At 70.1% G+C, this 54,709-nt stretch carries 61 protein-coding genes (2 of these 61 cut by a window edge); 18 read left to right on the plus strand and 43 right to left on the minus strand.

Going from position 1 to position 54,709, the window contains the following annotated elements; all coding sequences use genetic code 11:
- The 3 genes in view from iolC to O9K63_RS12105 are tightly spaced (at most 2 nt apart) and all read right to left on the minus strand, a layout consistent with a single transcriptional unit that may run on beyond the window.
- Positions 1-161: the start of a 5-dehydro-2-deoxygluconokinase gene (iolC, locus tag O9K63_RS12095; protein ID WP_277238173.1), read on the minus strand. It extends 802 nt beyond the left edge of the window; only the first 161 of its 963 coding nucleotides appear in the window; the start codon lies at positions 159-161; its stop codon lies off the left edge, out of view.
- A 1-nt stretch (position 162) separates the two neighbouring features.
- Entirely contained in the window at positions 163-1,104 is a 942-nt protein-coding gene (locus O9K63_RS12100) for a TIM barrel protein (RefSeq protein ID WP_277238175.1), read from the minus strand.
- Between the two features lie 2 nt (positions 1,105-1,106).
- A complete protein-coding gene (locus tag O9K63_RS12105; RefSeq protein ID WP_277238177.1) occupies positions 1,107-2,132 on the minus strand; it encodes a Gfo/Idh/MocA family protein in 1,026 nt (341 codons plus the stop codon).
- 127 nt (positions 2,133-2,259) lie between these two features.
- Here O9K63_RS12105 and O9K63_RS12110 point away from each other — a divergent pair, with 127 nt between their 5' ends.
- From O9K63_RS12110 to O9K63_RS12120, 3 genes are all read left to right on the plus strand, one after another.
- Positions 2,260-3,000 carry a GntR family transcriptional regulator gene (locus O9K63_RS12110; protein ID WP_277238179.1) on the plus strand — a complete coding sequence of 247 codons (741 nt, stop codon included), beginning with the start codon at positions 2,260-2,262 and terminating at the stop codon, positions 2,998-3,000.
- Between the two features lie 103 nt (positions 3,001-3,103).
- Entirely contained in the window at positions 3,104-4,459 is a 1,356-nt protein-coding gene (locus tag O9K63_RS12115) for an MATE family efflux transporter (protein WP_277238180.1), read from the plus strand.
- Between the two features lie 87 nt (positions 4,460-4,546).
- On the plus strand, positions 4,547-6,175 hold the full coding sequence (locus O9K63_RS12120; protein WP_277238181.1) for an alanine/glycine:cation symporter family protein: 1,629 nt from the start codon (positions 4,547-4,549) through the stop codon (positions 6,173-6,175).
- A gap of 77 nt (positions 6,176-6,252) precedes the next feature.
- Here the strand turns inward: O9K63_RS12120 and O9K63_RS12125 are convergent, their stop codons facing one another.
- The 9 genes from O9K63_RS12125 to O9K63_RS12165 all read right to left on the minus strand — a co-directional run bounded on the left by O9K63_RS12125 (position 6,253) and on the right by O9K63_RS12165 (position 13,978).
- The gene (locus O9K63_RS12125; protein WP_277238182.1) at positions 6,253-6,897 is read right to left on the minus strand and encodes a hypothetical protein; all 645 of its coding nucleotides are present in this window, start codon (positions 6,895-6,897) and stop codon (positions 6,253-6,255) included.
- Positions 6,898-7,008: 111 nt separating this feature from the next.
- Positions 7,009-7,536 (minus strand): OmpA family protein, encoded by a 528-nt coding sequence (locus O9K63_RS12130; RefSeq protein ID WP_277238183.1) that lies wholly within the window; start codon positions 7,534-7,536, stop codon positions 7,009-7,011.
- Between the two features lie 77 nt (positions 7,537-7,613).
- Positions 7,614-8,201, minus strand: coding sequence for a hypothetical protein (locus O9K63_RS12135; RefSeq protein ID WP_277238184.1), 588 nt, complete (start codon positions 8,199-8,201; stop codon positions 7,614-7,616).
- Positions 8,202-8,380: 179 nt separating this feature from the next.
- On the minus strand, positions 8,381-8,827 hold the full coding sequence (gene rplI, locus O9K63_RS12140; protein ID WP_277238187.1) for a 50S ribosomal protein L9: 447 nt from the start codon (positions 8,825-8,827) through the stop codon (positions 8,381-8,383).
- Between the two features lie 30 nt (positions 8,828-8,857).
- On the minus strand, positions 8,858-9,094 hold the full coding sequence (gene rpsR, locus O9K63_RS12145; protein ID WP_159298264.1) for a 30S ribosomal protein S18: 237 nt from the start codon (positions 9,092-9,094) through the stop codon (positions 8,858-8,860).
- Between the two features lie 95 nt (positions 9,095-9,189).
- Positions 9,190-9,777, minus strand: coding sequence for a single-stranded DNA-binding protein (locus tag O9K63_RS12150; RefSeq protein WP_277238189.1), 588 nt, complete (start codon positions 9,775-9,777; stop codon positions 9,190-9,192).
- Between the two features lie 72 nt (positions 9,778-9,849).
- The gene (gene rpsF / locus O9K63_RS12155; protein WP_277238191.1) at positions 9,850-10,137 is read right to left on the minus strand and encodes a 30S ribosomal protein S6; all 288 of its coding nucleotides are present in this window, start codon (positions 10,135-10,137) and stop codon (positions 9,850-9,852) included.
- A 158-nt stretch (positions 10,138-10,295) separates the two neighbouring features.
- A complete protein-coding gene (locus tag O9K63_RS12160) occupies positions 10,296-11,621 on the minus strand; it encodes a hypothetical protein (RefSeq protein WP_277238193.1) in 1,326 nt (441 codons plus the stop codon).
- Positions 11,621-13,978: a transglycosylase domain-containing protein gene (locus tag O9K63_RS12165; protein WP_277238194.1), complete on the minus strand. Its 2,358-nt coding sequence runs from the start codon at positions 13,976-13,978 to the stop codon at positions 11,621-11,623. The genes O9K63_RS12160 and O9K63_RS12165 overlap by 1 nt, the downstream gene beginning before the upstream one ends.
- 117 nt (positions 13,979-14,095) lie before the next feature.
- Between O9K63_RS12165 and O9K63_RS12170 the strand changes: the two genes are divergently transcribed.
- From O9K63_RS12170 to O9K63_RS12185, 4 genes are all read left to right on the plus strand, one after another.
- On the plus strand, positions 14,096-14,713 hold the full coding sequence (locus O9K63_RS12170) for a PadR family transcriptional regulator (protein ID WP_277238195.1): 618 nt from the start codon (positions 14,096-14,098) through the stop codon (positions 14,711-14,713).
- Positions 14,710-15,789 (plus strand): inositol-3-phosphate synthase, encoded by a 1,080-nt coding sequence (locus tag O9K63_RS12175; RefSeq protein WP_277238197.1) that lies wholly within the window; start codon positions 14,710-14,712, stop codon positions 15,787-15,789. Before O9K63_RS12170 ends, O9K63_RS12175 begins: the two co-directional genes overlap by 4 nt.
- Positions 15,790-15,938: 149 nt before the next feature.
- Positions 15,939-17,069, plus strand: coding sequence for an OmpA family protein (locus tag O9K63_RS12180; protein ID WP_277238198.1), 1,131 nt, complete (start codon positions 15,939-15,941; stop codon positions 17,067-17,069).
- Positions 17,069-17,686, plus strand: a complete 618-nt coding sequence (locus tag O9K63_RS12185) for a hypothetical protein (protein WP_277238201.1) — start codon at positions 17,069-17,071, stop codon at positions 17,684-17,686. Before O9K63_RS12180 ends, O9K63_RS12185 begins: the two co-directional genes overlap by 1 nt.
- A gap of 18 nt (positions 17,687-17,704) precedes the next feature.
- On the opposite strand, the gene O9K63_RS12190 is transcribed toward O9K63_RS12185, so the two are convergent.
- The 11 genes from O9K63_RS12190 to O9K63_RS12240 form a co-directional block, all read right to left on the minus strand.
- A complete protein-coding gene (locus O9K63_RS12190; protein WP_277238203.1) occupies positions 17,705-18,367 on the minus strand; it encodes a pilus assembly protein TadG-related protein in 663 nt (220 codons plus the stop codon).
- 207 nt (positions 18,368-18,574) lie between these two features.
- Entirely contained in the window at positions 18,575-18,784 is a 210-nt protein-coding gene (locus O9K63_RS12195; RefSeq protein ID WP_277238204.1) for a hypothetical protein, read from the minus strand.
- Positions 18,785-18,944: 160 nt separating this feature from the next.
- A complete protein-coding gene (locus O9K63_RS12200; protein ID WP_431190321.1) occupies positions 18,945-19,607 on the minus strand; it encodes a response regulator in 663 nt (220 codons plus the stop codon).
- Positions 19,604-20,779: a sensor histidine kinase gene (locus O9K63_RS12205; RefSeq protein ID WP_277238208.1), complete on the minus strand. Its 1,176-nt coding sequence runs from the start codon at positions 20,777-20,779 to the stop codon at positions 19,604-19,606. Before O9K63_RS12205 ends, O9K63_RS12200 begins: the two co-directional genes overlap by 4 nt.
- A complete protein-coding gene (locus tag O9K63_RS12210) occupies positions 20,772-21,680 on the minus strand; it encodes a type II secretion system F family protein (RefSeq protein ID WP_277238210.1) in 909 nt (302 codons plus the stop codon). Before O9K63_RS12210 ends, O9K63_RS12205 begins: the two co-directional genes overlap by 8 nt.
- Positions 21,680-22,600: a type II secretion system F family protein gene (locus O9K63_RS12215; protein WP_277238212.1), complete on the minus strand. Its 921-nt coding sequence runs from the start codon at positions 22,598-22,600 to the stop codon at positions 21,680-21,682. The genes O9K63_RS12210 and O9K63_RS12215 overlap by 1 nt, the downstream gene beginning before the upstream one ends.
- The gene (locus O9K63_RS12220) at positions 22,597-23,943 is read right to left on the minus strand and encodes a CpaF family protein (protein ID WP_277238213.1); all 1,347 of its coding nucleotides are present in this window, start codon (positions 23,941-23,943) and stop codon (positions 22,597-22,599) included. Before O9K63_RS12220 ends, O9K63_RS12215 begins: the two co-directional genes overlap by 4 nt.
- Entirely contained in the window at positions 23,940-24,287 is a 348-nt protein-coding gene (locus O9K63_RS12225) for a TadE/TadG family type IV pilus assembly protein (protein ID WP_277238215.1), read from the minus strand. The genes O9K63_RS12220 and O9K63_RS12225 overlap by 4 nt, the downstream gene beginning before the upstream one ends.
- Entirely contained in the window at positions 24,284-25,966 is a 1,683-nt protein-coding gene (locus O9K63_RS12230) for a P-loop NTPase (protein WP_277238217.1), read from the minus strand. Before O9K63_RS12230 ends, O9K63_RS12225 begins: the two co-directional genes overlap by 4 nt.
- Positions 25,963-26,664: a Flp pilus assembly protein CpaB gene (cpaB, locus tag O9K63_RS12235; RefSeq protein WP_277238219.1), complete on the minus strand. Its 702-nt coding sequence runs from the start codon at positions 26,662-26,664 to the stop codon at positions 25,963-25,965. Before cpaB ends, O9K63_RS12230 begins: the two co-directional genes overlap by 4 nt.
- 26 nt (positions 26,665-26,690) lie before the next feature.
- The gene (locus O9K63_RS12240; RefSeq protein ID WP_277238221.1) at positions 26,691-27,476 is read right to left on the minus strand and encodes a hypothetical protein; all 786 of its coding nucleotides are present in this window, start codon (positions 27,474-27,476) and stop codon (positions 26,691-26,693) included.
- Between the two features lie 152 nt (positions 27,477-27,628).
- Here O9K63_RS12240 and O9K63_RS12245 point away from each other — a divergent pair, with 152 nt between their 5' ends.
- Both O9K63_RS12245 and O9K63_RS12250 read left to right on the plus strand, forming a co-directional pair.
- Complete coding sequence (locus O9K63_RS12245; protein ID WP_277238223.1) at positions 27,629-28,153, plus strand: hypothetical protein; 525 nt, start codon at positions 27,629-27,631, stop codon at positions 28,151-28,153.
- 69 nt (positions 28,154-28,222) lie between these two features.
- Positions 28,223-28,636, plus strand: coding sequence for a hypothetical protein (locus O9K63_RS12250; RefSeq protein WP_277238225.1), 414 nt, complete (start codon positions 28,223-28,225; stop codon positions 28,634-28,636).
- 19 nt (positions 28,637-28,655) lie between these two features.
- Here O9K63_RS12250 and O9K63_RS12255 read toward each other — a convergent pair whose 3' ends face one another.
- From O9K63_RS12255 to O9K63_RS12290, 8 genes are all read right to left on the minus strand, one after another.
- The gene (locus tag O9K63_RS12255; protein ID WP_277238227.1) at positions 28,656-29,735 is read right to left on the minus strand and encodes an SGNH/GDSL hydrolase family protein; all 1,080 of its coding nucleotides are present in this window, start codon (positions 29,733-29,735) and stop codon (positions 28,656-28,658) included.
- A 2-nt stretch (positions 29,736-29,737) separates the two neighbouring features.
- A complete protein-coding gene (locus O9K63_RS12260; protein WP_277238229.1) occupies positions 29,738-30,379 on the minus strand; it encodes a hypothetical protein in 642 nt (213 codons plus the stop codon).
- 216 nt (positions 30,380-30,595) lie between these two features.
- Positions 30,596-30,847, minus strand: coding sequence for a hypothetical protein (locus O9K63_RS12265; RefSeq protein ID WP_277238231.1), 252 nt, complete (start codon positions 30,845-30,847; stop codon positions 30,596-30,598).
- The gene (locus tag O9K63_RS12270) at positions 30,844-31,530 is read right to left on the minus strand and encodes a prepilin peptidase (protein ID WP_277238233.1); all 687 of its coding nucleotides are present in this window, start codon (positions 31,528-31,530) and stop codon (positions 30,844-30,846) included. Before O9K63_RS12270 ends, O9K63_RS12265 begins: the two co-directional genes overlap by 4 nt.
- A gap of 13 nt (positions 31,531-31,543) precedes the next feature.
- On the minus strand, positions 31,544-32,089 hold the full coding sequence (locus tag O9K63_RS12275; protein ID WP_277238235.1) for a hypothetical protein: 546 nt from the start codon (positions 32,087-32,089) through the stop codon (positions 31,544-31,546).
- An 18-nt stretch (positions 32,090-32,107) separates the two neighbouring features.
- The gene (locus tag O9K63_RS12280; protein WP_277238237.1) at positions 32,108-32,503 is read right to left on the minus strand and encodes a hypothetical protein; all 396 of its coding nucleotides are present in this window, start codon (positions 32,501-32,503) and stop codon (positions 32,108-32,110) included.
- 59 nt (positions 32,504-32,562) lie between these two features.
- Positions 32,563-33,189, minus strand: coding sequence for a hypothetical protein (locus O9K63_RS12285; RefSeq protein WP_277238239.1), 627 nt, complete (start codon positions 33,187-33,189; stop codon positions 32,563-32,565).
- Positions 33,189-34,541: a hypothetical protein gene (locus tag O9K63_RS12290; protein ID WP_277238241.1), complete on the minus strand. Its 1,353-nt coding sequence runs from the start codon at positions 34,539-34,541 to the stop codon at positions 33,189-33,191. The genes O9K63_RS12285 and O9K63_RS12290 overlap by 1 nt, the downstream gene beginning before the upstream one ends.
- 210 nt (positions 34,542-34,751) lie before the next feature.
- Between O9K63_RS12290 and O9K63_RS12295 the strand changes: the two genes are divergently transcribed.
- A complete protein-coding gene (locus tag O9K63_RS12295; RefSeq protein ID WP_277238242.1) occupies positions 34,752-34,970 on the plus strand; it encodes a biotin/lipoyl-binding carrier protein in 219 nt (72 codons plus the stop codon).
- A 60-nt stretch (positions 34,971-35,030) separates the two neighbouring features.
- Here the strand turns inward: O9K63_RS12295 and O9K63_RS12300 are convergent, their stop codons facing one another.
- The 4 genes from O9K63_RS12300 to O9K63_RS12315 form a co-directional block, all read right to left on the minus strand.
- Positions 35,031-36,086 carry an FHA domain-containing protein gene (locus O9K63_RS12300; RefSeq protein ID WP_277238243.1) on the minus strand — a complete coding sequence of 352 codons (1,056 nt, stop codon included), beginning with the start codon at positions 36,084-36,086 and terminating at the stop codon, positions 35,031-35,033.
- A gap of 13 nt (positions 36,087-36,099) precedes the next feature.
- The gene (locus O9K63_RS12305) at positions 36,100-36,876 is read right to left on the minus strand and encodes a PP2C family protein-serine/threonine phosphatase (RefSeq protein ID WP_277238245.1); all 777 of its coding nucleotides are present in this window, start codon (positions 36,874-36,876) and stop codon (positions 36,100-36,102) included.
- A complete protein-coding gene (locus O9K63_RS12310; RefSeq protein ID WP_277238247.1) occupies positions 36,873-37,349 on the minus strand; it encodes a hypothetical protein in 477 nt (158 codons plus the stop codon). The genes O9K63_RS12305 and O9K63_RS12310 overlap by 4 nt, the downstream gene beginning before the upstream one ends.
- Before the next feature lie 85 nt (positions 37,350-37,434).
- Positions 37,435-38,931 (minus strand): CCA tRNA nucleotidyltransferase, encoded by a 1,497-nt coding sequence (locus O9K63_RS12315; protein ID WP_277238249.1) that lies wholly within the window; start codon positions 38,929-38,931, stop codon positions 37,435-37,437.
- Positions 38,932-39,006: 75 nt separating this feature from the next.
- Between O9K63_RS12315 and O9K63_RS12320 the strand changes: the two genes are divergently transcribed.
- The 7 genes from O9K63_RS12320 to trxA all read left to right on the plus strand — a co-directional run bounded on the left by O9K63_RS12320 (position 39,007) and on the right by trxA (position 47,683).
- Entirely contained in the window at positions 39,007-39,489 is a 483-nt protein-coding gene (locus O9K63_RS12320; protein WP_277238251.1) for an NUDIX hydrolase, read from the plus strand.
- A 17-nt stretch (positions 39,490-39,506) separates the two neighbouring features.
- Positions 39,507-41,510: a DUF6049 family protein gene (locus O9K63_RS12325; protein WP_277238253.1), complete on the plus strand. Its 2,004-nt coding sequence runs from the start codon at positions 39,507-39,509 to the stop codon at positions 41,508-41,510.
- Positions 41,507-43,198 carry a murein biosynthesis integral membrane protein MurJ gene (murJ, locus tag O9K63_RS12330; protein WP_277238255.1) on the plus strand — a complete coding sequence of 564 codons (1,692 nt, stop codon included), beginning with the start codon at positions 41,507-41,509 and terminating at the stop codon, positions 43,196-43,198. The genes O9K63_RS12325 and murJ overlap by 4 nt, the downstream gene beginning before the upstream one ends.
- A 91-nt stretch (positions 43,199-43,289) precedes the next feature.
- Positions 43,290-45,263 carry a hypothetical protein gene (locus O9K63_RS12335; RefSeq protein ID WP_277238257.1) on the plus strand — a complete coding sequence of 658 codons (1,974 nt, stop codon included), beginning with the start codon at positions 43,290-43,292 and terminating at the stop codon, positions 45,261-45,263.
- 160 nt (positions 45,264-45,423) lie between these two features.
- Positions 45,424-46,176, plus strand: coding sequence for a hypothetical protein (locus O9K63_RS12340; protein WP_277238258.1), 753 nt, complete (start codon positions 45,424-45,426; stop codon positions 46,174-46,176).
- A 123-nt stretch (positions 46,177-46,299) separates the two neighbouring features.
- Entirely contained in the window at positions 46,300-47,322 is a 1,023-nt protein-coding gene (trxB, locus tag O9K63_RS12345) for a thioredoxin-disulfide reductase (protein WP_277238259.1), read from the plus strand.
- A 37-nt stretch (positions 47,323-47,359) separates the two neighbouring features.
- Positions 47,360-47,683 carry a thioredoxin gene (gene trxA / locus O9K63_RS12350; protein ID WP_277238261.1) on the plus strand — a complete coding sequence of 108 codons (324 nt, stop codon included), beginning with the start codon at positions 47,360-47,362 and terminating at the stop codon, positions 47,681-47,683.
- A gap of 213 nt (positions 47,684-47,896) precedes the next feature.
- Here the strand turns inward: trxA and O9K63_RS12355 are convergent, their stop codons facing one another.
- The 8 genes from O9K63_RS12355 to rpmH all read right to left on the minus strand — a co-directional run bounded on the left by O9K63_RS12355 (position 47,897) and on the right by rpmH (position 53,840).
- The gene (locus O9K63_RS12355; RefSeq protein WP_277238263.1) at positions 47,897-49,027 is read right to left on the minus strand and encodes a ParB/RepB/Spo0J family partition protein; all 1,131 of its coding nucleotides are present in this window, start codon (positions 49,025-49,027) and stop codon (positions 47,897-47,899) included.
- Positions 49,024-50,136, minus strand: coding sequence for a ParA family protein (locus O9K63_RS12360; RefSeq protein WP_277238264.1), 1,113 nt, complete (start codon positions 50,134-50,136; stop codon positions 49,024-49,026). Before O9K63_RS12360 ends, O9K63_RS12355 begins: the two co-directional genes overlap by 4 nt.
- A 435-nt stretch (positions 50,137-50,571) precedes the next feature.
- Positions 50,572-51,213: a 16S rRNA (guanine(527)-N(7))-methyltransferase RsmG gene (gene rsmG, locus O9K63_RS12365; protein WP_431190322.1), complete on the minus strand. Its 642-nt coding sequence runs from the start codon at positions 51,211-51,213 to the stop codon at positions 50,572-50,574.
- Between the two features lie 31 nt (positions 51,214-51,244).
- The gene (locus tag O9K63_RS12370) at positions 51,245-51,928 is read right to left on the minus strand and encodes a protein jag (RefSeq protein WP_277238266.1); all 684 of its coding nucleotides are present in this window, start codon (positions 51,926-51,928) and stop codon (positions 51,245-51,247) included.
- Between the two features lie 62 nt (positions 51,929-51,990).
- On the minus strand, positions 51,991-52,998 hold the full coding sequence (gene yidC / locus O9K63_RS12375) for a membrane protein insertase YidC (RefSeq protein ID WP_277238267.1): 1,008 nt from the start codon (positions 52,996-52,998) through the stop codon (positions 51,991-51,993).
- A complete protein-coding gene (gene yidD, locus O9K63_RS12380; RefSeq protein ID WP_277238268.1) occupies positions 52,995-53,324 on the minus strand; it encodes a membrane protein insertion efficiency factor YidD in 330 nt (109 codons plus the stop codon). Before yidD ends, yidC begins: the two co-directional genes overlap by 4 nt.
- Entirely contained in the window at positions 53,321-53,692 is a 372-nt protein-coding gene (rnpA, locus tag O9K63_RS12385) for a ribonuclease P protein component (protein ID WP_277238269.1), read from the minus strand. The genes yidD and rnpA overlap by 4 nt, the downstream gene beginning before the upstream one ends.
- A gap of 10 nt (positions 53,693-53,702) precedes the next feature.
- Positions 53,703-53,840 carry a 50S ribosomal protein L34 gene (gene rpmH / locus O9K63_RS12390; RefSeq protein WP_277238271.1) on the minus strand — a complete coding sequence of 46 codons (138 nt, stop codon included), beginning with the start codon at positions 53,838-53,840 and terminating at the stop codon, positions 53,703-53,705.
- Between the two features lie 483 nt (positions 53,841-54,323).
- Here rpmH and dnaA point away from each other — a divergent pair, with 483 nt between their 5' ends.
- A protein-coding gene (gene dnaA, locus O9K63_RS12395; protein ID WP_277238273.1) for a chromosomal replication initiator protein DnaA crosses the window boundary here: on the plus strand, positions 54,324-54,709 show its beginning. 1,108 nt of this gene lie beyond the right edge of the window; 386 of the gene's 1,494 nt are visible here — the first part of the coding sequence; it begins with the start codon at positions 54,324-54,326; its stop codon lies beyond the right edge, outside the window.

Genomic DNA, 54,709 nt, shown 5'->3' on the forward strand with positions numbered 1-54,709 from the left:
ACCAGGGTCGCGCTGCGGCCGTACCTGGCGGCGGCGACCGCCACATTGGTGGCCGACCCACCGAGGAACTTCTCGAAGGTGCGCACCTCCTCCAGCGGGACACCGTGGTCGAGCGGGTAGATGTCCACCCCGGTCCGGCCCATCGCGACGAGGTCGACCATCTCAGGCACCCGACCCGTCGGAGCCGGGCAGGGACTCGGCGATCGTCGTCAGGTGGGCGATGGAGGTGCGCACGTCCGCGACGGGGTCACCGGCCCCCTTCGTCGTGGTGGGGTCCGCCGGGTCGCCGGCGAGGATGGTGTCCTGCTCGAGGACGTACCACCCCGTGTAGCCCGCTCCCTCGAGCGAGGCCACGATGGCCGCGATGTCCACGTCACCCTCGCCGAGCGCGACGTACATCCCCGAGGCGACGGCGTCGGTGTAGGCGGCGGACCCGTCCTGGACCTTGCGCGCCCAGGCCAGGTCGACGTCCTTGAGGTGCATGTGGGCGATGCGGTCCGGGTGCTCGACGGCGACCCGGACGGGGTCACCGCCGCCGATGAGGAGGTGACCGGTGTCGAGGCAGAGCCCGATGCGTGAGCCGGCGAGTACCCGGTCGGTCTCCTCCCCCGTCTCGACCATCGTGCCCACGTGCGGGTGGAGGGTGGCCGTGAGCCCGAGCCGGGCCGCGGCCTCGTCGATGCGGTCGAGGTTGGCCAGGAGTGTGGACCAGCCCGCCTCGTCGAGCTCGGGGCGGTCGTCGTAGCCCTCGGCGCCGGTGGCCGCGGCGATGACGACGGTCGAGGCGTGCGCGGCGACGAGCCCGGCCATCGCGGCCTCGACGGTGGGAAGGGGGTCGGAGGCGGGGTCGTGGAGCACGACCGGCACGAACTGGCCCACGGCCGCGAGACCGTACTGGGCGAGCGTGTCCGCCTTGCCCTGCGGCGAGTCGGGCAGGAAGCCGTCGGGACCGAACTCGGTCGCGGCGATGCCCAGCTCACGCATCTCGCTGAGGACGGTCGGCGGTTGGTGCTGCCAGCCCCAGCCGGGCACCTCGCACACGCCCCAGGAGATGGGCGCGGCGGCGATGCGCTCGGTCAGCGGCGGGATGGCGGTCTCGGTCATGGTCACAGTCCCTTGATCTCGGAGAGGGTAACGGCGCGGCCCTCGGCACGGGAGAGCTCGCACGCCTCGGCGGTGCGGAACGCCTCGAGGGCGTCGGCGATGGTGCAGGGGCTCTCGGCCCGACCCGCGGCCACGTCGAAGAAGGCGGTCAGCTCCGCCTGGTAGGCGGGCAGGAAGCGCTCCATGAAGGACCACTTCTGCGGGCCGCGGGGGAAGTCGGTGCCCGGCTCGGCACTGGTCATGGCCAGGGAGTGGTCGAGGCCGACCGCGACGGTGCCCTTCTCCCCCATGACCTCCATGCGCACGTCGTGCCCGCCGCCGTTGTAGCGGGTGGTCGACATGAGCACGAGGGTGTCGTCGTCGAGCGTGAGGACGGCGGCGCCGGTGTCGACGTCGCCGGCCTCGCTGAAGTAGTCGGCGCCCTTGTTGGAGCCGGTGGCGTACACGGAGACGACCTCGCGTCCGGTGACGAAGCGGATCGCGTCGAAGTCGTGGACACCGCAGTCGCGGAAGATCCCGCCGGAGGTCGCGATGAACTCGGCCGGGGGCGGGTCCTGGTCGTGGGTGTTGGCCCGGATGGTGTGCACGAAACCGAACTCACCCGACGCGACCGCCTCGCGCGCCCGGCGGAAGCCGGCGTCGAAGCGACGCTGGTGGCCGACGTGCACCGGGGTGCTGCTGTCGGCCTCGAGGCCGGCCAGCTCGATCGTCTCCTCGAGGGTACCGGCGACGGGCTTCTCGCAGAAGGTCGGGATCCCGGCCGTGAGGCCGCGACGGATCCACTCGGCGTGGCCGGCCGTGGCGGTCGCGACGACGAGCCCGTCCAGGCCTGCGGCGACGAGCTCCTCCGGGGTGTCGACGACCTGCACCTCACTGCCGGGGTGCTCGGCGCGCAGCCGCTCGGCCACCGCGCGTGCCGTCTCCGGGCGGGCGTCGGTGACCACGAGCGTGTCGACGGCCGGCAGGCCGAGCAGGGTGTCGGCGTGGAACGCGCCGATCCGGCCGAGGCCGGTCAGTCCGATGCGCATCCGGGCGCTCCTTCGCGTGGTCGAGGCGTGGTGCGCATCACTCTTGCGCACCTCGGGAGACCATGTCAACAGTTTGTCAGGACATATGTACGTCTGCCTGTCAGACACCCTCCGCTATGCTCGCGCCATGCCCGCTGTGCAGCTCGACGTCCTCATCGACCGCGAGTCGCCCGTGCCGCTGTACCACCAGCTCTCGGAGCAGCTCACCGCCGCGGTCGACGACGGTCGGCTGGAGCCGGGCGACCCCTTCGAGAACGAGGTCGCCCTCGCCCGGCGGCTGGGACTCTCCCGGCCGACCGTGCGCCGCGCGATCCAGGAGATGGTCGACCAGGGTCTCCTCGTGCGACGCCGCGGCCTCGGGACCACCGTCGCCAACCGCAAGGTGCACCGCAAGGCCAGGCTCTCCTCCCTCTTCGACGACCTCGAGGCCGAGGGCCGCGAGCCGCGCACGCGTGTCGTGGAGATGGGGCCCTCCACGGACGAGCGGGCGGCGGCCGCACTCGACCTCGAGCCGGGGACGGAGATGATCTCGATCGTGCGGGTGCGCCTTGCCGGGGACCTCCCGCTGGCGATCATGCACAACTGGCTGCCACCGGCCCAGTCGGACATCACCAGGGCGGACCTGGAGGAGCAGGGCCTCTACGCACTGCTGCGCCGGCGCGGGGTGAAGCCAGTGGTCGCCCAGCAGTCCATCGGTGCCCGGATGCCCACCGCCACGGAGCGCCGCGAGCTCGACCTCGGCAACGGTCAGCCCGTCCTGACGATGACGCGCATGGCCTTCGACGCCGCGGGCGACGCCATCGAGTTCGGCGACCACGCCTACCGCGCCGAGGACTACACCATCGACCTGATGCTCGACGAGCGCTGAGCACGATTCGCAACTGCCTGGGCTCCTGCACTACCAGCCCCCTCCCTTCGCAACTGCTTAGGCTCCTGCGACTCTCGTGGTGACGGTTCGTAGGGTTCGGGACATGACCGCCCAGCCACAGCCGAGGCGAGCCGGGCCGCGCGAGGTCCTGGCCCTGGCCGTACCCGCCTTCCTCGCCCTGGTGGCCGAGCCGCTCTTCCTCATGGTCGATGCCGCGGTCGTCGGTCGGCTCGGGGTCGTCCCCCTCGCCGGGCTGGGCACCGCGAGCTCCGTCCTGCTCACCGCGGCCGGGGTCTTCGTCTTCCTCGCCTACGGCACGACCAGCGTCGTCGCCCGCCAGGTCGGTGCCGGCTCGCCACGGGGCGCGATCGAGGTCGGCACGGGAGGGGTGTGGCTGGCCGGTGGCCTGGGCGTGGTGGCGGCCCTCGTCGTCGGGTCGGCCGCCCGGCCGATCGCAGGGGTCTTCGGTTCCTCCCCCGAGGCGCTCGACCAGGCGGTGACCTACCTGCAGGTCAGCGCCCTCGGGCTGCCCGGGATGCTCCTCGTCCTCTCCGCGACCGGCATCCTGCGCGGCCTGATGGACACCCGCACGCCGCTGGTGGTCTCGGTCTTCGGCTTCGGCGGCAATGCCGCGCTCTCGGCGCTGCTCGTCCTCGGCCTGGACATGGGCATCGCCGGGGCCGCGTGGGGCACGGTCATCGCCCAGTGGGGCATGGCCCTCGCGCTCCTGGCCGTCGTCCTGCACCGGGGTCGGGGGGTGGGCGCCTCCCTTCGCCCGCACATCGGTCGGGTCGTCTCCGCCGCCCTGGACGGCGCTCCGCTGCTCGTGCGCACCCTGGCCCTGCGGGCGATCATCCTGCTCACCGTCTACGTGGCCGCGGGCTTCGGCGACGTCCCGCTCGCCGCCTACCAGGTGACGACGACGATCTGGTCCCTGCTGACCTTCGCCCTCGACGCGCTGGCCATCGCCGGCCAGGCGCTCACCGGGGCCTCCCTCGGCGGCGGCGACGCCGACGGGGCGCGGGAGGCAACGACGCTCATGGTCCGGTGGGGAGTGTGGGGCGGGGTGGGCCTCGGCGTGGTCATCCTCCTGCTGCACCGGGCCATCCCGCACATGTTCACCCAGGACCCGCAGGTACAGGCGGCGATCGCCGGTGGTCTCGTCGTCATCGCCCTCGCCCAGCCCCTCTCGGGGTACGTCTTCGTCATCGACGGGGTCCTCATCGGCGCCGGTGACGGCCCCTGGCTGGCCGGCTCGATGACGCTCGTGCTGATCGCCTACGTGCCGGTCGTCGCCCTGGCGCGCTCCCTCGGTGACGGGCACGGTGACGTGGTCTCGGTCGTCGTGCTCTGGGCCGCGTTCACGGTCTTCATGCTGCTGCGGGGCGCGTGCATGGCCTGGCGCATCCGGGGGGACGCCTGGGCCGTGCTCGGGGCCGAGCGCCCGCGACGGGGGTGACCGCTGAGCGCACCAAAGGTCACGGTTCAGTAAAGGCGGAACCGTGACGGGCATCACGGAGGCCTGTCGGGTGTTGGGTGACTCCTTATGGTGTCACCACTCCTCATACCGACCGCTGAGTCCGGACCACTGAAGTCCATCGAGGACTCGATCAACAGCTTCTTCGAGCCCTTCGCCGTTTGGATCTCCGGGTGGGTCTTCTACGCCTTCCCCATCGCCGGGATCTCGATCCCCATCGTCGTGATCTGGCTCGTGGCCGCGGCCACGATCATCACCATCTTCCTTGGTTTCGTGCAGTTCCGTTCGTTCAAGCTCGCGATCGAGGTCGTGCGAGGCAAGTTCTCCCACCCCGACGACCCCGGCGAGATCACCCACTTCCAAGCACTCTCGTCCGCCCTCTCCGGCACCGTCGGCCTCGGCAACATCGCCGGTGTCGGCGCCGCGATGGCCCTCGGTGGCGCCGGCGCCACCTTCTGGATGATCGTCTGCGGTCTGCTGGGCATGGCGACGAAGTTCGCCGAGTGCAGCATGGGCGTGAAGTACCGGCACCAGAACGCCGACGGCACCTTCTCCGGCGGGCCGTTCAAGTACCTCCCGATCGCCTTCGGCCGGATCTTCGGCAAGATCCCGGCGATGATCCTCACCGGCGCCTTCGCCATCGCCATCTTCGGCTTCGGCGTCGGCGGCGGCAACATGTTCCAGGCCAACCAGACCTTCGTCCAGGCCCGGGACGTCACCGGCGGCAGCGACGGCTTCCTCGGCTCGGACGGAGCCGCACTGATCTTCGGTCTCGTCCTCGCCGGCCTCATCGCCGCGGTCATCCTCGGTGGGATCAAGTCCATCGCCCGTGTCACGAGCAAGCTGGTGCCCTTCATGGGCATCATGTACGTCGTCGCGTGCCTCTTCGTCATCCTCGCCAACGTCGGGCAGGTCGGCTCCGCCATCGGCGCGATCATCGAGGGTGCCTTCACCCCGGAGGCCGGTCTCGGTGGTCTCGTCGGTGTCCTGATCGTCGGTTTCCAGCGTGCCGCCTTCTCCAACGAGGCGGGTCTGGGTTCCGCGCCCATCGCGCACTCCCCGGTCAAGACCCGGCGTCCCACCTCGGAGGGCTTCGTCGCCCTGCTCGAGCCCTTCATCGACACCGTGATCGTCTGCACGATGACCGCCCTGACGATCATCATCGCCGACGCCCCGTCCTTCCGGGACGGCGTCGACCAGGTCATCGCGGGCGAGGGCGTGCCCAACGGCGTCACCCTCACCTCCGACGCCTTCGAGACCTTCCTGCCCTGGTTCCCGATCGTGCTGGCGGTGGCCGTCGCGCTCTTCGCGTTCTCGACCCTGATCACCTGGAGCTACTACGGCGAGAAGGCCTGGGAGTTCTTCTTCGGCCACACGAAGACGTCGCTGAACATCTACCGGTTCATCTTCTGCACCTTCACCGTCATCGGTACGGTCCTGACCTTCAGCCAGGTGCTGACGATCACCGACTCGTTCCTCTTCATCTGCGGCTTCATCAACCTCGCCGCCCTGTACATCCTCCTCCCGGAGATCCGTCAGGACATGAAGGAGTACATCGCCGACCGCAAGTCCGGTCGTCTCTACGAGCTCGGCGCCGAGGACGACGCGCACCTCGCCGAGATCCGTGCCGAGCACGGCAACACCGGTGAGCTGCCCAAGATGAAGGGCACCGAGCAGCGCCACCACACGGAGGAGTGAACCGGCGCTGACGCGCGAAGGGGCCCGGGAGTCACGACTCCCGGGCCCCTTCCGCGTCGTGGCCTGCGGCGGACCGCTCAGAGCACGGAGGGCCGCTCGGCGTCGGCGTAGGAGTACCAGCCGGAGGAGACGAGCGCATCGGCGACCCGCTGCCGGCCCTGCGGTCCCTCGTCGGTGATCACCGCCAGCTCATCGGGGCGAAGGGGGGTCACCGACAGGGCGTCCACCCTCACCCCGTCGACCTCGTAGCCGGTGGAGCGTCCGGGCAGCCGGATCCCGAGGATCACCCCGAGGCGACCGTCCGAGACCCAGTCGGACGGAGCATCCTCTCCACTCACCTCGAGCGAGAGCAGCTCGTGCTCGGCCAGTGCGTCCGTCACGGTCGCCGCCGCTCCGGCGACGGCGCCGGCACACTCCTCGAGTGCGGCGACCAGCCACCGGCCGACCACGGGGTCGGTCTCGGTGAGCTCGATGCTCTCGACGTACAGCTCGAGCCCGAGTGCGGGTTCGCCCGTCGCCCCCGGGTTGCTCAACCCGTCGGTCGTCACGACCCCGGCATGGGCGGTGTTCACCCGGCGGTACGAGGAGACGCCGTCGGGCCACAGGGACGGCTCGTCGGCATCGCTGAGGGAACCGCGGCTCTCGCCGGGCTCGCCGACACCACGCCAGAACTCCTCCCGCAGCTCACGGCACCGGTCGCGTGGATCCGAGGAAGTGGTCATGCCTGCATCCTGCCGCCTACCCGTGTCCGTGCGCAGCCCGGGGGGCGGCAACTGCCCCCTTGCGCACCTCCCCAGGGAGGTGTGTCCCTGTGCGCACGTCCCCAGGGAGTGTCAGCTGGCGTAGCGCAGCTCGACGCGGCGGTTCTTCTCCCGCCCCTGCGGGTTGTCCTCGCCGCCGCGCTCGTTGGGCTCCACCGGGTCGGACTCCCCCCTCCCGCTCACGTCGAGCGAGAGGTCGTCGCGCTCGGTCTCGATGACCTCTGCAACGGAGCGGGCTCGCTGCGTCGACAGCTTCTGGTTGTCCGCGTCCGAGCCGATCGAGTCGGTGTGCCCGACGACCTCGACCTCGGCGTCGTCGGGCAGCTCGGCCACGGCGGCGGCGACCGCGTCCTTGGCGGACGAGGTCAGCGTGGCCTCACCGAAGCGGAAGAGCACATCCGTCTGGAGGCTGACGACGGTCTCGTCGCCGGACTGCTCGACCTCCGGCTCGAAGGTCTCGATGTCGGGCACCGTGATGGCGGTGAGCTCCGGGACGTCGATGCTGACGCGCTGGTCGGCGATCGCGGAGTCGGAGACGGCGGGCAGGCTGTCGATCGTCAACGGCTCGTCGCCGGCCGCGGTCGCGCTCGCGCCCAGCACTGCAAGAGGGAGTGCGACAGCGATGGAGGCGAGAGACCGGTGCAGACGGCTCCTGGGCGTGGGGCGGTCCACAGGGATCACTTCGGCATCGGGACGTCGACGATCTCCGCGCGGGCCGACACGATCTGCAGATCCATCGTCTCCACGCCCTCGCGCGGGAGCGGGAAGGCGGTGAACATGTAGACCGGCTGCCCCAGGGGTGCCTCGACACCGATGTCGCTGCTCGTGAGGTCAGTCACGTTGCGGTACTTCTCCATGTTCTCCATGTCGACGAAGACCGGCCTGAAGGAGTTGTTGCCGAGCAGGTCGAAGGCCGACGTCGACTCGGTGCCACGTCCCTCGCCGGTGAGGCGGAAGGTCGCGAGCATGACGTTGGTGTCCTTGCGCAGCTCGACGAGCTCGACCTTCGTCTCCTCCACCGTGTCGTGGTTGAGCCGGTCCAACGTCACCGAGGCAATCGCCTCCGGCGGGTTCTCCGTGTCGATGTTGGCGGCCTTGGCGCCGTTCTCCTCGGGGTCCCCCTCGGGCCCCGACGACTCGGCTCCGTCGCCCGACCCCGTGGACTGCGAGTTCGAGTCGGACGAGTCGGATGCCTGATCGAGCATCGAGCAGCCGCTCAGTGCGGCGGCGGTGGCTGCGGCGAGCGCGACGACGCGTGTGCGCATGATGATGATGTCCCCTTTGTCGTTCCCTGATGAACCGCTGAGAGGCTAACCCATCGGACCCGCGGCCGCGCGCGATCCATACGGGGACGACGAAGGGGGGTGACCGCCACGACGGGCGGTCACCCCCCTTCGAGGCTCGTGCCTCGCACCTCAGGACAACGCCTTCGGGTGGTGCGTCGTCAGCCGGCGACGACGTCCAGGGCGACCTTTGCCTGCACCTCGGGGTGCAGGCGGACAAAGGCCTCGGCAGGGCCGACGTTCTTGATCGGCGTCGGGATCTCGATCGTGCGACGGTCGATCTCCGGGCCACCACCGGCCCGGATCGCCTCGGCGACCTCACGGCTGGTGACGGCACCGAAGAGACGGCCCGACTCGCCCGCGTGGGCGGTGACCGTGACCTGCTGGGCCTCGAGGTTGCCCTTGATGGACTGCGCCTCCTCGAGGGACTTCACGGCGCGCGCTGCGCGACCGGCGGCGATGGCGTCGACCTGCTTCTGCGCCCCCTTCGTCCACTGCGTGGCCAGGCCACGGCGGTAGAGGAAGTTGCGGGCGTAGCCCGGCTTGACGTCGACGACGTCACCGGGGGTACCGAGGCCGGACACCTCGTGGGTGAGGATGACCTTCATGTCTGCTCCTGTTTCTTCTCGGCCGCGGGATCAGCGGTTGGACGAGGAGTAGGGCAGCAGCGCCATCTCCCGGGCGTTCTTCACAGCGGTCGCGATGCGGCGCTGCTCCTGGACGGAGACGCCGGTGACGCGGCGGGCGCGGATCTTGCCGCGGTCGGAGACGAACTTGCGCAGCAGGTTCGCGTCCTTGTAGTCGATGTTCTCGACCTTCGCCGCCTTCAGCGGGTTGGCCTTCTTCTTGGGCTTGCGCACAACGGGCTTGGCCATCGTGGTGCTCTCCTTCGTGTTCACGAGAGCCCGAGGTTGGTCCTCGGGATGGGGGTGTTGTCAGTGCTCGGCCCGGGCCGAGCGTGAGCGATCGATCAGAAGGGGGGCTCGTCGTAGCTGGGCGCGTTGCCCCAGCCACCACCGGGCTGACCACCCTGGCCACCGGCGGGCTGGCCGCCGAAGCCGGGCTGCGGCTGGGCGCCACCCTGCTGGCCACCGGTCGCCCACGGGTCGGACTGCTGGCCACCGAAGCCGGAGCCGCCGCCCTGCGGCGCGCCTCCGCCCCAGCCGCCACCCTGGCCGCCGCCACCGCCGCGCTGGGTCTTCGTCACCTTGGCGGTGGCGTAACGCAGCGACGGGCCGACCTCGTCGACCTGCATCTCCATGACGGTGCGCTTCTGCCCGGTCTCCTTGTCCTCCCACGAGCGGGAGACGAGGCGGCCGGTGACGACGACGCGCGCGCCACGCACCAGCGACTCGGCGGCGTTCTCCGCGGCCTCGCGCCACACGGAGCAGCGCATGAAGAGCGTCTCCGCGTCCTTCCACTCGTTGGTCTGACGGTCGAAGGTGCGCGGGGTGGACGCAACGGTGAAGTTGGCCACGGCCGCGCCGCTCGGGGTGAACCGGAGCTCCGGGTCAGCCGTGAGGTTTCCGACGACGGTGATGGGGGTCTCGCCTGCCATGGGTTTCCTTCTCGATCGGTGATCGTCTCAGGTGAGGTCCTCAGCAGCTGCTGGGGACCCGGGGAGGACGCCTCAGGCGTCGGCGCGCATGATCTTGCTGCGCAGGACCTGCTCGGAGAGGCCGAGCTGACGCTCGAGCTCCTTGCTCGTCTCCGGCGTGCACGTCATGTTGGCGACGGCGTAGAGGCCCTCGGCCTTCTTGTTGATCTCGTAGGCGAGACGACGGCGACCCCAGTGGTCCACCTTCTCCACGCTGCCACCGTCCTTGGTGACGACGGTGAGGAACTTCTCGAACAGCGGCTGGACGCTCCGCTCGTCGTTCTCCGGGTCGAAGATGACCATGAGTTCGTACTGACGCATGCTGATAACCCGCCTCCTTCGGTCTGTGCGGTCACGGTCTTTCCGTGACAGGAGGGTCTGTGCATCCGTACCGACCCGCCAGACGGCAGATCGGGACAGTTCAGGGTATCGGCTGCACTCCCTTCGCACCAAAGCGTGCCCGGGGAGCAGCCCGGCGGTCAGGCCCGCACCGGCTCCTGTGGACGGGACTCCGGGGCGAAGGGGGCCTGTGGACGGGCGCTCGGATTGTCCACCGGCGTGTACCAGACGCTCCACAGGAGGAAGCACCACGCGATGGCGCGACCGAGGACGACGACCGCGTACCACTCACCCGGGAGGCCGACGTCCGGGTCCGACGTGCCACCGATGTACACCCACAGCGCGCCGGCATGGACCGCCTCGACCGCGACGAACCCGAGGTGGGTGCGCCACGTGACGCCGGCGAGGATCGCGAGCGGCAGGACCCACAGCGCGGCCTGGACCGGCACGGCGGTCCCGGTCATGGCGACCACCGGCACGGCGAAGGCCGCCACCTGCGCCCAGCTCGCCGGACGCCAGGCGCGTCGAGCCATCAGGATCGACCCGACGATCGCCACGAGCCACCCCAGGAGCGCCGTGGCCGGCGACACCCACGCGGGGAGCGGATGGCCCACCAGGGCCGGGATCCTCAGCACCGAGCCGTAGCCCGCGGACTCCGCCCACCAGGACATGAGCGGCCCGGTGACGACCTCGGGCGCCACCAGGAGCAGGAGGATCCCGATCGCCGCGGCGGTGCCGAGCGCGATGGCGGCGGTGCGCAGGGCCGCCGCACCATCCCCCGGGCGTCGTGCGGAGACCAGGAGTGCGACCAGGACGATGCCGACCCAGGCATGACCGGTCAGCCCCAGGCCGAGCAGGACCCCGGCGGTCGTCGACCGTCGTCGGCTGTGTGCGAGCACGGCCCCGAGGACGAGCACGACGACCACGAGGTCCGCGGAGAGCAGGGCCGCGACGACGTAGACCGGCGAGAGCGCCAGCTGGGTCGCCAGGTCGAGGCGCTCCGGCCTGATCCGGGCCACGCACCACACCCCGACCACCGCGCAGACGGCCAGGAGGACCGCCCACATGGCGAAGTACCACCGGGTCGCCTCCAGCCACCCGGCCTCGGACGGGACGAAGCCCCCGAGGAGCGCCATCAACCCCGACACCAGGGGCATCTGGGTCGGCTCCCGACCGGAGGTGAGCCATCCCGTCAGGCCGGAGTCGAGGCCGGCCAGCTGGTACTGCGCCGGCAGGTCGGAGAAGCATCCCCGCCAGAACTGCTCGTCACCGCTCCATCCCCGGGCCACGCAGTGGCCCTGCCTCAGGACGGCCGCCGCCATGGGCACGCCGACCATGGCGAGGATGACCGGGACGAGCCGGCGGGGGGATCGCTGCCGCCCCGCGGCCCGACGCCCGAGCCGTCCGCCGATGACGGCGGTGGCGTCCTGCGGGAGCAGGTCGCCGGGCACGGACTCGCGGGGCACTACCCGGACCCGTTCCCCGTCGTCGTGGCCCCGCCACCCGGCGTCGGCGGCACGGTGAGACTCGGCTCGGGCTCGGTGGTGGTCGTCGACGTCGTAGGCGGTGGCGTCGAGGACGAGGTCGGGCTCGGTGTCGTCGTCGTCGTCGAGGACGACGAGCTCGTGGAGGAGGAGCTGGTCGAGCTGCTCGTGGTCGAGCTGGTGGAGCTGGTCGTGGACGAGCTGGTCGAGCTGCTCGTCGTGGGCTCCGGCGCCTGGGTCGTCGTCGGCTCGGGCTCGGGCGGCGGTGGCGGTGGCGTGTACGGGGTCGGCGCACCGGACGGCAGGTCGGTGTGTGGCTTCTTCTTGACGTTGCCCGGGGGCGGCAGCTGGACGACCGGCTCGCCCTTCAGGGCACCGATCATGTAGTCGGTCCAGATCAGCGCCGGCACCGTGCCACCGGTGATCTCGGAGTACCCGCCGATGTTCGTCAGCTGGTTCTTCTCGACGAGCCTGCCGTCGCCCTTGTACATGCCCACGGCCGTGGCCAGCTGACCCGGCGTGAAGCCGTCGAACCAGGCGGCGTAGTTGTCCGAGGTCGTGCCGGTCTTGCCGCCGAGGGGACGGCCGAGGTCAGCGACCGTCGGGTACCCGGTCCCGCCGGGCTCGTCCACCCGACTCATCGCCTGGATCGCGTCGCGGGTGACGTCCTCGGGGAAGACGCGGCGCACGTCCGGCTTCGCCTCGTAGTCGACGTCCCGCCCACCGGTGCCCGTCACGGACTTGATGTAGTACGGCTCGGCGCGCATCCCCTCTGCGGAGATGGTCGCGTAGGCATTGGCCATGTCGATCACCCGGACCGCGTCGGTACCGAAGACGTTCGAGGGGTCGGTGTTGAGCGGGACGCGCTCGTTGCCCGACCACGCCGTGACACCCGCCGCCTCGGCCGCCTCCGCGGTCGCCTTGGGGGTCGCCGCGAGGTTCAGCTGGGCGTAGTAGGTGTTGATCGACTTCTGGGTGGCCGTGCGCATGTCCACGGGGCCGAAGGAGACGCCGTTGTAGTTGACGACGCCACCCTCTTCCTGGATGTCCGTCGCTCCGGGCCCGTCGTAGATGAAGGCGTCGTCGTAGAAGGGACTCCGGCCGCTGTACTTCGTGTCGAGCGGGAAGCCCTCGCGCAGGGCCGCGATCATGGTGAAGGGCTTCATCGTCGAGCCGGCCTGCATCTTGCCGTCGACGGCGGCGTTGAAGTACCCGTTCTTGCCCTCACCGAAATTCGGCCCGCCGTACATCGCTCGGATGGCGCCGTCACCGGGCTCGATCGAGGCGAGGCCGATGTGCAGGTCGGAGGCCCGCTCCCCCGTGGGACGGTGCTGCGAGACCGCCTCGGCCGCGGACCGCTGAGCGGCCTTGTCGATCGTCGTGACGATCTTGAAGCCGCCGCGGTCGAGCTGGGCGTCGGTGATGTCGAGGTCACGGCGCATCTCCGCCCGCACCTCCTCGGTGATGAAGCCGATGTCGTCGTCACGCGTCTGGGAGCGCTTGGGCGCCGTGGTCTTCGGGAAGGCCGCGTCCTGCCGCTCGGCGGCGGTCATCCAGCCCTGCTCGACCATGCCGTCGAGGACGTAGTTCCACCGCCCCTGGGCCCGCTTCCTCTGCTCCTCGCCGAGCGCGGGGTCGTACAGGGAGGGCGCGTTGACGACGCTGGCGAGCAGCGCGCCCTCGGATGCGGACAGGTCCTCCACGTCCTTGTCGAAGTAGGCCTCGGACGCGGTCTGGATGCCGTCCGCCCCGCGACCGAAGTAGATCGTGTTGAGGTAGTTCTCCAGGATCTGGTCCTTGCTCAGCTCCCCGTCGATCTTGATGGAGATGAGGATCTCCTTGAACTTGCGCAGGTAGGTCTGGTCCTGGGTGAGGAAGTAGTTCTTCACGTACTGCTGGGTGATCGTCGAGCCACCACCGCGGTCCTCGCCGAAGACGACACCGCTCACGGCACGGAGGATGCCCTTGGGCGAGATGCCGCTGTTGTCGTAGAAGCTGCGGTCCTCGGCCGCGATGAAGGCGTGCCGGACCTCCTCGGGCACGTTCTCCAGCTCGACCGACTCGCGGTTGACCTTGGCGATCCGGTCCATCTCCGTCTCGCCGTCGGAGTAGTAGAGGACCGAGGCCTGCGCCACCGCCTGGTCGTTCGGCTCGGGGATGTCGATGACCAGGTACGCGATGACGATCCCCGCGACGCCGAGGGCGACGAGCGCCGCGAAGGCGAGCAGGAGGGTGCGCAGGATGCCCCGCTTCCCTCGGCGGCCGCCGGCGGGGCGGCCCCGCGTGGACGCGCCACGCCGCCGACGTGCGTCGGCACGCGTACGTGGTTTATCGGCCATGGGGACACCTCGTGGGGCGAAGGGGGCAGTCGTGCGCCATCCAGTATGGACGCTCCTCGACATGGGGGTGCACCCGAGGTCGACATATCTTGTCGATACATCGAGTAGAGTTCCCACGTGCGCCGTCGAGAGATGCTCGAGTTCGCCGTGCTCGGCCTGCTCCACGAGAGCCCCCTGCACGGGTACGAGCTGCGTCGACGCCTCAACTCCCGGCTCGGTCCGTTCCGCGCCCTCTCCTTCGGCACGCTCTACCCCTGCCTCGCGGGTCTGCAGGGACGTGGTCTCATCAGCGTCGACCACGAGGAGCCCGGCACCGGGCGGCGTCAGCGGATCACCTACACGCTCACCGACGAGGGGCGCGCCACCTTCGCCGCCCTCGCGGACCGCAGCGACCCCGGGAGCTGGGAGGACGACGCCTTCGACGTGCGGCTGGCCTTCTTCGCCCGCACGGAGCGGGAGGTCCGGCTGCGGATCCTCGAGGGTCGCCGCGCCCGGCTGGCCGAGCGCCTGGCGGCGATGCGCAGCGACGACCCCGCCGGCGAGCGTGCGGACCGCTGGACCAACGCCCTTCGCACCCACGGCGAGGACTCGACCGAGCGGGCGCTGGCCTGGATCGAGGACCTCATCGAGACCGAGCGGCAGGCTCCCCGGGTCCGCCCGGGCAGCCTGACCGACCCCGGACACCCCGCCTTCAACCCACCACGGACCCAGCCACCCACCAAGGAGAACCCATGAGTTCCATCCGCGTCGCCATCGTCGGTGTCGGCAACTGTGCCAGCTCCCTCGTCCAGGGCGTGCAGTACTACCAGGACGCCGACCCGCAGGGGAGCGTCCCGGGTCTGATGCACGTGACCTTCGGTGACTACCACGTCTCGGACGTGCAGTTCGTCGCGGCGTTCGACGTCGACGACAAGAAGGTCGGCAAGGACCTGTCCGAGGCGATCAACGCCTCCGAGAACAACACGATCAAGATCTGCGACGTGCCCACCACCGGGGTCGAGGTGCAGCGCGGCCACACCCTCGACGGGATCGGCAAGTACTACGCGGAGACCATCGACGAGTCCCCCGCCGCGCCGGTCGACGTCGTGAGGGCTCTCGAGGACGCCGAGGTCGACGTGCTCGTCTCCTACCTGCCGGTCGGTTCGGAGGAGGCGGACAAGTTCTACGCGCAGTGCGCCATCGACGCCGGCGTCGCCTTCGTCAACGCCCTGCCGGTCTTCATCGCCTCCGACCCGGAGTGGTCGCAGAAGTTCGAGGACGCGGGCGTGCCGATCATCGGTGACGACATCAAGAGCCAGGTCGGCGCGACGATCACCCACCGCGTCATGGCGCGCCTCTTCCAGGAGCGTGGCGTCGTCCTCGACCGGACGTACCAGCTCAACGTCGGCGGCAACATGGACTTCAAGAACATGCTCGAGCGCGAGCGCCTGGAGTCGAAGAAGGTCTCCAAGACCCGGGCCGTCACCTCCAACCTCAGCCACGACCTCGGCGCGCGGAACGTCCACATCGGCCCCTCGGACTACGTCCAGTGGCTCGACGACCGCAAGTGGGCCTATGTCCGTCTCGAGGGGCGCGCGTTCGGCGACGCCCCGCTGAACCTGGAGTACAAGCTCGAGGTGTGGGACTCCCCCAACAGCGCCGGCATCATCATCGACGCCATCCGCGCGGCCAAGATCGCCAAGGACCGCGGCATCGGTGGCGCCCTGCTCTCCGCGAGCTCCTACCTGATGAAGTCCCCGCCGGAGCAGCGCGAGGACACCGAGGGCCGCCGCCGGCTCGAGGCGTTCATCACCGGCGACGAGCCCCGCTGACGCCCCCGCCGGGGCGAGGTGCAGGTTCCGCGGCGAGCGCGCCCCGGGACCACGATGGCGAAGGGAGTGGCCCGCCCGGGCCACTCCCTTCGCCCGTGCCCTCGGCAGTCGGTGAGACAAGCCACCACCGCTTTCGTACAGTGACCCCCATGACCGCGATGAGCAGGGGACGTCCGCGCCGGAAACCTGTGAAAGGGGTGGTGGGCGCGGCCTCCGGGGCCGCGCTCCTGCTGTCCGGGCTCGCCGTGGCGACGCCCGCTCACGCCGAGGGCGAGGTGCCGATCCTCGGACAGGTGAAGGCCGTCTCGTGGGATGACACCCCGGAGACCACCATGGATGTGCTCATCAGCGTCCACGGCGTCCGCCGAGTCGATGGCGCGACGATGGTCTACTACTCCGCCGGCTACACCCCCGATTCGACACCGGGGTCCGACCGGCAGGAACTGACGCACGCCTTCGGCTTCGAGTCCACGATGTCCCCCCTCCATGAGGACGGAGAGCGGTTCGGCGACGTCGCTGTCCTCGACGTGCCGGACGGGAAGGCGTACACGACGCTGTACAGCGGCGATGAGCCCACGGAGCTCAGCGCCTCCGACTGCATCTGCCAGTCCTGGACCGACGCGCTGCCGGACGAGCCGCAGCCCGGTCAGGCCTACGTCGGTACGGCTGCGGTGCCCCCGGTCCCCGACGACGTGGACACCGTTGCGCTCCGCGTCCTCGGGCACTTCTTCACCGACGTGCCCGTCGAGGACGGACCGATGGAGCCGGTGGCGGACACGGAGGAGCCGATCACCGTGGGGATGGGCTGGCCCGAGGTCGACACCGAGGCCATCTCCGCCGTTGCCGAGCCGTCACGGTTCGTGCTCCCCCTGACCACCCATGAGGTCCTCGAGGGCTCCGCGATCAGTGAGCGCAAGGAGTCCGACTCCCGGTCGCTGGACTTGTCGGCCGATGTCCTCTTCGCCGTCGACAAGGCCACCCTGACCAGCAAGGCGACCAAGGAGATCCGGGAGGCGGCAGAGAAGGTCGAGGCGGCCGACGTGAAGGGCCGCATCTCTGTCACGGGCCATACCGACTCCAGCGGCGAGGAGGACTACAACCAGGACCTGTCCGAGCGCCGCGCGGAGTCCGTGGCCACGGCCCTGGGGGACCTGCTGCCCTCCGGCTCGAAGATCACCACCGACGGCAAGGGCGAGAGCGAGCCGATCGCCAGCAACGAGACCGACGACGGCAAGGCACTCAACCGCCGCGTGACGATCACCCTCCCGGGAGCCGAATGATGACCCGCAGTACCAAGCTGGCCACCGTCACCACCGCAGCGCTGCTCGCCCTGGCCCTGTCCGCCTGCTCCGGCGACTCGGACACTCCGGAGGGATCCAGCAGCAGCTCCGGCACCGCCAGCAGCCCGAGCAGCGAAACCACCGACGCCGCCACCGAGGACCGTAGTGCCGAGGTCTTCGACTCCTACGAGGAGGCGAAGGTCGTGGGCTCCACCTCCGGCAAGGTCAACCTTGGGGTGGGCGGTACCGACCCGCAGGTCGGAGGCGAGGAGGTGACCTTCGAGGTGACCGGAGTCACCGCCTCGGAGGGTGCGACGACCCTGCACTACCAACTGCTCGCCGACGAGGAGGTCGCCTTCCGGGTCAGAGGTGAGTTCTGGAGCCAGCAACCCTCCCTGCGGGTGCCCGGCTCCGACGTCCGGATGCAGTCGGTGACCGCGAAGCTGCCGGAGCTCGATGGCGAGAAGAGCGATGTCTGCGCCTGCACCGCGGTGTACAGCGCGCTCACCGAGCCGCAGCCCCAAGAAGTCGTCTACCCGCCGCTGCCCGAGGATGTCCAGGAGGTCGAGGTCATCCTCCAGGAGCTCGACCCGGTGACCGTGCCCGTCAGCCGGTAGTCGCCCCGCCTCACGGCCTCAGTCGGCCAGCGCCGGCTCGAGCCCGAGATCCTTGATCACGTCGGCGTTGACGTTCTGGAAGCCCAGGCCCCAGCCGTCGTCCTCGCTCCACTCCCACAGGACAGGCAGTTCGAGACCCCCGCACTGGATGGCATCGCCGATGTCATCCACCGGCGGAGGTGCGGGAGGGGTCGTCGAGGGTGAGCTCGATGACGAGCCGGACGGAGAGCTCGACGGCGAGGTGGTCGTCGATGTGGTCGTCGATGTGGACGGAGGGGCGGGAGTGTCCGGCACGTCACACGGACCCAGCGCCATGCCGAGCTTCGCGGCTGCGGAGCGCTCCTCCCGCTCACCCGACTCGAGGCTGTCCTGGCTCCGCACGGTGACGCGCACCCTGTCCTGAACCGGGCTGTAGCTGTAGGAAACCAACGTGGAGTCGTTGCGGTTGGCGAAGTCCGAGGCGGCCGACTGGCCCAGGCCACCGGGAATCGACTGACCACTGACCAGCGCGGAGACGATCTGACCCGGCGCGTCGGTGACGACGGACTGCGCACCGGCGAGCGCTGCGGCGTCGGCGGCGGCCTGGAGGCTCGATGCCTCGTCCGTGGCCTTGCTCAACCGCACCCCGAAGAGCATGGCGAAGGCAAGGAGCAGGATAGCGACGACGACGATGATCGACATCGCGGCTGCTCCCTCTTCTGCCTTCCGATCGGGCCTACGCTTTCTTCGCTGCTGACCGCCCCTGATGCTCATGGATCCATCCTCCCGGCTTGCTCGCGATCTGCACGTCGCTCCACGACCCGGCAGCAAGAGGCCGGGGTGCACAGCGGACCCCGGCCCCTTGCTCAAGTAGGCAGGAGAACAGCGGTCCTCGTGCCTACCCGGGCATCACTTGTCCAGGATCTCGTTGACCGCCTCGGTGACGGCGCCCTGAACGTCCGCACCGTCGATGACCGTGATGACGGCACCGACGATGATGGCGGCGACGATGAGCATGCCCACGTACTCGAGGGCGCTCGCACCGCGCTCCTGCTCTGCCAGGCGCTGGGTGAGGGTGTGCTTGGCGACGGTGAACTTGGCGGCGGCCTTGTACGTCATGGTGATACTCCCTGGATCAGTCCGTGTGGTTCCCGGGGCCCCCTGAGCGGGGAACCTTCGTCCCTGTTGACAGAGAAGACATTACGGTCGACCGGCTCTCGCCCGCAGGGTCCTCGGGCCCGTCCTCGGGCCCAAGATCACTGTGGGCCCACGGGCCCAGTCAATGGCGCAACCAGAGCACGATCGCCTCGGCCCGCGTGACCACCCCGAGCTCGGCGAAGATCGCGTTGATGTGGTTCTTGACGGTCTTCTCCGCCAGGAACAGCTCTCGGGCGATCTGCTGGTTCGTTCGTCCCTGCGCCACCAGATCCATGACCTCCACCTGGCGCGGACTGAGCGTCGTCGTCTGGGCACCAACCCGTGTCACCGTCTGCGAGGAGACCTGCGTGGCGGCGTCGTCCCGGTCATCGCTGTCCCCCCGCAGCGCCGTGAGAGCCGGCCCCGAGAAGGCGCCGGCACCCGCTGCACACTGCCGGATCATCGATGCCAGGAACTGGGCGTCGAACGTCCCGTGAACGAGGTATCCGCTCGCTCCTCGACGGAGCACCTCCTGGATGACGTGAGCTTCGTCGGTGAAGGTCATCATGATCACCGTGGCCGTCGCCGACAGCTCGGTCGTGACGGAGACGCCGTCACGCTTGGGCATCCGCACGTCGAGCAGGACCACGTCGGGCTCGGCCTCGGCCGCAAGTGCCAGTGCCTCGTCGCCGTCGGCTGCCTCGGCGACGACCTCGAGATCATCCTCCGTAGACAACAACGCCTTAAGCCCCATGCGCACCACCGGACTGTCATCGACGATCAGGATTCGCAACCTCGTGCTCACCGCTCGATCAGCCCTTCCCTGTGGACGCTCAACGTGACGGTCGTGCCCCGGCCGGGCACGGAGACGACGTCGGCCAGGCCGCCGATACGAGCCATTCGTTCCCGGATGCCGACGACCCCGTGATGACCGGCCAACGCGGCCTCGGTCAGTGCGTGGGCAGACATGCCGACACCGTCGTCGCTGACCTTCAGGACCAGTCGATCCGTGCTCGGACACTCCAGGGCCACCACGACCCGGCACGGCCCTGCATGGTGACGCACATTGTCCAGCGCCTCGGTGAGGCTGTGCACCAGCTCGTACCGCACGGCATCGTCTTCCGTGTCGAGGTCCTGACGCACCGCAAGCTCGACGGTTCGTCCGCTGGTTGCCTGCCAGGCCATGGCTGCTTCCGCGACTGCCGAGGACAGTGTCTGGTCCGACGAGCGCTCCCGCAGCGAGGACATGATCTGACGGAGCTGGTGCACTGCCTGGGTCGTCATCGCCTGCAGCTGTGACGCGTGCTCACGCGCACCCGTGGGGTCCCGCTCCATCAGGGTGGGCAGGGCCGCGCTCGTCATGACGATCCCCTGCAGGGACTTCGCCATCGAGTCGTGGATCTCCCGCGCAATCGCCGTTCGCTCGCTCGACGCCGCGGCGTTGGCAATGGCATCCCGGACGACGGCCTGTGCCCGACGCTCTCCCTCGACGGCCGTGGCGATGACCAGACCCAGCAACCACAGGATGATGAAGACGAAGGGGAGGATGGCCGTGACCGTGAAACTTCCCTGGTCGACGGGGGTGGTGGCCTGCAGGCCGAGGAGGTAGACCGCCAGCAGGCACACGATGACGATTCCGCCCGCGACGCGGTCGATCCACAGGCCGAGCAGGAGGGCGGTCGGCAGCAAGACGAGGACGAGCGGGGAGTCGACGCCGGCGAACCCGACCGCGACCGCCATGAGCACCAGGTCGGCCAGGGCCAGGGCCGGGTGACGACTGACGAGGGACAGGTACTCGGGACGAGCAAGCCCGAGGTACGAGGTCAGTCCGGCGGCCACGACGCCGACGAGGATCGCCGGCGTCAGCTCCCGGCCCATGATCAGGACCAACGTGGCCAAGAGCCCGACCAGACGGACGACGAAGGCCGTCTGGGTGACGGACACCAGCAGCCGGGGCACCCCGTGGACATCAGCCACCGAGCAACGACCCCAACTGGTCACCACCGACTGCCACATACATACCGCCGACGATGAGGATGATCGTTGCCGGCACCATGACGGTCGTGACCACCATGGTCACCCGTGGCTCGATTCGGGCGGCGAGCTGGCGCATGCGCTGGGCCGCTGCCTTGCGCATCTCTGCCGCGATCTGGTTGAGCGTGTCCACCAGAGGCGCGCCGAGCTCCTCTGATTGCAGGTAGGCGGTGACGAACTCGTCCATCGCCGCAGAATCGGTCCGCTGCCGCATGGAGGTGAAGGCCGATCGCACAGTGGCCCCGTTGTTGATCTGGTGCAGAACCGTCGTGATCTCGTCACCGATCGGGCCTTCGAATCGGTGGGCGACTGTCCCCAACGCCGAACGGAAGCCCACGCCCGCACTGACCGTGACGGCGAGGACGTCGAGGAAGTCCGGCAGGTCCCGATCGATCTGCTCCCGTCGTTTGCGCGCCATCCCGGAGAGCCTGGACAGCGGGAGGACGATGACCGCGGCAATCGCCAGGATGACCTGCACGACGTTGGCCTGGAGGACCGCGATGACCACCACGGGCGTGAGGATGATCATCCACCGGGCCGAGTTCGACAGGATCGAGTCGACACTCATCCCGTTGGGGCGTCCGGCGACGTCCACCTGCCGCTGCAGCCACCTGATCACCTTGGGTGGCAACCATGCTCGCATCTTCGACCCAAGGGCCGACGCGACGCGCTGGAAGGCGCTCTCGCCCTCTCCCCGCTTGCGCTCCTCGCCCCTGAGGAGGACGAGGTCCTCGGCGAGCAGGTGCTCAGAGGGGTCCGACCGCAGCAGGTGGTACCCGCGGAAGACCAGCACCACGACGAGGAGGGCGACGAGTCCGGGGATGGCACCGACGAGAAAGCTCATCATTCGACCTTCGTCATGCGTCGGATGGCGAGAACACCCAGCGCAAAGAGCAGCCCGGCAGTGATCAGGACCACCTGACCGACGATGTCCGTCGTCATCTTCTGGACCGTGCCGGCCTCGATGGCGTTGAGCAGGAAGAGAATGGCGAAACCGACGAGGACGATCATGTTGGACGTCGCCACCGCCTGCGACAGGACGGTCTGCACCTCGCGGCGGGTCTCCTTGCGCTGGTCGAGCGCTTCGGCGATGTCACGCAGCGCGGACACGAGCGAGCCTCCGGAACGGGCGGAGACGATCAACGTGGAGATGAGCACGTTGCTCTCGCGCGTCCCGACGCGGTCCTTCAGCTCGGCCAGGGCCGAGTCGAGAGACGCACCGAACTTCATCGCGTTGGCCACGCGACCGAGCTCGGTCCGAGCCGGTTCGGTGAGCTCGTCACCCGCGATGGCGACAGCGGTGGGCATCGAGAGCCCCGCGTAGCTCGCGTTGGCCAGGACACGGGCCAGCTCGGGCAGCTGCGCGGTGAACTTCTCCCGACGCCGCACCTGTTCCCGCTGGAGATACCACCGCAGGGCGAGGTACCCGGCGACGAGGCCGAGGAGCGCCAGCGTCGGAGCCACGAAGTTCCACAGGACGTAGGTGACGACGACGCCCACGCCCACAGCCCCAGCCAGGACGAGTACCGGACGGACGACCACGCCGGCGATGTCGAGCTCGTTCTTCAGCCATCGTCCCAGCCGGGTCCGTCCCAGCCGCCGGTCCAGGTCCTCCAGGAGGGAGGCGTCATCACTGAGTCGGGTGCTCTCCGCACGGAGTACCGCGCGTCGACGATCGGCCGACAGCTCGACGAGATCACGGACGCCGAGGACGACGAGGAGCACGGCGAGAACCGAACCGCCGATGATGACCGGGACGGTCATGACATCGCCTCGGACCCGGGCTGGATCGAGGTCTCGAAGGGCGTCGTGTCGACGTGGCCGTGGCGCAGCCGCTCGAGGAACGCCTGCGGGATCTCGTGCTGGACGAAGACCCCCGTCGAACGGTCCGGGTTCTCGGCACGGGCGTCGAAGGTCATCAGCGGGACGAGGTTGAATTCCTCCTGGCGTCGACTGGCGACGTAGCAGATCTCGACGATCCGACGAGTGCCGTCGCGTTGTCGACCCAGCTGGACGATGACGTCGATCGCCGAGTTCGTCTGTGAGCGCAGGGCGTGGAAGGGGATGTCCACCTCACTCATCGCAGCCAAGGTCTCGAGGCGCGCCAGCGCATCATCGGTGGAGTTGGCGTGCACGGTGGTCAGTGACCCGTCGTGACCGGTGTTCATCGCTTGGAGCATGTCCAGCGCCTCACCGCCACGACACTCACCGACGATGATGCGATCGGGCCGCATCCGAAGGGAGTTGCGCACGAGGTCACGGATGGTCACCTGACCCCGACCCTCGACGTTCGGAGGGCGGGTCTCGAGGCGGATCGTGTGCGGCTGGTCCAGGCTCAGCTCGGCCGCGTCCTCGATGGTCACGATCCGCTCGTGCCGCGGGATGAAGGAGGACAGGGCATTGAGGAGGGTCGTCTTGCCGGACCCGGTGCCCCCGGAGACGACGACGTTGAGACGGGCATGGACGCACGCCTGGAGCAAGGCCGCAGAACGCTCGTCGAGGCTCTGGTGCTCACGGATGAGTGTCTGCAGACTCAGCGCTCGCGGAAAGAGACGGATCGTCACAGTCGGACCGTTGAGAGCCAGTGGCGGGAGCACGACGTTGACTCGTGCGCCTCGGGGCATGCGACTGTCGGCGGGGAGACGAGCATCGGCCATGGGACTCGACTCGTCGACACGACGATTGACCGTCGAGACGATCCGGTCGATGGTCTGAAGGAGCTGCTCCTCGCTGCTGAAGGGTGCCGGCCAGCGCTCGAGACGGCCAGCACGCTCGACGAAGATCGTGTCGTGACCGTTGATCATGACCTCGCTGACCTCCGGATCGGCGAGAATCGGCTCGAGAACGCCCAGGCCCACGGCTTCGTCGACGACACGACGGATGAGCTGATTGCGTTCACTCGCGGAGACGACGACGCCTTCTCGGGACACGAGGTGGGCGATGACCCGCTCCAGTCGAGCCCGGCGCTGGTTGGCATCCAGCTGGTTCAGCTCGTGGAGGTCGACCTCCTCGAGCAGCAAGCGGCGGAAGAAGGCGACCTGGGACTCGTCCTCGGTTGCCTGACCGATGGGGCTGTCGCCGATGAAGGAGGTGTACGAGCGGCTCATTCGGTCACCGGCATCTCGACCGATCTGGTGACGGATCCCAACGAGAAGGGCACGACTGTCGGGATCTCCACCTCGACGGTGTAGCGGTAACCCTCCCCGGGGGTCCTCGTACCCGAGGAGGACGCCATCGGCTCGAGCATGCCACCCAAGGACCCACGGACTGCCTCCTTGGGGTCCACTCCCACACTGTGCGCCCGGGCACCTGCTCGGGCAGCATCCGCGGTCTCGACGACGGTCCAGCCGACAACCCCGACCTGGAGCGCGATCAGTGCCGACAGCAGGAGGATCGGCAGCGTGCCGGCGACTTCGAGCGCAGCGGCGCCTCGCTCTCGAGTCCTCGTCATGGTTCCATCACCACCCCTTCGGTCACCGACAGCTGTTGGGGCAGGCCGGGGACGTCGAAGGATGCCGGAATGCTCATGTTCACGGTGACGCTCTCGGCGTGGGCACTCACGTCCAAGCCTGACCGGAAGGGCTCGGGCACGGCGTCACGAGCCTCGGCCCGGGCATCGTGCACATCGCTCGTGATCGCCCACTCCCGGGTAGCAGCCCCACTGGCGTGTCCGGTGTAGATGAAGGTCAAACCGGTGACCGCGAGCTGCCAGCCGAAGACGGCGAGTACGAGGGCGAGGGGGGTCATGGCGGCGTTCTCGAGGGCCACGGCGCCCCGCTCCCGCCGGCTCGTCGCGACCGACCCTGTCGACGACGATGCGACCATCTCGCCCGGAGGGGTGTCGTTCTCCGCGTTGCTCTCCGCCGCCTCGGCGACGGCTGGGGTCGGCTCGGTCCCCACCGCCGTGGCCTTGCGTTCCTTGCGTCGTCGCCGACCTCCTTCCGGCTTCACCGAGGGGTCCGCCGGAGTGGTCCTGCTCCCGGCATCCGAGAGCGCCAGGTCGGACCGGATGGCACGGATCAGGCGCCACCAACCGGACTCCGTGACCGATCGCGGGTCGCGATCGTTGATGGCCTGCTCGAGGACCCGCGGGCTCAGCGGGATCGTGGTCCCCAGGACGCTGGCGGTGGTCAGCTTCGCCACGGCCGAGCTGGGGAAGAGACTCCCCTTGTCGACCTGGTTCACGAGGATCATGCAGGAGGCCTCGTCGGTGACACCCAGCGCTTCCCATGCCTGCATCCGCTTGCGCATCGCCCGTACCGCGAGCACGTCAGCGGTCGTCACGACCAGCGTCGTGCCGGCGGCTTCGACGACCGCTGCCTGGGTCGGCGAGACGTGTCCACCGCCGTCCACGACGACGAGGTCGAAGTCGCGACGGAGAAGCTCGATGATGGCGCGCAGGGCGTCCGGGGTCACGTACTCCGCCTCCCGGACGTCCACCGGCGCGAGCATCATGTACAACCCGGTCTCGTGGTGGACCAGCGCGTCCCTGACTGTCTGCGCAGTCATGTCGTCGGAGACCCGGGCGACGTTGGCGATCGACACGGCCTGCCGAACCTCCAGGAGCGCACTGACGTCGCCCTTCTCCACGTCCGCGTCGACGACGCAGACGCGTGCGTCCGGGTTCTCCATGAGGTGGTCGAGCGCCATGTGCGTCGCGACGGTCGTGGTGCCGACGCCTCCCTTCGCGCCCACCACGGCCACCACCTTGCCTCGCCGCCCGGCGGTGACCTCCACCCCCTCGAGCACGGAGCGCATGGAGATGGCCCATCCGATGGCCGTGTCGAGGTGGGTGGCCACATCCTCGTACGCGAAGGGGTAACCGATGACCCCGCGCGCGCCGGCAGACATCACCTGGATCGTCTTCTCGTGGGTGCGGATGGCGGAGATCACGAGGACCGAGGTCCCGGGTGACCGTCGACTCAGCTCTCCAACGATGACGCTCGTCGGCTGCGGGCCGAGGTTCTCGTCGACGAGAACGACCATCGGGTTGAGACGGCGTGACCGCTCCAGGAGCGCGTCCGTCGTCTCGGTGATCGCCTCGACCTCGTAGTCCCCCTGCTCGTCGAGGATCCCCGAGAGGTCGGAGGCGAGATTCGGGTCCGGTGTCCCGATGATGACGCTGGTCACTGGTTCTCCCCTTCGGTCACGGCCTTGCCTCCGAGGTCACCGGCATCGAACTCCTCCACGTCGCTCTGCCGGTCGACACCGACATCGCTCGGCAGCGCCACCAGGCGCACCTCGTCGGCGAAGGCGGCGGCGTAGGTCACGGCCATGGTCTTCTCCGGCGACAACGCCAGCGTGACGGGGATGACCTCCTGCTCGGTCAATCCCCCCTGGTTCGACTTGGTGACCGTCTGCTTGCCGGCGATGGACACGACGCGCACGTCCTTGTCGACCATCTTCACGCTGGCCGGTAGGCCGGGAACCTCACCGAACACGGCGATGATGTCGACCCGGTCCCCGGGGCGGACGCGGCCCGCGACACCGGTGACCGCGTTGACGTTGATCGCGATCTCGCGCTCGTCCCGGTCGAGGCTGGAGCTCGGGATGAGCATGTCCGAGCTGACGGTGCTCCCGGGGTTCACCCGGAATCCGATCCGTCGCCCCTGCAGGTCGCTCATGCTCAGCACGGACGAATCCGCGGCCCACCGAGCGGGCACCTCGACGGGCTCGACGTTCTGGGCGCCGAGCGGCGTGTAGGGCTCGATGGCCTCCGTGGCCCGGTACACGGTCACCCTGGACCCCACCTGGCTGTTGACCGACGCCACATAGCCGGTGACGACGAAGAAGGTGGCGATGGCGACGAGCGCGGCGATGATGATCATCACCAGTCCTCGACGTTGGCGGGGATTCACGCGGTCTCCTGGGATTCATGGTCGAGCCGGACGCGACAGAAGGGGCAGACGTGGCCACCCACCGTGAGCGCGCATACGGGGCAGGTGTGGGTGGGCAAGGCGTCATCGCGCCCGAGACGGGCGTACTCGACGCCGCTGGCCCCGTACCGGGCAGCAGTCGAGCCCACCGGGGGCAAGGTGCTCGACTGCGCGCCGAAGACCTCGGAGAGCACCGCCGTGGCCATCGCGTCCTCCGTCTCCTCGCTGACGAGGTGGCCGTCGTGCGGGACGAGCGCATCCGCGGCCCCGGCCGCGGAGACGACCATGCGATCCGGACTCATCGTCGCGACGTACCCACGGCCTCCCGGCAGCATCGAGCGAAGGTGCTGGCTGAACCTCGGCTGGGGGGAGCGCAGCCGGTGGACCCGTCGGAGCCAGACACCCGAGTCCGTCGTCGCGAGCATCGACTGGAGCTGGGCGACGACCCCGGGAGAGTCGGGGCGGCTCTCCAGGGCGGTCATCCCGCACGCTCCCAACGCCAGCAGCGAGACCTCGCGCTCGAGCACGCAGAAGGCGATGTCCGGGTGCTGTCCGGCGGCGATGGTCGTCTGCAACCTGGCCTGCGAGCGCGTCTCCGGCCGGGTCAGCACGACGACGTGCGTCGTCGACGTGCCCTCGACCCAGTGCGTGAGCGCGACGGGGTCGTGGGCGGAGACGACGATGAGCGGCAGATCCCCGCGCACCCAGGTGCGCACGGTCACCTCGGACTGCGTCCCGTCGACCACGGCGACCGCAAGCCGCATACAGCGCCCCCTGACACTCCGGATGGTCCATCTGACGCCTGCTCGTCGTACGGAACCGTTCGAAATAGTAGAGGATGTGCGGAATCTGACAACTCGAGGGGGAACTTTCGACCATGGCGAGGAGACGACGGGCCACCCGTCGGCGTACCAGCTTGGATCGAGCACACCGGACGGCCGTCGTCGTCAGCACGACGCTCTTCCTGGCAGCCCTGGTGGCCATCGGCGTCGGGTCCTACGCCTGGCAGCTGGACCGCAACCCACCGACCCGGGTGACCCCCGACTCCGCGGTCCGGATCGGCTCGACCCCGCTCTTCGACCCCGGCGTCACGCTCTTCGTCCACGAGAGCACGGTCGACGACACCACGCCGGCACGGTGGGGTTGCGCGTTGTCGACGTCGGACGGACGGCGACCGCTGGACACTCCCGGTGACATCGAGCGCACGGGCACGCGGGTGCAGGAAGGTCAAGCACTCGTGCCCGCCCTGCGCATCGGCAGGACGACCGACACCGATCGCCTCTCCTGCTCGGACCTGCCTGCGGAGTCCGTGGTCTGGTCGTTGCCGACCGAGGCGGGATACCCGCGGATCCCGATGGCGCTCGTCGTCGGGGGCGTCGCGCTGGCAGGTGCCGGTGCACTCATCCATCCCCGCTCCCGGGGGTTGGGCCGCTTTGCCTGACCCCACATCCGCACCGACAACCGGGTAGCCTCGCGACGGACCGGGGAGATGTCAGGGAAGGGAAACCCGATGCACACGCTCAGCCCCACCATCGTCAAGGCCGCGCTCGCGGTCGGTGGCATGATCCTCGTGGCGGTCATCGTGGTCCTCACGGTCCTTGCCGGAAAGGGCTCCGCCGAGCCCGAGCTCCTGGCCGACTCCATGGCGGGACAGGCCACCCGGGTGCAGGTCGGCGAAGGAACGGCCGTGGTGTGGGTCTCTGGTTCCGGGTCCGCCGATCCGCGTCCCGGCGATGGGCCCGACCCCGGCCTGTGCAGCGTCACCGGAGAGGGGATGCCGTCCCTCGCCGACCCGGACACGACGGACACGACCACCATCGGCGGCACGACCCTGTACCCGGTCGCCCAGGTGGAGGACTACACGGCCCCGATGAAGGTCGTCTGTTCGGGCGGGTCCATCGACCACGTCTACCTCATGCGCTGACGCCGGGACGCCCGCTCTCTCACGGGAATGCCGGCTGCCTGATCTGCTCCTCGACGAGGTCGGCCAGGGCGTCGTGGCCCTGGGCGTTGGGGTGGAAACTGCCGGGGTCGACCAGCGACAGGCCGGGTCCGCCCCAGTTCAGGTCGTTGATCCAGGGATCGTCGGAGCCGATCCCGTGCCCGCGGAAGGCCGCCGTCGGGTCGATGAACTCCACCCCCGCCTCACGCGCAGCCGACCGCAACATGTCGTTGAGCTCACCCGCCTGCTCGTTCATCCACGCCTGGTCCTCGGCGAAGAGCAGGTTGCCGAGGCTGTCCCGGGGGTTCTGCCCGAAGAGCTCCGGGTAACCGACGATGACGACCCGGGCGTCGGGGGCCCGCTCCTGGATCTCGTCATAGGTGTCCACGAGTTCGCCGTGCAGCGTCTCCAGACGCTCCTCGATCCGGTCCGCGTGCTTGTCACGGCACGAGTCGAGTATGGGGATCCCGCTCTCCCCGTTGATGATGCAGTCCGCGACGACCGTGCCGAAGCCGAGGTCGTTGCCGCCGATGGACAACGTGACGAGGGAGACGTCGTCGTCGAGCTCGTCCAGCTGCGGGTCCTCGTGGTCGTTGGAGGCGTTGGAGTCGGTGAGGTCGCCCTGCGTGGCACCGGAGCACGCGGCGAAGGTGGACCCCCCGTGGAAGGTGATGCCCGTCCCCCCGCGCTGGATCACCTCGGCATAGGCGTTTCCCGAACGGTGGCACCGATTGCGCTCGTCATCTCCCCAGTTGTCCCGGTCCCACTCGTCACCGTGGTCGTAGTCGGTGTCCGGGTCGTAGTCGCCGGCACCCTCACCAGAGGCATAGCTGTCACCCAGGGCCACGTACTCCCCCCACGTGGCCCGCTCCAGCGGGGTGGCCGTCGAATCATCGGGAGGGCAGCTGTCCCGGTCGAGGACCTGGCACACGGCACTGCCCACGACCGTCGGCAGCTGGGCGCTGCTGAGTGTCACGATGACTCCCGCGACGAGAATCGCCGTGACGATCGTCAGGCCGACCCGCTCGAGGGCGGCGGCCCCCTGCTCCGCCGCCCTCGAGCGGTACCCCCGCGACCGCACGATCAGTCCGTCCGGTCGAAGGCCCCGACGGCGTCCTCGAGGACCTGCGGGTCGGGGTGGTCCTTGAGCGCGTACGAGGTGTAGGCGACCAGGGCATGGTCGTCGCTCAGGAGGACCATGTCGGTGGTCGGGCCGGCTCCCGTGGTCGCCGTCTGGCGCCAGGCCACGGCGTTGGCCGGCAGCCCCGCGACCTCCAGGGGCTCGACGTCGAAGCGCACGGTCGGACTGTCCGTCTTGTTGCCCTTGGTCTCGTATGACGAGCATCCGGGAAGGGATGCCTTGAGGTCGCGGACCACCGCCGCCGGCGTCGTGGAATCCGAGTGGATGCGCACGTGCTGGGCGAGGAAGGGGCCCAGACCCCCCTGCGAGTACCGGATGGCGCCACCATCGACCGGCTTCTGCGGCTCGATGTCGACACCGCAGACGAGCTGCTTGAAGCCGGGGCCGGGTGGGTCACTGTCCCGCCACGTTCCGGGGAGGTCGTCGGCGGAGACAAACCGGTCGGCGACCGGTCGCGCGTCCGGACCGGTCGGCGCCGCGGACGTCTGGGCCGTCCGCGCGGTCGACTCCCGAGCCGGCTCGTCCCCGCAGCCGCTCAGGCCGAGCACCAGTGCACCCACCGCCACCGCGGCAGCGCGACGCACTGCGGGCACCGCCCGTGGTGTCCTACTTGTGGCTCGACCGCCCATGCCTTCGTTCTCCTTCGATCCCGGGCCACCCCGGGGCTGCGTCCTGATCGAAGGTAGAAGGATGCGAACCGCGCGGACAGGGGCCACGGGCCCGGTTGTGGGCCCGCCTGCTGGTGGGGCCAGGGACCCACGACGATCCGGGCGAAGGGGGCCCGGCCCGGAACGGTGGGGCTAGAGGAGGGCGAGGAGCGCGGCGCCGAGGCCGAGGAGCACGGAGAGGATCCCCGCGGGCAGGGACCAGCGTCGACGAACGAGACCGACGAGGGCGAGGATCAGGCCCGGCACCGCCAGCAGGGCCATGCGTTGACCCCGGGCCGACTCCGCGAGCGCCGCCGTCGTGGGCTCGATGTAGAAGCCCTTGGTCAGGGCCCAGAAGCAGACGACCAGGTTGAGTACCAGCGCGAGTGCCGGGACGGCTCTCATGAGATCTCCTGGAGCAGGGCGCCGACGGCGGGTGCCACGAGGACGAGCAGCGTGCCGGCGACGAGGTAGGGGCCGAAGGCGAGGTGGGACTTGCGACCGGCACCGGTGAAGACCACGAGGTAGGCGGCGGCGACACCGGCGAGCAGGAAGGAGCTCAGGGTGCCCAGCAGGACATGCGCCCAGGACAGGTGACCCAGCAGCATCCCCAGGCTCGGTGCGAGCTTCGCGTCCCCCAGGCCCATGCCCGCGCCACCACCCACGAGGACGAGGACGAGGTAGAACCCACCAAGTGCGAGCCCCGAGATCAGGGCCCGCACCCAGGCATCGACGTCGTCCGCCACGAGCGCTGCACCGAGGAGGCCGACCACCACCCCGGCCGCCAGCGGGTAGGTGATCATGTCCGGCAGGCGGAAGACGTCGATGTCGATGGCACCGAGGACGACGAGGGCGATGGCGGCCACGGACTGCACGGTCACGAGCAGGGGCTGGTCCGGACGCGCGAGCACCAGGAGCGCTGGAAGAAGGACGCAGGCGAGCACCACCCAGCCGACCCGGCGGGTCGGCAGGTCCACCTCGTCCTCGTAGCGGTATGCCTGCGAGCGCAGCCACCGGGCACACCACAGACCGACCGCGCCGCCGAGGAGCGCCGCGACCCCGACCCAGGGGAGCACGCCATCGCTCATCGAACCATCCGTGTCACCGTCGGATCGTCCATCCGGCGATCAGGGCCGGGATGCCCATCACGAGCCCGAGGATCCCCGCTCCCAGGGCGACGAGTCCGATGAGCGTGGTGGAGCGGCCGAAGGTGGACTGCTCGGACAGGGCCGCAGAGGAGAGTGTGTCGTCGGAGCAGGTCAGCGTCGCCGGCTCGGACCGTAGCTCGATCTGCGCGAACGGGTGCCACGTGGTCCCCTCGACGGTGATCGGATCACCGAGGGCGAAGTCGACGTTCCCGATCCGGGTGCCGCTGGCGACGTCGCCGTCGTCCTCGATGAGTTCGCAGCCCAGCATGCGGGGCGAGTCGCTCGCGGGCTCAGGGGTGTAGACCATCACCGACCCACCGAGAAGGCCGGAGTCCGAGGGGACGGCCACCTCCGGCCCCTCGGTGACCGTGAGACGGACCGGATCGTTGCCCTGTGCGAGGGTCACCCCCCCGACGATGATCGAGGCGACACCGCCGATGACCAGGGATGCGCCGGCGACGAGCAGGACGAGCTTCAGGACCGACGAGAACGGTGTCATGGAGATGCGCGGGCCCGACTACCGCAGTCCGGAGGTGTCGATGCGCTCGTCGGCGATCGCCGGCCGGGACCGGACCGTGACGACCACGACGACCATCCACACCAAGGCATCCACCACCCATGCGAGGGTGCCCTCCCACCCGAATGCGGTGGCGATCAGCGCCTTGCCGCTCCACGCGGCCGGCAGGAGGACGTACGCGACCAGCCCGGCGACGAGCCACAGGGTCCGCGGGCCGCCGCGCGACCAGCGGTACCCCGTGGTGAGCACCAGGGCCACCGTGCCGAGGACGAGGACGGTGCGCACCACGGCACCGACGGGGACGCTCAGGGCCATGATGCCGATGATCGACCCGACGACGCCGAAGATGGTGGCGGCGGCCACGAGGACCAAGCAGGTCAGGACGGCGCCAACCATTCGCCTGGTCGTCCAAGTGTGTGTCGTCGGCGACGGATGGAGATCATGGACCACGCGCGTCACGCCCCCTTGAAGGTCGCGAGGATCGTCGGAAGCTCGCTCTCCTCGAAGGTGTCCGCGTCACCGATGGCCACGACGTTGAGGATGAGGTTCGAGTCGATCTGGGCCATCAGCTGCCACGTCTCGCGGCGCTGGCCTCCTGCACCGCCGACAGGATTCGTCCACTGGACGAGGACGGCCTTCTCGGCGCCGGGCCAGGTGACCTCGGAGCGCTTCACCTCGTCCTCGTTGTTGACCGACTGCATCTCCTCCAGGACGAAGGACTGCTGGATGACGTCCTGCTTCGGCTTCACGTCCCGCAGGACCGCCACCCGTTGCAGCGAGGTGTCCCCGTCATCCGCCCGTGGCGCGTCGAAGACGTAGGCCTTCGTACCGTTGTCCGCCGTGACGATCTCCTCCTCGAAGGAGCCGGGGACACCGATGGTGAAGTCCGGCCCCTCGACGGTGCGCCACTGCGAGGACACGGCAGTCGGCGTGACCGACGGCGTCGGCGTCCCGGTGGGCTGCATCTCAGACTGTGAGGGGTTCACACTCTCCTCCTCCGGCTCGTCCGAGGACGAGCACGCAGCCATGACCACCACCAGGGCCGTGGTCACGGCCACGATGGAGCGATGGCGGGCGGACATCAGTCACCCCCCGCGGCCGTGGCGCCGCTGCAACTCGTCCATTCGGACATCTGCGATCCGTCCCAGTATTGCGCATCGGTCAGGTCGACGGTCTGGGTCGACACATCCACCGCACCTGCCAGCGCGATGGGCCCGGCCTTGCCACCGCCGTTGCCGGCCAGCGGAGTCGAGCCGGCCATATCGTAGCCCTGCTGGGTCAGGCTGCCGGTCTGTCGGACCCGGTTGAAGTAGTTCAGGTCGACGGGGACCGTGGCCGGCAGCGCGACCGCTGCGGTGGCGCCACCGACGGACTTGACGCCCTGGCTGGCGAGGAAGGACCAGCCAGCCACCTGGTTGTCCTCGGAGTCCATGGGCAGCGAGGTCTGGAAGACCGTCGAACGGCCGGCCGACGTGTCGATGTCCTTGCCCTCGTACTCCCCGGTGAAGGCCGCAGCGGCCACGCCGCTCCCTTCACCGGAGGCAGTGACCGTGGCATCGACGGAGCTCACCTGACCATCGGGATCCACCGTCACTGCTGTGACCATCTTCATGGAGCCGTCGACGTCACCGCCCTTGAAGTCAACCCCCTCGGTGTCCACCCCGAGGGTGTTCAGCCCGGCCTCCCCACTGACCTCGGACGACAGGTAGAACGTTTTCGAGCCATCCTTGGACTGCCGGTATCCGAGGGCCTGGGCGGCACTCACTCCGGCGTTGGCCGTGCCGATACTGGCCACCTGGGCCGACGCGTTGACCGAGAACCCGCCTTCGTAGAACGTCTCGTCCGCTTCCGGAAGGGGCTTGGTCAGTCCGGTTCCCTCGGTCACCTTGTCGGTCAGCCAGCGCACGGGCCCGGACTCGGCCACCAGCTCGTCCTTGGCGACGTCGGCGATGTGGGCCTCCACCACATCGCGCATCTCGGCCTCGTCCTCGGCGTGGTAGACCTCACCCTCGGTGATGGACAAACCAGCGCCCACGTCAGCCGATGCCTGGTTGCCGACCGTGCGGTCGGCGACGGTCAATGACATGCCACCGCCCACGCCGAGTTCGACGCCGGCACCCTCGCCCTTGCTGAAGGTCAGCTTGTAGGTCCCGTCGCTGAGCTGCTCGATCTGGAACTGTCGCCCGTTCTCCAGGGTGACCACCGAGATGGAGACCTGACCGTGGACGTTGCCGGAGGACCCGGTCACGGTGCAGGGTTCCGTCGGCTCGGGTCGCTTCGCGGTGTCGTCCCCACCGGAGGATCCACACCCGCCCTGCCCCAGGTTGAGGATGGTGCACACGGCCTGGCGAGCGCTCTCCGCGACAGGGGTGCGCTGGGTCAGCACCACCACGAGCGCTCCCACGAGCATCGCGGAGACGACGATGATTCCCACCCGTTCGAGACTGACCGCACCTCGCTCGCGGTGGTTTCGCGTCCACCCCCGGCTCATCCATCCCCCTGCTGTCCTGACCACTACCGGGACCTCCGGCAGAACTGGCGCGTCCACATGTAACCATCACGTCAGTGCCCGCGTCTTGGGCCCTCGGGCCCGGATCAGGGCCCAAGGACGGGATCCGCCTCGGGGACCCGTAACCTGTGTGCCATGGGTCACAGGATCGAGTCCGAGCTCGTCGCGAACGTCATCTCCGTGCACGTCACCGAGGGGCAGACGGTTGCCGCCGGTGACGAGCTGGTGCTCCTGGAGTCGATGAAGATGGAGATCCCCGTCCTCACCGAGGGCCCCGGTCGGATCGCCGAGGTCAAGGTCACCGCCGGCGACGTCGTCCAGGAGGGCGAGGTCCTCGTCGTCATCGACGACTGACCCGACGGGCGAAGGAGGTCGACCGACCGGCCCCGCCCTCGCCGTGGGAGTGCCTCCCGATCAGTCCTCGTCGCCGAGGACCACCGCGACCTGGCCGGCGAGACGGATGGTCGTCCCCGGCTCGATCGATTGCGGCTCGCCGGGCGTCATCCGTCGGGACGGTCCGTGCGGAGCGCTCAGCGTCGTGCCGTTCGTCGAACCGAGGTCCCTGACGACGACCTGCGCGCCCTCCGGGTACACCTCGACGTGGCTGCGCGAGATCTCGTTGTCCGGGCTGGCCACCCGCACCAGGTGGGGCTGGCCCGTGGCGCCGATACCAGCGCTCGCCCGTGGGGCCCGACCGATCAGGACACCACGATCGAGCTCGACGACCTCTCCCGTCGGGAGGACGAGTCGTGCGGACGGCCGCGGGGCTGGCGGTGCGTCCATCTCGGGCGCCTCGCCCACAACCGGTAGGACACCCGTCGACGGACCCGGACCGTGGGCGTCCACCTCCTCGGACGCAGCGGCACGTCCGGGGACGGCGTCCTCGGACGCGGGGGCCTCGTCAGCGGTGAGGTCCTCCTCGGCGGGGGCGGCCTCGTCGGGACGGGTCGGCTCTGCCGTGGCGACCCGGGCACTCACGAGATGCCCCTCGACGAACTGCGGACGGCGCGGTGCCTGCACCGCAGGGGGACCTTCCGGGGCCATCTCCGGGGAGACGGCCGCCGGGGCCATCGACTCGGGGGTCGAGGTGGGCTCTGCCGGGACGGGCTCCGGCTCACCGGTGGAGAGCACGGCCGTCGTGGTGTCCGCGTCGAGGTCCTCGTCGATCCACGGTGCCCGCGCGGGGGCGACCACCTCCCGGGTGGTCTCGTCGACGGTGAGCAGGACGCGGGCCGCGCCGCGCACCAGCACGCGGCGATCGGTCTCGTCGACGATGGCGAAGTCCGGCGCCCGGCGCACTCCACCGCTCGTCAGCTCGTCGGTCAGCACGTCGGCCGGGGTGTCGCCGCCGGCGGCGTCGAGTGCCGAGGTGAGGCGGTCGCGCAGGGCGTCGTCCCCCTTCGCCAGGACGTGGACGCCCGCACGGGTGAGCTCGACCCAGCCGTCGCGGCCCTCGGTCCTCGTCTCCATCGTCACTCCTTCGTCACCGATCGCCCGTGGATCCCGGGTCGACGTCCGCGTCGTCGAGGGCGACCACGACGACACTCACATTGTCCCTGCCGCCGGCCGCCACGGCAGCACGGACGAGTGCATCGGCCGCGTCGCGGGGCTCCGGGTGTGCCTGCAGCATGTCACGCAGCTGCTCGTCGGTGACCTCGTTCGTCAGGCCGTCGCTGCACACGAGGAACCGCTCGCCCGGGGTCAGCGGGACCACCCAGAGGTCCGGATCGTGCGCCAGCGGCGCGCCCAAGGAGCGGGTGACGACATTGCGGGCCGGGTGCACCTGCGCCTCCGCGGCGGTGATGATGCCCGCGTCGACGAGCTCCTGCACCTCGGAGTGGTCGACCGTGACCCGGGTGAGCTCGTCACCCAGCAGCCGGTACGCCCGCGAGTCGCCGACGTTGAAGACCGCCCACTGCGCACGGTCCTCGTGGGTGACGAGGGCGAGTCCGGTCGCGGTGGTGCCCATCCCCCGCTGCTCGGGGTGGGCCGCGACGGAGGCCAGGATGCGCTCATTGGCCTGCAGGACCTGTCCGGTGACGTCCTCGGTGGTGAGTCCGTCCCGTCCCACCAGCTCACGCAGGGTCTCGACGACGATCCCGCTGGCCACCTCTCCGGCGGCGTGCCCGCCCATCCCGTCGGCGACGACGAAGACCGTGCCCTCCGCGAGGACGGCGTCCTCGTTGTGGTCACGGACCCGACCGGTGTCCGTGGCGCTGCCGATCCGTAGGCGTCCGCCCACCTCGCCCGGGGTGCTCACGGGTCCAGGCGGATCGAGTCGATGATGCGGTCGACGACGGCGCCATCGGCCTCCCGGCGCGAGCCGGCGAAGGAACCGGTCACCTGGACGACGTCGAGGACGTCCCGGCGCTGCCGCGTCGAGAACCAGTGTGTCTGCGCGACCGTGCCCGCCTGCGGGTCGACGAAGGAGACCTCGGCCCCGACGGCATCGCGACCGTCCAGCTCGCGGCTGCGCAGGGCGCCGAGCGTCCCCCGCTGCCGCTGGCCGGCGTACTCCCCGAGCTCGGCCGTGATCTCGTCCGCGCCGAACGGGGCCAGCCGCTGGTAGTGCCGCACGACGAGGTTGGCGAGGAAGTGGTCGGTCCCCTGCGCGTCGTCACGGAGGGCGACGAGGGTGTCCGGGGCCCACACCTGGATCCAGCCCTCGGGCATCTCGAGGTGGATCCGAGGCGGCCCGGGCACGACGGGGCTCGGGTAGGTCACGGTCGGCACGAGTGTTCTCCTGGGCGGACGAAGGGGGTGGCCGGGGTCGGGCTCTCGCCCCAGCCTGCCACTTCACGGGGCCGGGGTGGCGGGCTCAGCCGCGCTCGGCCCACCAGGTGCGCAGGCGATCGGTGGCGGCGTCCTTCCCGATCGGACCCTCGTCGAGGCGGACCTGCAGCAGGTACCGGTAGGCCTGCCCGATCTCGGGGCCGGGCGGGATCCCGAGGACCGCACCGATCTCGTTGCCGTCGAGCTCCGGTCGCACGGCCTCGAGCTCCTCCTGCTCCAGCAGGCGCTCGATCCGCTCCTCCAGGTCGTCGTAGGCGCGGGCCAGACGGGCGGCCTTGCGCTGGTTGCGCGTGGTGCAGTCCGCCCGGGTCAGGCGGTGCAGATGCTGCAGGAGGGGGCCCGCGTCGGTGATGTAGCGCCGCACGGCCGAGTCGGTCCACTGGCCGTCGCGGTACCCGTGGAAGCGCAGGTGCAGCTCAACCAGACGGGCGACCTTCTTGGTCGTGTCCTTGTCGAAGCGCAGCGCCTTCATCCGCTTCGCGGTCAGCTTCGCACCGACGACGTCGTGGTGGTGGAAGGAGACCCCGCCGCCCGGCTCGAACCGCCGGGTGCGCGGCTTGCCGACGTCGTGGAAGAGGGCGGCCAGACGCAGCACGAGGTCCGGGCGGGGCACCGCGTGGGCACGCTCCGCGTCGCGGTCGGCGTCCGCAGCGTCGGCGTCATCCTCGGTGTCCGCGGTGTCTTCCAGGTCGATCGCCTGCTGCAGCACCGTGAGCGAGTGCTCGTAGACGTCCTTGTGCCGGTGGTGCTCATCGATCTCCAGGCGCAGGGCGGGCAGCTCGGGGAGCATGTGGTCGGCCAGCCCGGTGTCGACGAGCACCCGCAGCCCGGCGACCGGGTCCGCACCGAGGACGAGCTTGATCAGCTCGTCCCGGATCCGCTCCGCGGAGACGATGTCGAGGGTCGCCGCGGCCTCGGTCATGGCTGCCGTGACCTCGGGGGCGGGGACGAGCCCGAGCTGGGAGACGAAACGGGCGGCGCGCATCATCCGGAGCGGGTCGTCGGTGAAGGAGACCTCGGGCGTGGAGGGCGTGCGCAGCCGCCCGGCCGCGAGGTCGAGCAGGCCGCCGTGCGGGTCGACGAGCTCGAGGCCGGGCAGGCGCAGCGCCATCGCGTTGACGGTGAAGTCGCGCCGGACGAGGTCGTCCTCGAGGTTGTCGCCGAAGGCGACGACCGGCTTGCGGGTCTCCCCGTCGTAGGCGTCCGCGCGGTAGGTGGTGACCTCGACGACCAGGTCGCCCCGGCGGGCCCCGATCGTGCCGAACTCCCGACCCATGTCCCAGGTGGCATCGCCCCACGTAGCGAGGATCCGCTCGGTGTCCTCCGGTGGCGCGGAGGTGGTGAAGTCGAGGTCCCCGCTCGTGCGGCCGAGGAAGGCATCACGGACCGGGCCGCCGACGAGGGCCAGCTCGTGTCCCCCCTTCGCAAATGCCGTACCGAGCTCGGTCAGCAGCGGGATCACCGGGGCCAGGTGAGCCACTGCGGCGCGCAGGACCTCGGGCGGAAGAGCTGGGGTGGACATGGGGACCTAGGCTACGTGGCTCGGCGTCCCGCACCGGCACCCTCCCGATGCAGGTGCGATGGCTACAGTGACCACATGAGTCACCCCGCCCCCGCCTCCGGATCGCAGCGGCGTCTGCCCGCGGTCGAGGAGCGCAGTGCGGGTGGGGTCGTCGTCGACGTCCACGAGGGTGATGCCCGGATCGCCGTCATCGCCCGGCGCAACCGTGCCGGCCGACTCGAGTGGTGCCTGCCGAAGGGGCACATCGAGGGCCGGGAGACGCTCGTGGAGACCGCTGCCCGCGAGGTCGCCGAGGAGACCGGGATCGAGGCGCGGGTGCTCGTCGAGCTCGGCACCATCGACTACTGGTTCGCCACCCCCGACCGACGGATCCACAAGTTCGTCCACCACTACCTCCTCGAGGCGACCGGTGGGCACCTGACGATCGAGAACGACCCCGACCACGAGGCCGTCGACGTCGCCTGGCTCCCCCTGCGCGAGGCGCACCGGCACCTGACCTTCCCCAACGAACGGCGCATCGCGAGGGAGGCGTGGCAGCGGCTCGCCGGCGACGCCTGAGGGCAACCTGCATCGCGATGCTGCTCGCGATGCTGGTCCTGCTGCCCTCGGCCGCCGCCACACCCCTGTCCCCGGGGGAGGACTCCACCGAGAGCGAGCTGACCATCAGCTCGATCACCCCCGTCGTCGAGGGGGAGAGCGCCGGCCGGGTCGACGGCGAGCTGACGAACACCACCGACGAGACGCTCGTCGCCCCGGAGGTCTCGCTGGTCGGTCGAGCCGCCTCGGCCGACCGCGACGACATCGCGGCCTGGGCCGATGGAACCGATCCGATCGCCAAGGATCCCCGGGCCACCGCCACCCTCGAGGACCTCGAGCCGGGTGAGTCCGCCGCCTTCACCATCGAGGTCACCGCCGACGAGCTCGCACCCGGGCTGACGGCGGGTGCGTCGTGGGTGAGCGTGCAGACGCCGCGGAGCGCGGTGCACACCTTCATGGGAGTGCACCGGAGCAAGGAGTACGTCCCCATGGACGTGGTCTGGGGGGTCCCGCTGCTGCTCCCGACCGAGGAGGGGCTCTTCGGCGAGCCCGGCGCCGACCGCACGCAGGCGTGGGAGGACACCGTCGGTCCGGACTCACGACTGTGGGAGATGACCGAGGAGCCCCCGGCCGAGGACGAGGTCTGGATCCTTGATCCCAGCCTGCTCTCCCTCCCGCCGGAGCCGACCGAGGACACCGGGCAGGAGCTCAGCCGGGCCCTGACGGCCGAGCGGGACATCCGGTCCGAGTGGGCGAGCCGGGTCCGCTCGACCCTCGACCCCGAGCGCACGATCGTCCTGCCGTTCGCGGACGCCGACGTCGCAGCTGCCGCCGGGTCGAAGGCCGTCGCCGACCTCGTCGCCCCGCAGGTGAAGGAGGGGGTGCGATCCGCCGGCCTGCTCAGCGACGCCCACGGGGACATCCAGTGGCCCAGCGACGGGGTCGTCACCGAGCGCCGGGCCGCGTCGCTCAGCCGGATCCACCCGGGGTCCACGCCGCCGACCCTGCTCACCGACACCTCCGCCATCGCTCCCGGTGATTTCACCCCCACCGGCGCGACCCGCGCCACCCACGGGGCCGGGCTGCTCGTCGCCGACGACTCCCTCTCCACCCTCGCCGGTGAGGTCTCCTCCCCGGAGACCGCGACCCTCGCGCGGCAGCGCCTCGTCGCAGAGACCTCCGTGCTCCTCGGCGAGCGCCCCGGCACACCCCGATCGCTGCTCGTGGTGCCGGACCGCGAGAGCGAGACCGCCCCCGAGGACTACGAGCAGCTGCGTGGCGCCGTGGACGAGATCCCGTGGCTCGAGCGGGGCAGCTTCGCGGACATGCTCGCCCAGGTCGACGACGCTCCCCGCGACGCCGTCCCACGAACTGCGCGGCAGATCGAGCGGGCCACCGGGGAGATCGCGCCGCCCGTGCTGGACCCGACGGTGGCCGCCGGCATCGTCGAGTACCGGCGGTCCATGTCGACCTTCGCCTCCGTCCGCTCCGACGGTCCGATCTGGAAGCAGACGGTCGGTGCGGGCCTGGACCAGCTGACCTCGTCCCGGTGGCGCTCCGACGTCTCGTCCTTCGACGGCCTGTACGACCACCTCGGCGAGGAGGTCAGCCTCACCCGGGACGACCTCGTCGTCTCCTCCGGGGAGGTCAACTTCTTCGCCGACACCGGGCGGCTGCAGATCACCATCGTCAACCGGACGGACGTCGAGCTGAACAACCTCGACGTCAGGGTCGAGTCGCAGACCCCCTCCTTCCGCATCCAGGAGCCGTCCAAGCTCCTGACCATCGGCCCGGACGGACGGCAGAAGGTCACCGTGCAGGCCACCGCACTGGCCGCCGGGCAGACCCCTGTGCACGTCGTCGTCACGACCCCTGACGGGCAGGCGCTGACCGACCAGGCCACCCTGACGGTGCGGATGCGGCCCACCGGTGAGGCCGTCTACTGGATCATCGCGGGTCTCGCCGTCGCCCTCCTCGGTGCGGGCACCTGGCGTACCCTTCGCCGTCGGAGGACGCCGACCGTGAGCGAGGACAGTGCATGAGCGAGCCGCCCAGCTCCCCCACGCCCGACCGCGACAGCGAGGACGTGACCCCGGGGACGAAGGTGGAGGCTCCCTCGATCATGCGCTCCAGCGCGATCATGGCGGCCGGCAGCCTCGCCTCCCGCATCCTCGGCCTGGCCCGCAACACCATGACCATCGCCGTGGTCGGGCTGAACCTCATGCCCTCCGACGCGTGGAACGCCGCGAACACCCTGCCCAACATCTTCCACCTGCTCCTGGCCGGCGGAGTCCTCAACGCGGTGATCGTCCCGCAGATCACCAAGGCGCTGCGGCACGAGGACGGCGGCGTCGTCTACATCAATCGGCTGCTGACCCTCGCGGTGACCGTCCTCGCCGGCGTGACCCTCGTCCTCACCCTCGCCGCCCCGCTCCTCGTGTCGCTCGTCGTCTCGAGCAGCTGGGACGGGGAGGCTCGCGGGCTGGCGACCGCCTTCGCCGTGATCTGCCTGCCCCAGGTCTTCTTCTACGGCCTCTACACGCTGCTGGGCCAGGTGCTCACGGCGCACAACCGCTTCGGCATGTTCATGTGGGCCCCTGCGCTCGCCAACGTCGTCGCCATCGCGGGCCTGTCGTGGTTCCTCCTGACCGGTGTCCGGCTCAAGGCACCCATCTCGGAGTGGTCGCCGATGATGATCGGGGTCCTCGGTGGGTCGGCGACCCTCGGCATCGCCCTGCAGGCGCTCGTGCTCATCCCCCCGCTGCGTGCCACCGGTCTGCGGTTCCGTCCCGTCTGGGGTATCCGTGGCAGCGGCCTGGGCTCCGCCTCCCGCATGGCCACGTGGGCCTTCGCCGCGGTCTCCGTCGGTCAGCTCGGGTACTTCGTCAACTCCCGCGTGCTCACCGACGCGACCAAGCGCGCCACCGAGGCCGGTATCGAGGGCGCGGGCCTGACCGCGTACGCCAATGCATACCTGCTCTTCATGCTCCCGCACGGCCTCGTGACCGTCTCGCTGGTCACGGCGCTGTTCACCCGCCTGTCCCACGCGGCCCACGACCGCGACACGGCGGCCGTGACCGCCGATCTGCGCAGGGGCATGACCATGCCCGCCGTCCTGCTCATACCGGCGACGGCCGTGGTCGTCCTGCTCGCCCCCTACGTCCTCGCCGCGATCCTGCCCGGCACCGACCGGGCCGCGACGAATGCCTCGGTCGGCGTCCTCGTGACGATGATGCTCGGACTCGTGCCCTACGGCTGGTTCTTCCTCGTCCAGCGCGCCTTCTACGCCTACGAGGACGGGCGCACCCCCTTCGCCCTCCAGGTCGTGGTCACGCTCGTGGCGGTCTCCGTCACCCTCATCGGCAGCACGCGACCCGCCGAGCACGTGGCCACCTGGGTCGGTTCCGGCCAAACCCTGTCCAACCTCGCCGCTGCCCTCATCGGGCTGTGGCTGCTCCGACGCCGCCTCGGGCGGTTGCGGCTGGGCCGGGTCGTGCGGCAGAACGTGCGCCTGATCGTCGCGACCGGTGTCGCCACCGCCGCCGGCTGGGGGGTTCTGCAGCTGCTGACCGGACCGGTCGCCGCCGAGACCTGGTTGGGCTCGCTCATCATCTGCCTCGTCGTCGGTTCGCTCGTCCTCGTCGTCACGCTCGCCGTGGCCGCCAGACTGCGGGTGCGCGAGGTCACCGAGGTCCTTCAGCCGCTGACCCGGCGCCTCGTCCGCGGCTGACGCGCCCGGGCGGCTCCCGGAGTCCGGACCGATGTGGATCTAGGATGGCGCGGCAGGCCAGATCATCGACGAGAGGGACACCGTGCACGGGGTGAACCCGGGGACCGAACTCGGTCGCTACACGCTCGACGCGCAGATCGAGACGGTCTCCGGCGGCGAGCGGTGGACCGCGCGCGACACCACGCTCGATCGCGACGTGGTCCTCCTGGTCATGCCCGCCGACGAGACGCGGACCGCCGCAGCGCTCGACGCCGCCCGCCGGGCGGCCGGGATCGAGAGCGCCCAGCTCGTGCGCATCCTCGACGTCGGGAGCGAGGGGCCGCTCGCCTACGTCTGCGAGGAGGGCATCGACGACCCGCTCCCCTTCGCCACGCTGATCGGCACGAAGGGCGTGCCCGCCGAGGAGGTCCGCCGGATCACCGGTGAGGTCGCCACCGGGCTGGAGGCCGCGCGCACGCGCGGTCTGCACCACCTCGTGCTGACCCCCGAGTCGGTGCTGCTGACGCCGGACGGGCGCATCAAGGTCCGCGGCCTGGCCACCACGGCCGCCCTCGCCGGTATCGAGACCGAGGGTGAGGACGCCGACCGTGACGACGCCACCGGTGTCGTCGCCCTCGCCTACGCCGGTCTGACCGCCACATGGCCCCTCGAGACACCGTCGGTCGTGCCCGCCGCCCGTCGTGGCGACCACGGGCCGCTGCCCCCGTCCCGGATCGCCGTCGGTGTCCCCGGTGATCTCGACACGATCTGCCGCGAGACCCTCGGCGAGGACGCAGGCCCCGACTCGCCGGGCGACTACGCCGCCCAGGTGGCCCCGTGGTCGCGCATCCCGCTGGCCGGCGCGGTGCGCACCACCCCGGACACCCGTGCCGCCGCCACCGACATCGACGACCAGGGCCGCGAGGCCGAGCCCGCTGACGGCACGGGCCCCGACTCACCCTCGACGTCCCCGGCCGTCGGTGCAGCAGCCGCCGGGACGACGGGAGCAGCCGCAGCGGTCACGGGAGCCACCACGGCCGGCGGAGCGGGCGAGGCGCCCTCCGGCACGGCCGCCACCGACGAGGACGACGACGCCGACACCAACGAGATCCCCCGGTACCGCGAGGACACGGGCCCCGCCGAGGCCGACCACACCGACGACGGCCGGCACACCACGGGGGAGACCCAGGGGAGCGGTCGGGCCGCGACCACCGCCGCCGCGGCGGCCGGTGCGGTCGGTACGGGGGCGAAGGTCATCGGCGACCGCCTCGGCAAGGCGTCGAAGACCGCCGCGGAGCGCTCGCGGGAGAGACTGCACGAGACGCGCGCCCGGCGCGAGGCCATGCGTGAGGACCGCAGCAGGCACTCCTCCCTCGGCGCGGCCCCCGTGTCCGCCGAGATCGAGCCTCCTGCGCCGCTGCTGCCCGCCGACGCCGGCCGGACGCCCACCCGCGCGCAGTCCAACCTCGTCCTGGTGATCGTGGCCGCCTTCGTCGCCGTCGCGTGCGTCTTCGGGGCGATCGGCACCGCGCAGATCGGTGATGGCAGCGAGCTGGGCGAGATCTTCGCCGGTGACGGGAGCACACCCGGGCAGGCGGCCCCCACCGAGGAGCCCTCGGGTTCTGCGTCACCGGAGTCGTCGGGCGCGGACGCGAACGACGAACCCATCGGCGTGATCAACGCGGCGGGGTACGACCCCTCCGGGGACGGTGTGGAGCACAATGCCGAGGCCGCGCGGGTCTACGACGGTGACCCCGACACCATCTGGACCACCGAGGGCTACGAGACACTGGACTTCGGTGGGGCCAAGGCCGGCGTCGGTGTCACGGTCGACCTCGGCCAGAGCCAGGAGATCAGCACCGTGACGTTGGCCCTCCCCACGAGCGCCGACGCCACCGTCTACGCAGGTGATGCACCGGCCAGCTCCGGCACCGAGATCGGCACGACCGACGGCCGCACCGGCGAGGTGACCCTCGAGGCCTCCGACCCGGTCCCGGCCAGGTACGTCACCGTGTGGTTCACCTCCCTGGTCCCCGACGGTGAGGGCCGCTATCGGGCGTCGTTGGGCGAGATCACCATCAGGTGACACGCACGGGGCCCTCGTGCGCCGGTGACTGCTCCGTCTCGGCAGCGGGTCGCGCAGGGATTGCTGCCATGCTCGGGCAGAGCGGGTTCGCCGCGACGGGAACCCCAGAGCAGTCCACGACGTCAGACACAACGGCCATCATGTGACGAAGGAGGTGGCCATGACCGACGACCGGGATCCCACCGGGATGAGCCACCTGCTTGCCGGACTCAAGGAGAGCGGACCAATGCCCGACGACCTCAGCGACCGCATCCGAGCACGTCTGGAGCAGGAGCAGGGTGCCCGCGGGGGCCCGAGCCAGGGCACCCGGGAGGACGGCGCCTTCTGGTCGGAGATGGACTCCGACGAGCGCCGGCCGGCGCGGCGCTCCAACCCGGCTGGGCGCTGGGTGCTGGGCATCGCGGTCGCCGCAGTCCTCGCCCTCGGTGTCGGAGGCATCCTCGTCCTCGGCTCGGACGAGTCCGACCAGTCGGACGGGTCCCCCGGCGGTCCCGGCACCAGCGCTGCCGTGGGCGAAGGGGGCGACTCCCCCTCCTCCTCCGACGGCTCCGGGTCGTCCGGCACGCCCTCGCAGGTCCCTGCCTTCGCGATCACGCACACCGAGATCGACTACTCACGCGCGAACCTGCAGGAGCAGGCGGCGGACCTCGAGGCCGACCCACTCGGCGCCCCCGACCTGAAGGACGCGAGCGTGCTCGATGGCATGGACACCGCCGCGGCGGCCAGCGACTGCCTCGCCCGCCTGGGACAGCCGGAGCTGCAGCCAATCGTCCTCGACGTCGCCACCTTCGACGGTGAGGACGGGCTCCTGCTCCTGGCCGAGGAGGCGCCCGAGGGCAAGGTCCGGGCCTGGGCGGTGACGACCGGCTGCGAGCCGATCTGGAAGGAGTCCTTCCCCATTCGCGAGGAGTGATCCGCGGCCGCGGCCCGGGGGTGGGAACAGACGAGATCTACGATGACGTTGTCACTGGCAGACCTCGCCGGGACGGGATCGCACCGCTCCGGCACCACCACCGACCTCACAAGGAACGATTCCGTGGCCGACGCCAACACCTCCTCCGTCCGCAATGTCATCATCATCGGGTCCGGGCCGGCCGGTTACACGGCTGCCGTCTACGCCGCCCGTGCGAACCTCGAGCCGCTGATGTTCGAGGGCTCCGTCACTGCCGGTGGCGCCCTGATGAACACCACCGATGTCGAGAACTTCCCCGGCTTCACCGACGGCATCATGGGCCCGGACCTCATGCTCAACATGCGCGCCCAGGCGGTCCGCTTCGGTGCGGAGATCGTCACGGACGACGTCACCGCGGTCTCGCTCGAGGGTGAGGTCAAGGTCGTCACCGACGGCGAGGGCAACGAGCACCGTGCCCACTCGGTCATCCTCGCGATGGGCTCGGCCTACCGCGAGCTCGGCCTCGAGGACGAGAAGCGCCTGTCCGGCCACGGGGTGAGCTGGTGCGCCACGTGTGACGGCTTCTTCTTCCGCGACCAGGACATCGTCGTCGTCGGTGGGGGCGACTCCGCCGTCGAGGAGGCGACCTTCCTGACCAAGTTCGCCCGGTCGGTGACCATCGTGCACCGTCGCGACGAGCTGCGGGCCAGCAAGATCATGGCTGACCGCGCCCACGCCAACGAGAAGATCTCCTTCGCCTGGAACTCCGAGGTCCTGGCCATCCACGGCGAGGACAAGGTGTCCGGACTGACACTGCGCGACACCATCACCGGTGAGACCCGCGAGATCGAGGCCACCGGCCTCTTCGTCGCGATCGGGCACGACCCGCGCAACGAGCTGATCAAGGGTGTCGTCGACCTCGACGACGAGGGCTACGTCCTCGTCGAGGGCCGCTCGACGCGTACCAACGTCGAAGGGGTCTTCGCCGCCGGCGACCTCGTCGACCACACCTACCGGCAGGCGATCACCGCTGCCGGTACCGGATGCTCCGCCGCCCTGGATGCGGAGCGGTGGCTCGCCGCTCGCGAGGAGGCCGCCGCACCGGCCGAGGACCAGGCACTCATCTCCCAGGAGAACCCGGTCGCCGGCACCGTCGGCGCCCGCTGAACCCCAGAACCACGCACCACCGAGAGGAAGATTTCGCATGGCCACCACACCGACCACCGACGCCACCTTCGACCAGGACGTCCTCAAGAGCGACACCCCCGTCCTCGTGGACTTCTGGGCGACCTGGTGCGGCCCGTGCCGCGCCGTCGCCCCGGTCCTGGAGGAGCTGTCCGGTGAGTACGACGGCAAGCTGAAGATCGTCAAGCTCGACACCGACGCCAACCCGCAGATCACCGCCCGCTACGGCATCACGTCGATCCCGACCATGCACGTCTTCCAGGGCGGCGAGGTCGTCAAGACCCTCGTCGGCGCCATGCCGAAGCCGAAGCTGGTCAAGGAGCTGGAGCCGTTCGTCGGCTGAGTTCCGTTGTGGCAGAACCGTATTAACGTTCTGCTGCAGTCTTGGCACCTGGTGCCAAGGTTCGCATGGGGGCGCCCCTTGGGCCTTCGCAAGCTCAGGCCCTGAGTCGGGGCGCTCCACACGAACCTTGGCACCTTTGCCGTACCCCCGGTCCGTGGATCAGGGGGCAACGATGCTGTGCCGGCTCACCCGATGTCCGGGCCAGGCGCGCACTCAGTCCTCGGTGGCGTCGACACCCATCTGGCCGAGGACACGGTGCAAGTCCTCGCGGGAGGCGAACTCGATGGTCATCCGGCCCTTGCGCTTGCCGAGGTCGATCTTGACCCGGGTGTCGAGCCGGTCGCTGATCCGGCCTGCGAGGTCGTCGAGCTGGGCGTCGCGCTCCTGACCAGCGCGCGAGGTGCTCCGTGCGGGGGACTCGGGCTCCACGCCGAGCGCCACGATCTCCTCGACGGTGCGGACCGACAGCCCTTCGGCGACGATCCGCTGGGCCAGGTGCTCCATCTGGCTGCCGTCCTCGAGGGTGAGCAGCGCGCGGGCGTGGCCCGCACTGAGCACTCCCGCGGCGACCCGCCGAGCCACCACGGGTGGCAGGCGCAGCAGCCGAAGGGTGTTGGAGATCTGCGGGCGGCTGCGGCCGATCCGCTTGGACAGCTCCTCCTGGCTGCAGCCGAAGTCATCGAGCAGCTGGCGGTAGGCCGCCGCCTCCTCGAGGGGGTTGAGGTTGCTGCGGTGGAGGTTCTCCAGCAGCGCGTCGCGCAGCAGGTCCTCGTCGTCGGTCGTGCGCACGATGGCCGGGATCGTCTCGCGATCCGCCTCACGACTGGCGCGCCAGCGCCGCTCGCCCATGATGAGCTCGAACTCGACGCCGTCCTCGGGCTCGACGCGCCGCACGACGATCGGCTGCAGGACCCCGATCTGCTCGATGGATTGGACGAGCTCGGCCATGTCGTCCTCGTCGAAGACGGTGCGTGGTTGCCGCGGGTTCGCCCGGATGGCCGCCACCGGGACCTCGCCGTAGGTGGCCCCGGGCACCGGAGCCAGGCCGGCCTCGTCCTGCGCCTCCACCGGCTCGTCGGCCTCTCGTGCTCCCTCGGACACGTCCGCGCCGTCGGAGCGGGCCGCGACGTCCACATCCGGAGTGGGGACCTCGTCGCCCTCCCCGGCGGAGTCGCCCACTGGTGTCTCGGCGAGCATCCCCGCAGCGGTGTGCGGGACGGCGGGGCGCTCCTGGTCCCGGAACCAGACATCGACCGGACGTTCGGTCACGGGTCGGCCGGCCGCCGTCGAGTCGGGGATGAGGGCACCCAGCCCCCGGCCGAGGCCGCGTCGCTTCTCGCTCATGCATCGTCCTTCGTGGCTGCGCCGCGGTGGGCGATCTCCGCCGCGGCCTCCTGGTAGCACCGGGCGCCGGTGCTCTGCGGGTCGTACGTGATGACGGTCTGGCCGAAGCTCGGCGCCTCGGACACCCGGACCGATCGGGGGATGGTCGCCTCGAGGACCTGGTCCGGGAAGTGCTCGCGGACCTCCTGTGCGACCTGGGAGGACAGTCGGGTACGCGCGTCGTACATGGTCAGCAAGATGGTCGAGACGTGCAGGCCCTGGTTCAGGTGGGTCTGGATGAGCGAGATGTTGTTGAGCAGCTGGCTCAGTCCCTCGAGTGCGTAGTACTCGCACTGGATCGGGATGAGGACCTCCTGGGCGGCCACGAAGGCGTTGACGGTGAGCAGGCCCAGGCTGGGAGGGCAGTCGATGAGGACATAGTCCAGCGGCGGCTCGCCGGCGGCGGCGAGGTCCTCCTGCAGACCGGCGACGGCCTTGGCCATCCTGCTCTCCCGGGCCACCAGCGACACGAGCTCGATCTCGGCACCCGCGAGGTCGATGGTCGCCGGCACGCACCAGAGGTTGTCCACGTCCGGGCAGGGCCGCATGATCTCGCGGATCGGTGCGCCGTCGACGAGGACGTCGTAGACACTCGGGATCTCCGCGTGGTGGGCGATGTTCAGCGCGGTGCTCGCGTTGCCCTGGGGGTCGGTGTCGATGAGCAGGACGCGCAGACCGTTCTGGGCGAGCGCTGCCGCGAGGTTGACCGCGCTCGTCGTCTTGCCGACACCGCCCTTCTGGTTCGACACGGTGATCACCCGCGGCTGCGCGGGGCGCGGCAACGTGGGCCCACTCGACGCCGGATGCTCCGCCCGCTCGTCCGCCTCCTGCGTGGTGCCCGTCGTCGACGTGGTCTCGGGACGGTCTGTCGAAGCGGTCACAGGTACCTCCGGCACCGGGCTCGTGGGTTGTCCCGTGAGGTCGTCGTCGCCGGCGGGCGCGGCCGGCGCGTCGGTCGTGGGCTGGACCTGCTCGGAGCGACCGGTCAGCCACCCGATGGGTGCGGACCTCGCCGGTGCGGGCAGTGCGGGCCATCCGATACCCGTGACGACGGATCGTTCGCTGGTCACCGAGTCATTCCTCCTGAAGGCTGGGAGCCCCGCCATACAACCCCACCCGAGGACGACACGCCAAATGGCGCCCAACTCTCGTGCAGTCGTCGGTGACGACGCCCGTGCGTACCGCGACGTTCATGTCCCACGACCCGTTCCACGTGAAACATCCAATGGGTCGACCGAGCGTCCATCACGGTGTCGGTGACGCGCAGCCCGGGACGCGCCAGGTCCCCGGGGGCCGCGTCGTCCCCCGGGTCGACATCCGCGAAGGCAGCGCGGTGCTCCGGCTGGCATTGGTGGCGTTCCACGTGAAACGGACGTCGCGTGATGGTGATGCCGGCGTACATCCACGCCGGCCCGGGGTGGGGGCGTCGTGCATGGGGGGTGGCACATGCCTGCGTCCGGTGTGGTGGCGCTCGCCGACCGGGGTGCAGCGTTTCACGTGAAACGTCACCGTCGGTGGCGGACGTGGCAGATGACCGTCAGGGTGGGCGTCTCGAGCACGTCCTCCCCGTGGGAGGTCACCTCGGCGCGAACCAGGCCCTCCTTGCGCAGGGCCTTCGTCGTCGCCGTCAGCTCGTCCTCGACCGATCGACCCTTGAGTGCCACGAGCTGGCCGTCCTGCTCGACGAGGGGGAAGCACCACCGGGCCAGCTTGTCCAGACGCGCGACGGCGCGGGCCGTCACGTAGGGGGCCGACAGCCGCCCATGGAACTCCTCGGCGCGCCCGCGGTGCACCGTCACGTTGTCGGGTCCGATCTCGGCGACCGTCGACTCGAGCCAGTCCGTCCTGCGCTGCATGGGCTCCACCAGGTGCACTTCCAGGTCGGGCCGCGCGATGGCCAGGGCAATCCCGGGCAGTCCGGCGCCGGACCCCACGTCGATGAGGCGGGCCCCCTCGGCGAAGGCGTCCTCGATGACGGCGCAGTTGAGGATGTGGCGGTCCCAGAGGATCGGTACCTCGCGCGGACCGATGAGGCCATGGCTCACACCGGTGTCCGCGAGCACCGCGGCAAACGCCTCGGCGTGCGGAAGGCGCTCACCGAAGAACCGGTGAGCGCCTTCCGTGGCTGAAGGAGCGTCAGTCGTCATGGCTCCAGCGTTTCACGTGAAACGAGCGTGGTCACGCCGGGTCCGACGACCCCTCGTCGGCATCCGTGCCGCTGGTGTCGTCCGCGGTCCCGGACTCGTCCGCCGCCTCGTCGGCCTCGGCGGGATGTACGACGACGAAGCGGCGCGGCTCCGTCCCGGACGAGTCGGAGACGAGGCCACCGGCGAGCACCTCGTCGTGGACGACCTTGCGCTCGAAGGCGGTCATCGGCTCCAGGTCGTAGGACTCGCCGCTCTCCTTGACCGACGCGATCGCGGCACGCGCCACCTCTACCAGCTCGGCCCGTCGGGCAGCCCGGTGCCCGGCGACGTCGAGCATGAGACGGCTGCGGTCACCGGTGGCGGACTGGACCGCCAGCCGCGTCAGCTCCTGGAGTGCCTCCAGCACCTTCCCGTCCTGCCCGACGAGGCGGCGCGGAACGCGGCCCTCGTCGGAGTCCACGACCGCCACGGCGGCCCGGTCCCCATCGATGTCGAGGTCGATGTCGCCGTCGAGGTCGGCGATGTCGAGGAGGGTCTCGAGGAAGTCGGCCGCGACCTCACCCTCGCGCTCGAGCTGTCGGCGACGGTTCCCGCCCCTGGCCGGGGCCGACGCGGCTGCGTCCTCCGTGCCCGTCTGCTCCTGGGTTCCGACGGCCTCGTTCTGGTCCGACTCGTCGGTGGTCGGCTCCCCGACGGGCGTGCTCTTCTCGCTCATGGTCTCTCCTGCTGCGTGGTGCGGGCGGACGGTCCCGGCGGGTCGCCGGGTCACGACCGAGGTCAGGTGTTCTTACCGGGCTTCTTCGGCGACTGGCCGCTGGACTTCTTGGCGCGCTTCTTCGACATCGGCTGCTGCCGCTGTCCGGAGAGGACCCCCTTCGAGCGCAGCTCCTCCTCCATCTCGAGGTCGTGGGCCCGCTCCCGGGTCTCCTCGTAGGTGTCGAGCGGCTTGCCCCGCTTGCGGCGACGCTCCTGCATGGCCTTCTCGGCCGCGGATCCGGGTGCCGGCATGCGTCGGATGACGTAGAACTGCTGGCACATGGTCCACAGGTTGGTCGTGAACCAGTAGATGAGGACACCGACGGGGAAGAAGACGCCGGAGACGGCGAAGATGATGGGGAAGAGGTAGAGCATCATCTTCTGCTGCTGGGCGAACTGGCCCTCCAGCGCCGATGCCGGCATGTTCTTGCGCATCAGCTGGTACTGCGTGGTGAAGGTCGTCGCCGACATCAGGATGATCAGCACGACCGTGACGATCCGTACGGACCAGTTGTCGGCGGCGTTGAACTGGGCCGACAGCTGCGCGCCGAAGATGGCCGAGGACTCCGCCTGGGCGGCGACGTACTGGGTGATGGGACCGATGGCGTCGGCCTGACCGGCACCGATCTCGTCGAGGGAGTTCAGGACACGGAAGAGTCCGAAGAAGAAGGGCGACTGCGCCAGGATGGGCAGGCACGAGGAGAACGGGTTGGTCCCGCTGTCCTTGTAGAGCGCCATCGTCTCTTCCGTCATCTTCTGACGGGACTCGGGATCCTTCTTGTCCTTGTACTTCGCCTGGATCTTCTGCATCTCGGGCTGGATGAGCTGCATCTTGCGCGAGGCGTGGATCTGCTTGACGAAGAGTGGGATCAGGGCGGCCCGCATTACCAGGACGAGGCCGACGATGGACAGCGTCCACGTCCAGCCGCTGGCCTCCGGCAGACCGATCGACGTCAGTGCGCTGTGCCAGAGATACATGATCCAGGCAACGAGCCACTCGAACGGGTACATGATGTCGCTGAAGCTCACTCGGTGAACATCCTTTTGTCGGTGACGTCGCGTGCGACGTCGTCGTCGTCGTCCACGCGAGCCAGCTGTGGCTTCGCCAGCTCCGGCGATCCACGGTCGGCCCAGGTGGCGGGCACGTGATCGATCCCCCCGGCGGACCAGGGGTTGCACCGCAGCAGGCGGTGCACGGACAGATATCCGCCGCGCAACGGGCCGAACCGTTGCAACGACGTCACCGCGTAGCCCGAGCAGCTCGGGTAGTACCGGCAGCTCGGCGGCAGCAGCGGGGAGATCACCAGCTGGTAGGCCTTCACCAGCCAGATGAGGGGCAGCGCGAGGATTGTCATCGGTCCTGCCCAACGAGCAGGTCGGCCAAGCAGTGCCGAAGGGCGGCGCCCAGCTCCTGGGACGTGGCGTCCGCAGCAGGGGGGTTGGCCCGGACGACCACATCGGTCCCGACCGGCAGGAGTGGGAGGAGCAGGGCCATCTGGGCGCGCAGGCGTCGCTTGACGCGCGTGCGGGTCACGGCATTCCCCACGGCTTTGGACACGACGAGACCGACGCGCGAGACACGGTCTCGCGCGTCGGTCCGGGAGGCGTCCGCCGGGCGGGCATGGACCACGAGGAGTCGAGTACCGCGGCGGGCGGTGCCCCGACCCCGGATCGTTGCCGCGAAGTCCGCGCGGTGCGTCAGGCGGTGCCGCGAGGGCAGCACCGGGCGCTCGTCAGGCCGAGAGCTTGTTGCGACCCTTGGAGCGACGGTTCGCCAGGATCGAGCGGCCGGCGCGGGTGCGCATCCGGGCGCGGAAGCCGTGCGTCTTCGCGCGACGACGGGTGTTCGGCTGGAAGGTGCGCTTGCTCATTGCAGTCTCCGATGATCGGTGGACCCGGGGGGTCCGGTGCTCAGGTCGATGGCATCGGTCGCCATCGGAAGCCCACGTCGTGCCTCCCTGGTCGATCCGGGACGAGCATGGGCATGCGAAAGCGGCCGACAGGCCTCGGACAAAGGTACGGGAGCCCGGTCTCAGGGGTCAAACCCGCGCGGAGGGGATCCACCCCCTTCGCGGCCCCTCGGTGGCGCCTGAGGACGACGCTCCGCCGAACCCGCCGACGTTGCCAGTCGCGGCGCCGATCCTTGCGGAGACACGCCGTGGACCACGGAAAGTTGCCGCGCTCTCCGGTTGCCCAATGATGATCCAAGTTGTTAGCGTCACCCCTCATCACCTTGTCACCAGTGGCGTACCCACAGTTGTGGACAATGCTGTGGACGGCGACCCCTGATGGGGTTCAATGGCAGTGACGAGGACCCGACCGGCCAGGAGCCGCAGAGAAAGAGGTGTGCGCCCGTGGCCGAAGCCGAGGTCGACTTCGGTCAGGTGTGGCGGACCACCCTCGACACCCTCGATGCCGACGGCGTCCCGGTCACTCGACGGGCCTTCCTGAGCATGGCCCGGCTCGTCGGACTCCTCGACGACACCGCACTCATCGCCGTCCCGGACGACTTCTCCAAGAACTTCGTCGAGCAGCGCCTTCGGATGCACGTCACCCAGGCGCTGTCCGACCAGCTCGGCCGTGAGGTCAGGCTGGCCGTCACGGTCGACCCCGACCTCGCCGAGGAGGACTCCCTCCCGCCGACCCAGGGCATCGAGGACGAGCAGGACCATCCCGAGTCGCGGCCCGAGCGCCGGCAGGGCCTCTCCTCCACGCTGCCCGTCGACGACGTCGACGACGG

Origin of the sequence: Janibacter cremeus, from assembly GCF_029395675.1 — a bacterium.
GTDB classification, from domain to species: domain Bacteria; phylum Actinomycetota; class Actinomycetes; order Actinomycetales; family Dermatophilaceae; genus Janibacter; species Janibacter cremeus_A.

What these genes read in the sequence shown, in the direction of transcription:
- O9K63_RS12220 (WP_277238213.1), bottom strand. Translation starts at nt 23,943, where the DNA reads ATGAGCCGCTCGTACACCTCCTTCATCGGCGACAGCCCCATCGGTCAG.
- O9K63_RS12315 (WP_277238249.1), bottom strand. Translation starts at nt 38,931, where the DNA reads ATGTCCACCCCAGCTCTTCCGCCCGAGGTCCTGCGCGCCGCAGTGGCT.
- O9K63_RS12325 (WP_277238253.1), top strand. Translation starts at nt 39,507, where the DNA reads ATGCTGCTCGCGATGCTGGTCCTGCTGCCCTCGGCCGCCGCCACACCC.
- O9K63_RS12100 (WP_277238175.1), bottom strand. Translation starts at nt 1,104, where the DNA reads ATGACCGAGACCGCCATCCCGCCGCTGACCGAGCGCATCGCCGCCGCG.
- murJ (WP_277238255.1), top strand. Translation starts at nt 41,507, where the DNA reads ATGAGCGAGCCGCCCAGCTCCCCCACGCCCGACCGCGACAGCGAGGAC.
- O9K63_RS12110 (WP_277238179.1), top strand. Translation starts at nt 2,260, where the DNA reads ATGCCCGCTGTGCAGCTCGACGTCCTCATCGACCGCGAGTCGCCCGTG.
- O9K63_RS12225 (WP_277238215.1), bottom strand. Translation starts at nt 24,287, where the DNA reads ATGACGAGGACTCGAGAGCGAGGCGCCGCTGCGCTCGAAGTCGCCGGC.
- O9K63_RS12135 (WP_277238184.1), bottom strand. Translation starts at nt 8,201, where the DNA reads ATGCGCACACGCGTCGTCGCGCTCGCCGCAGCCACCGCCGCCGCACTG.
- O9K63_RS12105 (WP_277238177.1), bottom strand. Translation starts at nt 2,132, where the DNA reads ATGCGCATCGGACTGACCGGCCTCGGCCGGATCGGCGCGTTCCACGCC.
- O9K63_RS12270 (WP_277238233.1), bottom strand. Translation starts at nt 31,530, where the DNA reads ATGAGCGATGGCGTGCTCCCCTGGGTCGGGGTCGCGGCGCTCCTCGGC.
- rpsR (WP_159298264.1), bottom strand. Translation starts at nt 9,094, where the DNA reads ATGGCCAAGCCCGTTGTGCGCAAGCCCAAGAAGAAGGCCAACCCGCTG.
- rpsF (WP_277238191.1), bottom strand. Translation starts at nt 10,137, where the DNA reads ATGCGTCAGTACGAACTCATGGTCATCTTCGACCCGGAGAACGACGAG.
- trxA (WP_277238261.1), top strand. Translation starts at nt 47,360, where the DNA reads ATGGCCACCACACCGACCACCGACGCCACCTTCGACCAGGACGTCCTC.
- rplI (WP_277238187.1), bottom strand. Translation starts at nt 8,827, where the DNA reads ATGAAGGTCATCCTCACCCACGAGGTGTCCGGCCTCGGTACCCCCGGT.
- O9K63_RS12240 (WP_277238221.1), bottom strand. Translation starts at nt 27,476, where the DNA reads ATGCGGCTTGCGGTCGCCGTGGTCGACGGGACGCAGTCCGAGGTGACC.
- O9K63_RS12150 (WP_277238189.1), bottom strand. Translation starts at nt 9,777, where the DNA reads ATGGCAGGCGAGACCCCCATCACCGTCGTCGGAAACCTCACGGCTGAC.
- O9K63_RS12190 (WP_277238203.1), bottom strand. Translation starts at nt 18,367, where the DNA reads ATGTCGATCATCGTCGTCGTCGCTATCCTGCTCCTTGCCTTCGCCATG.
- O9K63_RS12125 (WP_277238182.1), bottom strand. Translation starts at nt 6,897, where the DNA reads ATGACCACTTCCTCGGATCCACGCGACCGGTGCCGTGAGCTGCGGGAG.
- O9K63_RS12370 (WP_277238266.1), bottom strand. Translation starts at nt 51,928, where the DNA reads ATGAGCGAGAAGAGCACGCCCGTCGGGGAGCCGACCACCGACGAGTCG.
- O9K63_RS12265 (WP_277238231.1), bottom strand. Translation starts at nt 30,847, where the DNA reads ATGAGAGCCGTCCCGGCACTCGCGCTGGTACTCAACCTGGTCGTCTGC.
- O9K63_RS12320 (WP_277238251.1), top strand. Translation starts at nt 39,007, where the DNA reads ATGAGTCACCCCGCCCCCGCCTCCGGATCGCAGCGGCGTCTGCCCGCG.
- O9K63_RS12120 (WP_277238181.1), top strand. Translation starts at nt 4,547, where the DNA reads ATGGTGTCACCACTCCTCATACCGACCGCTGAGTCCGGACCACTGAAG.
- rsmG (WP_431190322.1), bottom strand. Translation starts at nt 51,213, where the DNA reads ATGACGACTGACGCTCCTTCAGCCACGGAAGGCGCTCACCGGTTCTTC.
- O9K63_RS12340 (WP_277238258.1), top strand. Translation starts at nt 45,424, where the DNA reads ATGACCGACGACCGGGATCCCACCGGGATGAGCCACCTGCTTGCCGGA.
- O9K63_RS12175 (WP_277238197.1), top strand. Translation starts at nt 14,710, where the DNA reads ATGAGTTCCATCCGCGTCGCCATCGTCGGTGTCGGCAACTGTGCCAGC.
- O9K63_RS12280 (WP_277238237.1), bottom strand. Translation starts at nt 32,503, where the DNA reads ATGGTTGGCGCCGTCCTGACCTGCTTGGTCCTCGTGGCCGCCGCCACC.
- O9K63_RS12300 (WP_277238243.1), bottom strand. Translation starts at nt 36,086, where the DNA reads ATGGAGACGAGGACCGAGGGCCGCGACGGCTGGGTCGAGCTCACCCGT.
- O9K63_RS12295 (WP_277238242.1), top strand. Translation starts at nt 34,752, where the DNA reads ATGGGTCACAGGATCGAGTCCGAGCTCGTCGCGAACGTCATCTCCGTG.
- yidD (WP_277238268.1), bottom strand. Translation starts at nt 53,324, where the DNA reads ATGACAATCCTCGCGCTGCCCCTCATCTGGCTGGTGAAGGCCTACCAG.
- O9K63_RS12285 (WP_277238239.1), bottom strand. Translation starts at nt 33,189, where the DNA reads ATGTCCGCCCGCCATCGCTCCATCGTGGCCGTGACCACGGCCCTGGTG.
- O9K63_RS12115 (WP_277238180.1), top strand. Translation starts at nt 3,104, where the DNA reads ATGACCGCCCAGCCACAGCCGAGGCGAGCCGGGCCGCGCGAGGTCCTG.
- O9K63_RS12215 (WP_277238212.1), bottom strand. Translation starts at nt 22,600, where the DNA reads ATGACCGTCCCGGTCATCATCGGCGGTTCGGTTCTCGCCGTGCTCCTC.
- O9K63_RS12210 (WP_277238210.1), bottom strand. Translation starts at nt 21,680, where the DNA reads ATGAGCTTTCTCGTCGGTGCCATCCCCGGACTCGTCGCCCTCCTCGTC.
- O9K63_RS12180 (WP_277238198.1), top strand. Translation starts at nt 15,939, where the DNA reads ATGACCGCGATGAGCAGGGGACGTCCGCGCCGGAAACCTGTGAAAGGG.
- O9K63_RS12275 (WP_277238235.1), bottom strand. Translation starts at nt 32,089, where the DNA reads ATGACACCGTTCTCGTCGGTCCTGAAGCTCGTCCTGCTCGTCGCCGGC.
- cpaB (WP_277238219.1), bottom strand. Translation starts at nt 26,664, where the DNA reads ATGATCATCATCGCCGCGCTCGTCGCCATCGCCACCTTCTTCGTCGTC.
- O9K63_RS12250 (WP_277238225.1), top strand. Translation starts at nt 28,223, where the DNA reads ATGCACACGCTCAGCCCCACCATCGTCAAGGCCGCGCTCGCGGTCGGT.
- rpmH (WP_277238271.1), bottom strand. Translation starts at nt 53,840, where the DNA reads ATGAGCAAGCGCACCTTCCAGCCGAACACCCGTCGTCGCGCGAAGACG.
- O9K63_RS12165 (WP_277238194.1), bottom strand. Translation starts at nt 13,978, where the DNA reads ATGGCCGATAAACCACGTACGCGTGCCGACGCACGTCGGCGGCGTGGC.
- O9K63_RS12355 (WP_277238263.1), bottom strand. Translation starts at nt 49,027, where the DNA reads ATGAGCGAGAAGCGACGCGGCCTCGGCCGGGGGCTGGGTGCCCTCATC.
- O9K63_RS12195 (WP_277238204.1), bottom strand. Translation starts at nt 18,784, where the DNA reads ATGACGTACAAGGCCGCCGCCAAGTTCACCGTCGCCAAGCACACCCTC.
- O9K63_RS12185 (WP_277238201.1), top strand. Translation starts at nt 17,069, where the DNA reads ATGACCCGCAGTACCAAGCTGGCCACCGTCACCACCGCAGCGCTGCTC.